Origin of the sequence: Comamonas sp. 26, assembly GCF_002754475.1 — a bacterium.
Taxonomy (GTDB): Bacteria; Pseudomonadota; Gammaproteobacteria; order Burkholderiales; family Burkholderiaceae_C; genus Comamonas.
Genome location: NZ_PEFL01000001.1, coordinates 798,096 through 855,766, shown reverse-complemented (window position 1 = coordinate 855,766; position 57,671 = coordinate 798,096). Strand labels below are relative to the sequence as shown.

42 protein-coding genes and 1 tRNA gene (2 of these 43 cut by a window edge) are annotated in these 57,671 nt (G+C 59.1%); 19 read left to right on the top strand and 24 right to left on the bottom strand.

Annotated features, from left to right (window positions below; translation table 11 throughout):
- Both CLU84_RS03930 and CLU84_RS03925 read left to right on the top strand, forming a co-directional pair.
- Window positions 1-79 carry the final stretch of an MFS transporter gene (locus tag CLU84_RS03930; protein ID WP_099736031.1) on the top strand. The gene continues 1,094 nt to the left of window position 1, outside the view, so the window shows 79 of its 1,173 coding nt (coding positions 1,095-1,173); the start codon falls outside the window, past its left edge; its stop codon occupies window positions 77-79.
- Between the two features lie 67 nt (window positions 80-146).
- Complete coding sequence (locus CLU84_RS03925) at window positions 147-587, top strand: HIT family protein (RefSeq protein ID WP_099736030.1); 441 nt, start codon at window positions 147-149, stop codon at window positions 585-587.
- A gap of 78 nt (window positions 588-665) precedes the next feature.
- On the opposite strand, the gene CLU84_RS03920 is transcribed toward CLU84_RS03925, so the two are convergent.
- From CLU84_RS03920 to CLU84_RS03910, 3 genes are read right to left on the bottom strand one after another with little or no spacing between them, the layout of a single operon-like run.
- Window positions 666-1,979 carry a cytochrome c gene (locus tag CLU84_RS03920; protein ID WP_099736029.1) on the bottom strand — a complete coding sequence of 438 codons (1,314 nt, stop codon included), beginning with the start codon at window positions 1,977-1,979 and terminating at the stop codon, window positions 666-668.
- The gene (locus tag CLU84_RS03915) at window positions 1,972-2,541 is read right to left on the bottom strand and encodes a (2Fe-2S)-binding protein (protein WP_099736028.1); all 570 of its coding nucleotides are present in this window, start codon (window positions 2,539-2,541) and stop codon (window positions 1,972-1,974) included. The genes CLU84_RS03920 and CLU84_RS03915 overlap by 8 nt, the downstream gene beginning before the upstream one ends.
- Complete coding sequence (locus CLU84_RS03910; RefSeq protein ID WP_099736027.1) at window positions 2,541-5,351, bottom strand: xanthine dehydrogenase family protein molybdopterin-binding subunit; 2,811 nt, start codon at window positions 5,349-5,351, stop codon at window positions 2,541-2,543. The genes CLU84_RS03915 and CLU84_RS03910 overlap by 1 nt, the downstream gene beginning before the upstream one ends.
- Window positions 5,352-5,702: 351 nt before the next feature.
- On the opposite strand from CLU84_RS03910, the gene CLU84_RS03905 reads away from it, so the two are divergent.
- Window positions 5,703-6,734 (top strand): LacI family DNA-binding transcriptional regulator, encoded by a 1,032-nt coding sequence (locus CLU84_RS03905; protein WP_099736026.1) that lies wholly within the window; start codon window positions 5,703-5,705, stop codon window positions 6,732-6,734.
- A 107-nt stretch (window positions 6,735-6,841) separates the two neighbouring features.
- On the opposite strand, the gene CLU84_RS03900 is transcribed toward CLU84_RS03905, so the two are convergent.
- The 10 genes from CLU84_RS03900 to CLU84_RS03855 form a co-directional block, all read right to left on the bottom strand.
- Window positions 6,842-7,891, bottom strand: coding sequence for an adenosine deaminase (locus CLU84_RS03900; protein WP_099736025.1), 1,050 nt, complete (start codon window positions 7,889-7,891; stop codon window positions 6,842-6,844).
- The gene (locus CLU84_RS03895) at window positions 7,891-8,865 is read right to left on the bottom strand and encodes an aromatic ring-hydroxylating dioxygenase subunit alpha (RefSeq protein WP_099736024.1); all 975 of its coding nucleotides are present in this window, start codon (window positions 8,863-8,865) and stop codon (window positions 7,891-7,893) included. The genes CLU84_RS03900 and CLU84_RS03895 overlap by 1 nt, the downstream gene beginning before the upstream one ends.
- 86 nt (window positions 8,866-8,951) lie before the next feature.
- Window positions 8,952-10,109 carry a BMP family ABC transporter substrate-binding protein gene (locus tag CLU84_RS03890; RefSeq protein ID WP_099736023.1) on the bottom strand — a complete coding sequence of 386 codons (1,158 nt, stop codon included), beginning with the start codon at window positions 10,107-10,109 and terminating at the stop codon, window positions 8,952-8,954.
- A 193-nt stretch (window positions 10,110-10,302) separates the two neighbouring features.
- The gene (locus CLU84_RS03885; protein WP_099736022.1) at window positions 10,303-11,451 is read right to left on the bottom strand and encodes a BMP family ABC transporter substrate-binding protein; all 1,149 of its coding nucleotides are present in this window, start codon (window positions 11,449-11,451) and stop codon (window positions 10,303-10,305) included.
- Window positions 11,452-11,503: 52 nt separating this feature from the next.
- Window positions 11,504-12,424, bottom strand: coding sequence for an ABC transporter permease (locus CLU84_RS03880; protein WP_099736021.1), 921 nt, complete (start codon window positions 12,422-12,424; stop codon window positions 11,504-11,506).
- Window positions 12,425-12,427: 3 nt separating this feature from the next.
- A complete protein-coding gene (locus tag CLU84_RS03875; RefSeq protein WP_099736020.1) occupies window positions 12,428-13,522 on the bottom strand; it encodes an ABC transporter permease in 1,095 nt (364 codons plus the stop codon).
- Window positions 13,515-15,029: an ABC transporter ATP-binding protein gene (locus tag CLU84_RS03870; RefSeq protein WP_099736019.1), complete on the bottom strand. Its 1,515-nt coding sequence runs from the start codon at window positions 15,027-15,029 to the stop codon at window positions 13,515-13,517. Before CLU84_RS03870 ends, CLU84_RS03875 begins: the two co-directional genes overlap by 8 nt.
- Window positions 15,030-15,152: 123 nt before the next feature.
- Complete coding sequence (locus CLU84_RS03865; RefSeq protein ID WP_099736018.1) at window positions 15,153-16,085, bottom strand: LysR family transcriptional regulator; 933 nt, start codon at window positions 16,083-16,085, stop codon at window positions 15,153-15,155.
- Between the two features lie 142 nt (window positions 16,086-16,227).
- Window positions 16,228-18,414 carry a diguanylate cyclase domain-containing protein gene (locus CLU84_RS03860; protein WP_233209919.1) on the bottom strand — a complete coding sequence of 729 codons (2,187 nt, stop codon included), beginning with the start codon at window positions 18,412-18,414 and terminating at the stop codon, window positions 16,228-16,230.
- 135 nt (window positions 18,415-18,549) lie between these two features.
- Window positions 18,550-19,188, bottom strand: coding sequence for a Crp/Fnr family transcriptional regulator (locus tag CLU84_RS03855; RefSeq protein WP_099736017.1), 639 nt, complete (start codon window positions 19,186-19,188; stop codon window positions 18,550-18,552).
- Between the two features lie 252 nt (window positions 19,189-19,440).
- Between CLU84_RS03855 and CLU84_RS03850 the strand changes: the two genes are divergently transcribed.
- The 3 genes from CLU84_RS03850 (at window position 19,441) to CLU84_RS03840 (ending at window position 23,718) form a co-directional block, all read left to right on the top strand.
- Complete coding sequence (locus CLU84_RS03850) at window positions 19,441-19,989, top strand: sigma-70 family RNA polymerase sigma factor (protein ID WP_099736016.1); 549 nt, start codon at window positions 19,441-19,443, stop codon at window positions 19,987-19,989.
- Between the two features lie 88 nt (window positions 19,990-20,077).
- Window positions 20,078-21,133: a FecR family protein gene (locus CLU84_RS03845; protein ID WP_099736015.1), complete on the top strand. Its 1,056-nt coding sequence runs from the start codon at window positions 20,078-20,080 to the stop codon at window positions 21,131-21,133.
- A 146-nt stretch (window positions 21,134-21,279) separates the two neighbouring features.
- A complete protein-coding gene (locus CLU84_RS03840; protein WP_099736014.1) occupies window positions 21,280-23,718 on the top strand; it encodes a TonB-dependent siderophore receptor in 2,439 nt (812 codons plus the stop codon).
- A gap of 641 nt (window positions 23,719-24,359) precedes the next feature.
- Here CLU84_RS03840 and CLU84_RS03835 read toward each other — a convergent pair.
- Window positions 24,360-25,679, bottom strand: coding sequence for a urate hydroxylase PuuD (locus CLU84_RS03835; RefSeq protein WP_099736013.1), 1,320 nt, complete (start codon window positions 25,677-25,679; stop codon window positions 24,360-24,362).
- Between the two features lie 246 nt (window positions 25,680-25,925).
- Window positions 25,926-26,756 (bottom strand): xanthine dehydrogenase accessory protein XdhC, encoded by an 831-nt coding sequence (gene xdhC / locus CLU84_RS03830; RefSeq protein WP_099736012.1) that lies wholly within the window; start codon window positions 26,754-26,756, stop codon window positions 25,926-25,928.
- Window positions 26,757-26,956: 200 nt separating this feature from the next.
- Here xdhC and CLU84_RS03825 point away from each other — a divergent pair, with 200 nt between their 5' ends.
- A complete protein-coding gene (locus CLU84_RS03825) occupies window positions 26,957-27,436 on the top strand; it encodes a hypothetical protein (RefSeq protein ID WP_099736011.1) in 480 nt (159 codons plus the stop codon).
- A 77-nt stretch (window positions 27,437-27,513) separates the two neighbouring features.
- On the opposite strand, the gene CLU84_RS03820 is transcribed toward CLU84_RS03825, so the two are convergent.
- Window positions 27,514-28,098: a YSC84-related protein gene (locus tag CLU84_RS03820; RefSeq protein ID WP_099736010.1), complete on the bottom strand. Its 585-nt coding sequence runs from the start codon at window positions 28,096-28,098 to the stop codon at window positions 27,514-27,516.
- Between the two features lie 337 nt (window positions 28,099-28,435).
- Here CLU84_RS03820 and CLU84_RS03815 point away from each other — a divergent pair, with 337 nt between their 5' ends.
- Complete coding sequence (locus CLU84_RS03815) at window positions 28,436-28,825, top strand: DoxX family protein (protein ID WP_099736009.1); 390 nt, start codon at window positions 28,436-28,438, stop codon at window positions 28,823-28,825.
- Window positions 28,826-28,959: 134 nt separating this feature from the next.
- Here the strand turns inward: CLU84_RS03815 and uraH are convergent, their stop codons facing one another.
- On the bottom strand, window positions 28,960-29,310 hold the full coding sequence (gene uraH, locus CLU84_RS03810; RefSeq protein WP_099736008.1) for a hydroxyisourate hydrolase: 351 nt from the start codon (window positions 29,308-29,310) through the stop codon (window positions 28,960-28,962).
- Window positions 29,311-29,528: 218 nt separating this feature from the next.
- On the opposite strand from uraH, the gene ggt reads away from it, so the two are divergent.
- Window positions 29,529-31,361, top strand: coding sequence for a gamma-glutamyltransferase (gene ggt, locus CLU84_RS03805; RefSeq protein ID WP_099736007.1), 1,833 nt, complete (start codon window positions 29,529-29,531; stop codon window positions 31,359-31,361).
- A 129-nt stretch (window positions 31,362-31,490) separates the two neighbouring features.
- On the opposite strand, the gene glxR is transcribed toward ggt, so the two are convergent.
- From glxR to gcl, 3 genes are all read right to left on the bottom strand, one after another.
- Entirely contained in the window at window positions 31,491-32,402 is a 912-nt protein-coding gene (gene glxR / locus CLU84_RS03800) for a 2-hydroxy-3-oxopropionate reductase (RefSeq protein WP_099736006.1), read from the bottom strand.
- A 71-nt stretch (window positions 32,403-32,473) separates the two neighbouring features.
- The gene (gene hyi / locus CLU84_RS03795; RefSeq protein ID WP_099736005.1) at window positions 32,474-33,277 is read right to left on the bottom strand and encodes a hydroxypyruvate isomerase; all 804 of its coding nucleotides are present in this window, start codon (window positions 33,275-33,277) and stop codon (window positions 32,474-32,476) included.
- Window positions 33,278-33,346: 69 nt separating this feature from the next.
- On the bottom strand, window positions 33,347-35,137 hold the full coding sequence (gene gcl / locus CLU84_RS03790) for a glyoxylate carboligase (RefSeq protein WP_099736004.1): 1,791 nt from the start codon (window positions 35,135-35,137) through the stop codon (window positions 33,347-33,349).
- 109 nt (window positions 35,138-35,246) lie between these two features.
- Between gcl and CLU84_RS03785 the strand changes: the two genes are divergently transcribed.
- Complete coding sequence (locus tag CLU84_RS03785; RefSeq protein ID WP_099736003.1) at window positions 35,247-36,164, top strand: LysR family transcriptional regulator; 918 nt, start codon at window positions 35,247-35,249, stop codon at window positions 36,162-36,164.
- Between the two features lie 144 nt (window positions 36,165-36,308).
- Here CLU84_RS03785 and CLU84_RS03780 read toward each other — a convergent pair whose 3' ends face one another.
- Window positions 36,309-37,661, bottom strand: a complete 1,353-nt coding sequence (locus CLU84_RS03780) for a glycerate kinase (protein ID WP_099736002.1) — start codon at window positions 37,659-37,661, stop codon at window positions 36,309-36,311.
- A 212-nt stretch (window positions 37,662-37,873) separates the two neighbouring features.
- Between CLU84_RS03780 and CLU84_RS03775 the strand changes: the two genes are divergently transcribed.
- The 9 genes from CLU84_RS03775 (at window position 37,874) to CLU84_RS03735 (ending at window position 50,661) form a co-directional block, all read left to right on the top strand.
- Entirely contained in the window at window positions 37,874-38,551 is a 678-nt protein-coding gene (locus CLU84_RS03775; RefSeq protein WP_099736001.1) for a GntR family transcriptional regulator, read from the top strand.
- Window positions 38,548-39,504, top strand: coding sequence for an allantoinase PuuE (gene puuE, locus CLU84_RS03770; protein WP_099736000.1), 957 nt, complete (start codon window positions 38,548-38,550; stop codon window positions 39,502-39,504). Before CLU84_RS03775 ends, puuE begins: the two co-directional genes overlap by 4 nt.
- Window positions 39,505-39,511: 7 nt before the next feature.
- A complete protein-coding gene (uraD, locus tag CLU84_RS03765; RefSeq protein ID WP_099735999.1) occupies window positions 39,512-41,287 on the top strand; it encodes a 2-oxo-4-hydroxy-4-carboxy-5-ureidoimidazoline decarboxylase in 1,776 nt (591 codons plus the stop codon).
- Window positions 41,284-42,561, top strand: coding sequence for a M20/M25/M40 family metallo-hydrolase (locus CLU84_RS03760; RefSeq protein WP_099735998.1), 1,278 nt, complete (start codon window positions 41,284-41,286; stop codon window positions 42,559-42,561). Before uraD ends, CLU84_RS03760 begins: the two co-directional genes overlap by 4 nt.
- A gap of 864 nt (window positions 42,562-43,425) precedes the next feature.
- Entirely contained in the window at window positions 43,426-44,913 is a 1,488-nt protein-coding gene (locus tag CLU84_RS03755) for a nucleobase:cation symporter-2 family protein (protein ID WP_099735997.1), read from the top strand.
- A 169-nt stretch (window positions 44,914-45,082) separates the two neighbouring features.
- A complete protein-coding gene (locus CLU84_RS03750) occupies window positions 45,083-47,380 on the top strand; it encodes an NADP-dependent malic enzyme (protein WP_099735996.1) in 2,298 nt (765 codons plus the stop codon).
- Between the two features lie 418 nt (window positions 47,381-47,798).
- A complete protein-coding gene (locus CLU84_RS03745) occupies window positions 47,799-48,248 on the top strand; it encodes an HlyD family secretion protein (RefSeq protein ID WP_233209918.1) in 450 nt (149 codons plus the stop codon).
- On the top strand, window positions 48,248-50,470 hold the full coding sequence (locus CLU84_RS03740; protein ID WP_233209917.1) for a site-2 protease family protein: 2,223 nt from the start codon (window positions 48,248-48,250) through the stop codon (window positions 50,468-50,470). Before CLU84_RS03745 ends, CLU84_RS03740 begins: the two co-directional genes overlap by 1 nt.
- A gap of 101 nt (window positions 50,471-50,571) precedes the next feature.
- Window positions 50,572-50,661: transfer RNA gene (locus CLU84_RS03735), tRNA-Ser, on the top strand.
- Window positions 50,662-51,058: 397 nt separating this feature from the next.
- On the opposite strand, the gene CLU84_RS03730 is transcribed toward CLU84_RS03735, so the two are convergent.
- The 3 genes in view from CLU84_RS03730 to CLU84_RS03720 are tightly spaced (at most 36 nt apart) and all read right to left on the bottom strand, a layout consistent with a single transcriptional unit that may run on beyond the window.
- A complete protein-coding gene (locus CLU84_RS03730; protein ID WP_199173681.1) occupies window positions 51,059-53,170 on the bottom strand; it encodes a site-2 protease family protein in 2,112 nt (703 codons plus the stop codon).
- 6 nt (window positions 53,171-53,176) lie between these two features.
- The gene (locus CLU84_RS03725) at window positions 53,177-54,541 is read right to left on the bottom strand and encodes an efflux RND transporter periplasmic adaptor subunit (RefSeq protein WP_099735994.1); all 1,365 of its coding nucleotides are present in this window, start codon (window positions 54,539-54,541) and stop codon (window positions 53,177-53,179) included.
- A 36-nt stretch (window positions 54,542-54,577) separates the two neighbouring features.
- Window positions 54,578-57,671, bottom strand: partial view of an Ig-like domain-containing protein gene (locus CLU84_RS03720; RefSeq protein ID WP_158235167.1) — the 3' end only. The gene runs 11,822 nt beyond the window's last position; only the last 3,094 of its 14,916 coding nucleotides appear in the window; its start codon lies beyond the right edge, outside the window; the stop codon is at window positions 54,578-54,580.

Below are 57,671 nucleotides of genomic sequence, written 5' to 3'. Positions count from 1 at the left end.
AGGAGCTGCGCTAGCGGCTGCGGGTTTGAGCCTGGTCATTGGTGGATCACGAAGCGCTCGCAGACTGGCCTCGGCTTAAGCAACGCACCCAGCACTGGCAGACACCTCCTAAGATAGGGCGCTTGAATAACTAAAAGGAGAGCGCCATGCCCATGTTTGTAGACCACTCGCCCGCTGGCGAATGCATTTTCTGCAAGCTCGCAAAAGGGGAAATCCCATCGGCCAAAGTCTATGAGGACGATCTGACCATCGCCTTCATGGACATAGGCCAGGCCACGCGCGGCCATGTGCTGGTGGCCAGCAAGCGCCATGCCGTCAATCTGCTGGAGCTGACGACTGAGGAAGCCGGTGCCGTGATGCAGACGGCCCAGCGCGTGGCGGCAGCGGTGAACAAGGCTTTCGATCCCGACGGCATCAATATCTTCCAGGCCAATGGCGCACCGGCGGGGCAGACGGTGTTTCACTTCCATCTGCATGTGCTGCCGCGTTTTGAGGGCGATGGCCTGTCGGTCGTCTGGCAGCGCGAGGAGCCCGGCTTTGCCGTGCTGGGACAACTGGCTGAAGAGATCAAGGCTCAGCTTTCCTGAATCTTGCCACTATTAAAAAAAGAGCTGCCAGCGTTTGATGCATAAGCGCTGGAAGCTCTTTTTACTTCTAAATCACTCTTAGTGTGATTCAGCGGTCTTGATGGCATCCGCCACTTGCGATGGCGTCACATCTCCCTTTTGCCGACCCCAGCGCACGCGCATGTAGTTGACCAAATCGGCCATATCTTCATTGCTGAGCTGCTCGGCAAAGCCGGGCATGGCCTGCATGCGCTCGCCATGGGCCAGGTCGCGCTCGGGCAGACCTTCGCGGATCACGCGCACCAGATTCAGCGGCGTGGGGAACATGGCCGTGGTGTTGGTATCCAGGCGCAGCGAGGAATGCGGCTGGCCTTGGCCATCGACACCATGACAGCCTGCGCACAGACCGACATAGACACGTTCGCCATTGGCCGACACCGGCGTTTGCGGGGCCTCGGCAGGCTGGGCTGGTGCAAGCTGTGGCTTCTCGCCCTGCATCAGATAGGCGGCCATGGCCTTGAGATCGCGCTCGTCCAGATGCGAGCTGGAATGTTCGAGCACGGGGAACATGCCCATGGTCATCACGCCCTGGGATGACAGGCCGGTGCGCAGAAACTGCACCAAGTCCTGCTCGCTCCAGCCACGCTCGGCCATGGCCTTGGGGCGCAGATCGGGGGCATAGGCGCCTTCGATCACATTGCCTGCCAGTGACTTTTTGAGGTCCATGGCAAAGCTGGCGGTGCGCGGTGTGTGGCATTCGCCGCAGTGCCCCATGGTGTTGACCAGATAGGCACCGCGATCGAGCGTATTGGCGGCTTCAGGCACACCGCCAAGGTTTTGCTCGCCCGATGGGCGCTCCAGCGCATTCCACAAAGCCAGACCGGGGCGTATGCTGAACGGGAAGTTCATCTCGGGCTGGCGATTGGCGACTTCCACCGCAGGCTGGGCCTGCAACCAGACCCACAGCGCATCGACGTCGGCACGCGTGATGTCGTGGTAGCTGGCGTAAGGCATGGCCGGGTACAGGTTCTTGCGCCCCGGAGCCATGCCGCGCGCCACGGCGCGGTACAGGTCGTCGGCCGACCAGGTGCCTATGCCATGCTCCTTGGAGGGCGAAATGTTCGTTCCATACAACGTGCCCATGGGCGTGACCATGGCCATGCCGCCCGCCAGCTCAGCACCTGTGGTGGGCGAGCTATGGCAGGCCGCGCAGTCGGCGGCGCGAAATACCTGCAGACCCCGGTCAGACAGCTTCTGCTTTTGCTCGGGGCTGATGCTGGCAAAGTCCACCGTGGCAGCAGGCACGCTGCCGCTGGAACTGCCGACGATGTACATGCCGCCCAGCACCACCACGGCGGCAGCGGCAATGCCCGCCGCAATCTTGGTCAACTTGCTGCGTTGGGTTTTATCCATGGCGGCTGACCTCCCGCGTGCGCTGGCCCGTGGTCAGGCCGGGCGTGGCCAGAATCAGGTCGCGCACGGCGTGGTAGTAACGCACATAGCCGGTGCAGCGGCAGATATGCTTGTCCAGAGCGGCTTCCACGGCCTCTTCCACCGCATTGGCTGCCACGGGTTTGGCGCGCAGTTGCTCCATCAGCACGGTGGCCGAATTCACAAAACCCGGTGTGCAATAGCCGCACTGGAAAGAGAAATGCTCTAGAAAAGCCTGTTGCACGGCCGAGGCCACGGGCTGACCCTTGTCATCGGTGCTGGCCGCGCCTTCGATGGTGCGAATGCTTTTGCCGTTGAGCCAGCTGACGCCGGTCACGCAGGCTGGCACCGTGTGCGAGCCCTTGCCGGGCTCATCGACGATGACGGTGCAGGCACGGCACACGCCCTGGCCGCAGCCCAGACGGGTGCCGGTCAGGGCCTGATATTCCTGCAGAAACTCGATCATCATCAGGTCCTGCGGCAGATCGTGAGGACCGGTCTTCTGACCGTTGATGGTGGCGGAAAACTGGATACGTTGCTGCATCACAATGCCTTCTTGATTCGTTCCGCGCTCAGCGGCAATTGATAGAAACGCTTGCCGGTGGCATGGGCCACGGCATTAGCGCAGGCAGCAACCACGGGAATCATCACCACTTCGGCAATGCCCTTGGGCGGATCGGTACGCGAGACCGGCGGCAGCACATGGCCCTCGGCTGTCCACACCGCCAGCTCGCTGGCGCGCGGCAGGTGATAGCGGTTGAAGCTCCAAGTGCCATTGCCGGGGCCGGTGGGGCCCAATGGCAGCTCTTCATACAGTGCGTGACCGATACCCATGGCCACGCCGCCCTGCAACTGACCCGAGACCAGCTCGGGCACGATTTGCGAGCCGCATTCCAGCCAGGTCTTGTGGCCCAACAAGCTCACTTTGCCGGTGCCGGTAGATACAGCCAGCTCCACCAGGGTGGCGCAAGGTGCGTAATACACCGCTCCCGCCGCCAGGCGATGCACGGGTGGATAGCTGACCTTGACGCGCGGCTGAAAGGCGTAACCGGCGCTGTCCATGGCCGCTTTCTTCGCGGCATCGGCACCCTTGCCAAAACGCACGGACAGAGCGTCGATCTCGGCGCTAAAGCGCTGACCGCCCAGCTCAAACTCGGCACTGGCCCAGGAGCGACGGTTGAAGGTATGGACGCAGACGCCCGTGACCAGACCCAGCTCATGGGCACGCGCGGCCAGGCGCTCGAAGCTCAAAGGCTCCATCGCTCCGGCGACCAGCTTGCCGTCCACCCATTCGGCCTGATCCAGCGTGACCGGCATGCCCTGCAGCGGACCGCCAAACGGATTGCCCCAGATGGACAGCGCCGCAGGCCATAGACCGTGAGCCAGCAGCAGCTTGGCCGCCTGACGCGTAGTGTGAGTGAAGTAATAGGCAGAGTTGGAGGCCGACTGTGGCGATGTGAAGCTGGGCACCCAGTAAGGGTCTTGCGACTGACGGTCTTCATCGACCTGGGGCGTGGAATTGGGCTGCTCCTGCGTGTGCACCGGCATCTCGGGCCATTTCTGGGCGGCGAACTCCACCTCGTCCACAGGGCGACCCAGAAAGGGCTGCGCTGCCAGCATCTGCGCGGTACTGGTGCCCGTGCCGATTTCTGCCGTGATGTGCTTCATCTTGAGCTTGCCCTCGGGCGACAGCTCAATCAGCGCCAGCGCGGCCTCACCGGCGGTACCAAAGCTTTTTTGCACCGAAGCAAAGCCCACGCCGTAGCGCATGCCGGGGTTGGCGGCTTCGTACTCGGCCTTGCGCTTGGCGCGGTTCGTCCACACGGAATCTTTCGCCGCCAGCGCCAGAATTTCGCCAATGCGCAGATGACCTGCGGGCACGGCCCCCTGGGTGTTGCGCAGACCTGTGCGCAGCATGTTCTTCTGGCGCAGCGCAATCGCATCCATGCCCAGCTGGTCGGCAATTTCGTCGACCAGCATCTCGGTGGGTGCCATGGACTGCAAGGTGCCGTAGCCGCGCACCGACCCGGCCGTCACCTCGCTGCTGGGGTAGACCGCCACGGACAGATCGCTTTTGGGAAAGTAGTACACGGACTGCGAGGACGCCACGCCCAATGTGCCCACCGAGGGGCTGAAATTCATGGTGCCGCCGCCGTCGCCGCGCATGTCCACCGAGAACGCCTGAAACTGGCCTGCAGCATCCACGGCGATCGTGGTCTTGAGGTCGAACGGGTGGCGCTTGAGCGCGAACTGGAAATGCTGCCATCGGTCCAGTGCCAGGCGCACGGGCCGACCTTCGGCATACAACGCAGCCAGTGCCACGTAGTACGGGAAGGAATGGTGCTCCTTCTGGCCGTAGCCCACAGTGAAAGCGCTCAGGTAGTCCATCTCATGAAGCGCAAAGCGGCTGGCCTTGAGCATGCCGACCATATGGCCCGCCGTGGCGTAAGGTGCCTGTGTGGCACCGACCATGTGCATCACGCCCTTGGCGCTCTCGTACCAGGCCAGACCGTTTTCCGGCTCCAGCGCTGCAGGCTCCATGGACTGGCTGTGATAGTCGCGTGAGAAGACCTTCACCCCTTCAGGCGGCTGCTTGAGCAGTTGCTGAATGTCAGCCGAGTACTGCATGGCTTTGCCGTGCTTGGGGTGGTCCACACCCGGCCACTGCACTTCAGGACCGGTGAGCTGGGGACGAATAATGCCGTCCGTCAGCGGCGCGTAGAGATCGGGTTCGTCATGTTTCTCAGCGCCCATACGCACATAGCGCGCGGCCACATAAGGCTTGCGCTGGGGCGGCGTAGCCGCCGCGCCATATTTGAAGATGCCATCATTGAAGCGCAGCAGGCGCACGGCCTGGCGATAGCGCTCGTAGTCATGCCAGATACCCAGCGCCACGGGCTGGCCCAGCATGGGCGAGACTTGACCCTTAGACAAGAAGTAGCTGCCGTAAAAACCCGGCTCGGGCATGCGCACACCATCGGCCTCGGCGCGCTCGGCATCCACTAGCACATCGGGGGCAAAGTCCTTGCCCAGCACCGACAGATCCAGACCTTCGTAGATGCAGTCAGCACGCGGAATCATGATCAAGAGCGCGTAGGACTGCTGGGCAGGCCAGCCCGTCATATCTCTGGCGCGCAGATCGATGGCAAACAGCTTCTGCCCCGTGACCTTGGCCATGCCATCGCGCCGGTAGCGCAGTTGCCCGCCTGCCAGCCAGCCGCCCTCCTGCCCTGCAGCAGGCTCGACCATCGCGGCAAGCGCTTGCTCCAGCGGGCGCACGCCGGCAATCACCCCCAGAGCGGCCGCAGCCTTCAAAAAGCTGCGCCGACTCAAATCTGATTTGGGCACATTCATTCTCCATTGAGCAAACCGCAGCGGCCGCGCTGCAGCGCCGTGGTTGCGATTGATTCATTCCTGCCACGCAACCCGCCCAAGAACAGTGCTTGCTGTTCAGTCCTCTGTGGTGGGCAGTCCGTGCTGCCACCTGGATGAACCCCAAATCGATTTGAAGATCATTTCAACAATTCCATATATAAGGAACAGGCAGTAAAGCAAGTTACCCAAATCGATTTGGGCAAAGTAAAGTATACAAAACCTTTACTAATGCTGACTGGGCCTGCTGGAATGACCACCAATGCTTGCAGGGACCTGTCCACTGGCGAGGCAGCGCAGGTCTGATCCAACCGCTTTTTTCCGAGAAACCTCATGGCCGACTCATCCGCCCAACGCATCACCATTGCCGACGTGGCCCGAGAGGCCGGTGTTTCACGCACCACGGTTTCGCACGCACTCAACGGCCGCGGCCAGGTGGATCCCGTCACCCGCAGCAAGGTAGAGGACGTTGCGCGCAGCCTGGGATACCGACCCAACCGCCATGCCCAGCGCCTGCGCACTGGCGGCACCAGCATGATTGCGCTGCTGTCGTCCATGCCCTTCACCGTCTCGGGCGGGCCATCACGGCTGGGGTTTTTCATGGAAGTGGCATCGGTCGCCGCCACTTCGGCGCTGGAGCGCGGCCTAGTCATGGCCTTGGTGCCGCCCCACAGGCCCGATCAGAACACGCTGAACCTGCTCGACATAGACGGCGCTCTGGTCATAGAGCCGCAGGCCGGCGACCCTCAACTGGCTGCGCTGCTGGCACAGGGCCTGCCCGTGGTGTCGATTGGCCGTCCCGGCGGCGACAACATTGACGTTCCCTATGTGGATCTGCTGTCCGGCCCCGCCACGCAAATGCTGCTGACCCATATGCTGGCGCAGGGCGCACAGCGCATTGCGCTGGTGGTTGGCGCTTCGGAACGTACCTCTTACAGCCAGGCCGAGCAGGCCTATGCAGCTATGGCAGCTGGCCACGGCATGCAGCCCGTGACGCTGCGCCTGGATGAAGCGCTGGGAGAGGATGGCGGCTATGCCGCAGCCCGTCAGTTGCTGACAGAGCACCCCGAACTGGATGCCATGCTGGTCATGGTCGATGCCTTTGCCGTGGGCGCAGCCCGCTATGTACAGGAGGCCGGACGGCGCATTCCCGAAGACCTGATGCTGGCCACCCGCTATGACGGCCTGCGTGCACGCAGCTGCGAGCCACCGTTGACGGCTCTGGACCTGCATCTGGAAACCGTGGCACAGCAGGCCGTGGACTTGCTGTTCGAGCATCTGCGCGGCGACATGACGCGGCGCACAGCAAGCAGCCCTCTGCCCAGTCTGGCGCTGCGCCGATCCACACAAAGAAAGCCCAGCTGAATCTCTTCAACGAGGCTTTGCAGTGTTTATCAGGCGCTTGAAACTATCAAAACAATAGCTTCTTGCGCTTTCCAGTATTTGGCTTCAAGCCATTTTCATCCCAATTCTCAAGCAGCAGCAAAACGCGCAAAGACCGCGTCCAGCTGTGCAATCCAGACGCTCTTCTGGGCATCGCTGGCAAAGCTGGCTTCCAGACTATTGCGCGCCAGCTGGTAAGCCTCGTCTGCGCCCATGCCCGTCGCGGCAAAGAGCTGGGTGTAGTTCTCGTTGACATAGCCGCCAAAGTAGGCCGGGTCGTCCGAGTTGATCATGACCTTGAGGCCTGCCTTCAAGAGACGCGACAGGTTGTGATCCGCCAGGTCTTTGACCACACAGAGCTTGAGATTGGACAGCGGGCAGACCGTGAGCGGAATCTGCTCCTTGGCCAGTCGCGCCATCAGCTGCTCGTCTTTTTCAGACTGCACACCATGGTCGATACGCTCCACATTCAGTACATCCAGCGCGCCCCAGATATAGGCGGGCGGGCCCTCTTCACCGGCATGCGCGACAAGGCGCAGGCCCAGTTCCTTGCAGCGTGCAAACACGCGCTCGAACTTCTCGGGCGGGTTGCCCAGCTCGCTGCTGTCCAACCCCACGCCGATAAAACGGTCGCGCAGCGGCAGTGCAGCCTCCAGCGTCTGCAGGGCACTTTCTTCGCTCAGGTGGCGCAAGAAGCTCAGAATCAGCGTGGCCGAGATGCCTTGCTCAATCTGCGCATCGCGGCAGGCGCGGTACAGGCCGTTGATGATGGTTTCCATGGCCACACCGCGTTCGGTATGGGTCTGGGGGTCGAAGAAGATTTCCGTGTGCACCACGTTATCGGCCACGGCGCGGTTCAGGTAGGCGCGCGCCATGTCGTAGAAATCTTGTTCGTGCAGCAGCACGCTGGCACCCGCGTAGTAGATATCTAGAAAGCTCTGCAGATCAGTAAAGGCGTAGGCGGCACGCAGCGCTTCCACGCTGTCATAGGCCAGCTTCACGCTGTTGCGCTGGGCCAGCGCAAAGATCAGCTCAGGCTCCAGCGAGCCTTCGATATGCATGTGCAGCTCTGCCTTGGGCATGGCTTGCAGCAATTCGGGCAGGCGCGCAGTCTCGATAGGGGGGACGGAATGTTTCATCAGCAAACTCCGAAGGTGATACCTTGAGATTTGAGGAAGCGGCGATAGGCCGAGGACATACGGTCAGCTGCCGAGTGCATTTCCGCACGTGGGTCCAGCGGCAAAGCCTTGGGCAGTTGCGATTCCAGCACGGGCTGGTCCTGCACAAAGATGGTGTGCTGGAATGTTTGCAGCTGCTCGTCGGTCGATTCAAAGTCTGCCACAGCCAGGCGGAACCAGACACGGCTGATCTCCGGAGTGACGGGGCAGATGAACAGGCCAATCTGCTCGCGCCAGCCTTGCTTGGAGCTGCCTTCTTCAGGAATTTTGGTCAGCACGGCGGTGTAGGGAGCCGTCACCTCGTAGGTGTATTCGACTTCAGCCGCCTGTGTGGAGTGCAGGTTGGACTGGGGTTGCACGGCCTTGCAGCCTGTGGCGATAACGCCAGTATCCTTGGCCTCGACCTTGTAAGTCGCCATGGCCGTGGCATCGCGGCTGCCCAGCCAGCCTTCGTGCACAAAGCCGAAGTGGGACATGTCCAGGAAGTTCTCAATGATGCGGGGTGCACTGGCGGCCACGTCGTAAGGGCCGCAATTCACTTTGCGCAGGTGCTCATCAGACTCGGCAGCGAACACGGGCAGCTGGCTGTCGCTAGATTCCAGGCGCACCCAGACCAGGCCATAGGCTTCCTGCACTTCAAAGGCCTTGACGCACTGCGATGCAGGGGGCTTGAAGTCAGGCACGGCGGGTACTTTGACGCACTGGCCGCCCGTCGAGAATTGCCAGCCGTGATAAGGGCACTCAAGATTGCCGTTTTCCACGCGGCCCATGGACAGGCGCGCGCCGCGATGCGGGCAGCGGTCCACAAAAGCCTGGACCTCACCTTCAGCATTGCGCCACAGCACCACAGGCTGCTCCAGAAGCTGAACGGGAAAGGGGGCGCTCACTATTTCAGAAGATTGGGCAACAGGATGCCAGAGGGTACGTTCAGTCATGGGGTTATTCATCTTTATCAAAACAAAGGGCCGCTCTGCGGCGGCCCTGTCACAGCCAAAAAGGCTGGTTAACTGCTTAGCGGCCCTTACTTGGAATCGCCACCGGGGACCTTGCCTTCCACGCCCTTGACGTAGAAGTTCACGCCCTTGAGGAAGGCATCGTCAGCCACTGCACCGGCAGCGACCAGCTCCTTGCCATCCTGGGCGGCGATCGGGCCCTTCCAGATATGGAATGTACCGTCCTTCAGGCCCTTCTTCACTTCCTCAACCTTTGCCTTGGCTTCAGCGGGGATGTCTTCAGCCATGGAAACGAGGTCGATCGCATCTTCCTTCACACCCCACCAGGATTGCTGGCTCTTCCAGGTACCGTTCAGAACGGCGTTGGCGGTCTGGATGTAGTAGTTGGAGGGGTTGAAGATGGCCGATGCCAGGTGAGCCTTGGGGCCGTAGGCGGTCATATCCGAATCCCAGCCAAAGGCGCGCTTACCTTTTTCTTCGGCGGTCTTGAGCACGGCAGGCGAATCCGTGTTCTGGAACAGGATGTCGGCGCCGCCATTGATCAGGCTGGTGGCAGCTTCTGTTTCCTTGGGAGGAGCGAACCATTCATTGACCCAGACCACTTTGGTCTTGATCTTGGGGTTCATGGACTGAGCGCCCAGCGTGAAGCTGTTGATGTTGCGCAGTACTTCAGGGATTGGCACGGAACCCACCACGCCCAGCGTGTTGGACTTGGTCATGGCACCAGCGATCACGCCCGCCAGGTACGCACCTTCGTAGGTACGGAAGTCATAAGTGCTGGCATTGGCAGCCGTCTTGTAGCCGGTGGCGTGCTCCCACTTCACATCGGCAAATTCGGGGGCCAGCTTCTGGATGGTGTCCATGTAGCCGAAGGTGGTGCCAAAGATCAGCTTATTGCCTTGAGACGCCATGTCGCGCAGCACGCGCTCGGCGTCAGCGCCTTCGGGCACGCTTTCCACATAGGAGGTCTTGATCTTGTCGCCCAGAGCGGCTTCCAGCGCCTTGCGAGCCTGATCATGTGCAAACGAATAACCACCATCACCCACAGGGCCCACATACGCGAAAGCAATTTTCAGTGCCTCGGGCGCTGCAGGAGCTGGTGTGGCAGCAGGAGCAGCGGCCGGTGCTGGCGCTTCTTCCTTCTTGCCGCAGCCCACAAGAGCTGCCGAAGCCACGGCTGTCAGAGCGGCGACCTTGATCAATGAACGCTTGTTGAAATCAGTCATTCGTCTTTCCTTGGATAAGTTGAGGTAGTTATTCAATGCAAACGCGATGTCAGACAAAACCCCATCGCGCCTTAATCAATATATGCATAAATTGAGCCAAGTTGCAGACGGGTATCTCTAAAACGACAGCGCAAAAACAAAGGCCCCGAAGGGGCCTTGGACGGACGCCGCTAAGGCGTCCTGCAAACAGTGCTTACTTGGCACCGGGCACTTTGCCCTCAATACCGTTCACATAGAAGTTGATGCTGCGCAGCCAGGCATCATCGGCCACCTTGCCGGCTTCCAGCACTTCCTTGCCAGCGTTGTCCTTGACGGGACCTGTCCAAACAGCAAACGTGCCGTCCTTCATGTCGGCCTTGGCCTTCTCGACCTTGTCCTTGATTTCCTGGGGCACGTCGTCAGCGATCTTCTTCAGATCGATGGCGCCTTCCTTCACGCCCCACCAGAAGTTGCCGGTCTGCCACTTGCCGTCCAGCGTGTCTTGCACCACCTTGGTGTAGTAAGGAGTCCAGTCAATCACAGCCGAGCCCAGGTGGGCCTTGGGTGCGAAGCCGCTCATGTCGCCGTCCTTGCCGAAGGCGCGCGCACCGCGCTCTTCAGCCGTCTTCAGCACAGCGGGAGAGTTGGTGTTCTGGTACATCACGTCCACACCGCCGTTGATCAGGCTGTTGGCCGCTTCAGATTCCTTGGGAGGTGCAAACCATTCGTTCACCCAAACCACCTTGGCCTTGATGGAAGGGTCAACGCTCTGGGCACCCAGCACGAAGGAGTTGATGTTGCGCACCACTTCAGGGATTGGCACCGATGCCACCACGCCCACAGTCTTGGTCTTGGTCATGGCGCCCGCCACGATACCGGCCAGGTAAGCACCTTCAAAGGTCTTGGTGTCGTACACGGCTGCGTTGTCGGCCGTCTTGTAGCCGGTGGCGTGTTCAAACTTCACGCCCTGGCTGTCGGCAGCGACCTTCTGCACAAAGTCCTGGTAACCAAAGCTGGTGGCGAACACCAGCTTGTTGCCCTGACCGATCATGTCACGCATCACACGCTCAGCGTCAGCGGACTCAGGCACGCTCTCAACCATGGAGGTTTCGATCTTGTCGCCAAACTTTTCCTGAATAGCCTTGCGACCCAGCTCGTGCTGGAAAGTCCAGCCGCCGTCGCCGATGGGGCTCACATACATGAAGCCAACCTTGAGCTTGTCTGCAGCAGGAGCCGCAGCCGCTGGCGCGGCAGCGGGGGCTGCAGGAGCCTCTTCCTTCTTGCCGCAGGCTGTCAGAACTGCCATGGAAACAGCCGACAGGCCAATCATCTTGATCAGAGCGCGCTTGCCCAAAGTGTTCATTGTCATTGTCCTCATGTATTTTTTAAAAAACGGATTGCACCACATCTGGGCGTCAAGCTCCAGGGTAGAAGGGTTTCCCCAAGGATGCAGGCATATTGGCGCGAATCCACGCGGGGTTACGAGAGATCAGCACCAGCACCACGATGGTGGCTAGGTACGGCAGCATGGACAGAATCTGGCTCGGAATCTGCACGCCCGTGGCCTGCAGATGGAACTGCAGCATGGTCACGCCACCAAACAGGTAAGCACCCAGCAAAATACGGGCCGGACGCCAAGTGGCAAAGGTGGTCAGCGCCAGCGCAATCCAGCCGCGGCCCGACACCATGTTTTCCACCCACAGCGGTGTGTAGACCACCGAAATAAAAGCTCCAGCCAGACCGCACATGGCACCACCAAACATCACCGCCATCAGGCGAATGCGGCGCACGGGGTAACCCAGTGCATGGGCTGACGAAGGCGACTCGCCCACGGCGCGCAGCACCAGGCCAGCACGCGTGCGGTACAAAAACCAGACCATGACAGCAGCCAGAGCAATCGAGCCATACACCAGCGGGTGCAGGGTGAACAGCGCAGGGCCCACCACGGGCAAATCAGCCAGACCGGGAATGGCAAACTTGGGCAGCTCAGGCAGCTTGGCCTGCACATAGCCCAGACCCACAAAAGCCGAGAAGCCTGCGCCAAACAGCGACAGCGCTAGACCGGTAGCGTACTGATTGGTGTTGAGCCAGATCACCAGCACACCAAAGATGCCAGCCAGCAACGCGCCAGCCAGCATGCCCGCGCCAAAACCCACCCAGGTACTACCAGAGTGAACCGTGGCGGCAAAGCCCGCAATGGCGGCGCAGAGCATCATGCCCTCAGCCCCGAGATTGACGATGCCAGCTTTTTCGTTGATGAGCAGACCCAGGGCCGCCAGCGCCAGAACGGTGCCAGCGCTCAGCGTGGAGCCCAGAAGCAGTGCATAGGATTCCATGGATCAGGCTCCCTTCACTGCAGAAATAGCGGCACTGGCTTTTTGTGCCACCCAGCGAATGCGGTAAGCCACCAGCGTATCGCAGGCCAGCAGCGTGAACAGCAGCAGACCCTGAAACACGCCCGTCAGCGCTTTGGGCAGACCCAGACGCGACTGCGCCAGCTCACCACCGATATAGAACATGCTCATAAGAATGGCCGAGAAAATCATGCCTACAGGGTGCAGGCGGCCCACAAAGGCCACGATGATGGCGGCAAAGCCGTAGCCAGCCGGAACATAGGGCGTGAGCTGACCCAGCGGGCCTGCCACTTCCAGCGCACCTGCCAGACCGGCGGTAGCACCAGAGATCAGCAGCGCTGTCCACAGCGCTTTGCGCGAGGAAAAACCGGCGTAGCGTGCTGCTGCGGGGGCCAGGCCACCCACCTGCAACGCAAAGCCAGCGCGGGTGCGGAACAGAAATGCCCACAGCAGACCGGCGCCTACCAGCGAAATGATGACGCCGATGTTCATACGCATGCCCTGCACCAGACGCGGGATCTGTGTCACACGCTCAAAGCTCTTGGTCTGCGGGAAGTTGTAACCCATGGGGTCCTTCCACGGCCCATAGACCAGATAGCCCAGCACCAGCACAGCCACGTAGACCAACATCAGACTGACCAGAATTTCATTAGCGTTGAAGCGGTCACGCAGCAACGCCACAATGCCCGCCCAGACCATGCCGCCCAGCATGCCGGCGATCAAAATAGCGGGAACAATCCACGGCCCGGTGGTCTTGTCCGCCAGCAGCGCCATGCCGCCTGCGGCCACTGCGCCGATGACAAACTGGCCTTCGGCACCAATATTCCAGATATTGGAGCGAAAGCACACAGCCAGCCCTAGCGCAATCAGCAGCAGCGGCGTGGCCTTCATGGCCAGCTCACCCAAAGCGTAGCCAGACTTGATAGGTTCCCAGAAAAAGGCCTGGAGGCCCTTCACAGGATCTTTGCCCAGCAGGGCAAAAAGGCACACGCCCACCAGCACCGTAATCAGCAGCGCCAGAATGGGTGAGCCATAAGTCCAGAACTTGGAAGCCTGAGGTCGTTGTTCCAGCTTAAGCATGACCGGCTCCCTGCGCTGCACCCGTGTTTTCCCACAGGCCACTCATCCATTCACCAATCTGCTGCACCGTGGCATCCGCTCTTTGCACCGAAGGGCTCAGACGTCCCTTGGCCACCACATGCAGGCGGTCACATATCTCAAACAACTCGTCTAACTCCTCACTGAGCACCAGCACCGCACAGCCTTCATCGCGCAGCTTCAGAATGGCGCCACGAATTTGCGCAGCAGCTCCCACATCCACCCCCCAGGTGGGCTGAGAGATGATGAGCAGACGCGGCTTGGCGTCAATTTCACGACCCACAATGAATTTCTGCAGGTTGCCGCCCGACAGCGACTGCGCTGGCGAGCCAGGGCCACCGGCCTTGACGTTGAAGCGCGCAATGATGTCCTTGGCATGGACCTGCAGCTGACTCATGCGAATCCAGCTGCCCTTGCCCAGTGCATCCTTGCGGGTCAGCAGCAGGTTGTGCGCCAGCCCCATGCTGGGCACGGCACCGCGCCCCAGACGCTCTTCAGGCACAAAATGCAGACCCATGCCACGGCGACGCCCTGGACCCATACGCCCCACGCCCTTACCCAGCAGCTGCACCATTTCAGGCTCGGCACGCGTGTCTTCACCCGACAGCGCGTACATCAGCTCTTTCTGGCCGTTGCCAGACACACCGGCAATGCCGACCACTTCACCGGCCTTGACCTGCAGCGCAATGCCCTGCAGATCCACACCAAACGCTTCCTGCGTCTTGATGGACAGACCCTGCACGCGCAGCACGGTATCGCCCGTGTTGGCACTGCGGTGCTCCAGCTCTGGCGGCTCCGAGCCAATCATCATGCGCGACAGCGAGGCATTGGTTTCATTGGCTGGGTTGCACTCTCCCGTCACCACACCACCGCGCAGCACGGTACAGGCCGTGCACAGCGAGCGAATTTCATGCAGCTTGTGGCTGATGTAGAGAATGGAGCAGCCTTCGGCGGCCAGTCGGCGCAGCACGACAAACAGCTTTTCGACGGCCTGCGGCGTGAGCACCGAGGTTGGCTCATCCAGAATCAGTACACGCGGATTGGTCAGCAATGCACGGATGATTTCCACGCGCTGCATTTCACCCACAGACAGAGTGTGCACAGGACGATGCGCATCAACATCGAGGCCATAATCACGCGCCGTAGCTTCCACGCGCTCTATGACCTTGGCCAGGGAAATGCTCTTGTCCAGACCCAGCCAGACATTCTCGGCCACGGTCAGCGTGTCAAACAGGCTGAAGTGCTGGAACACCATGGCAATGCCCAGCGCACGGGCTTCTTGCGGGTTACGGATCTGGACCGGCTTGCCGTCCACCAAAATGGTGCCTTCGTCAGGTTTGACGGCACCATAGATGATCTTCATCAGCGTGGACTTGCCAGCGCCGTTCTCGCCCAGTATGGCGTGGATCTCGCCGGGCTTGACTTTCAGCGATACCTTGCTGTTTGCAACAACAGCTGGGTACCGCTTGGTAATACCCTCCAGCTGCAGACGCGCAGGGGCATTCGCAGACGGGGATTGTGTTGGGGGGGATTCATCGCTGGATTGTCTCTCAATTCAAATAACAAATTGACTCAAACAGGCTCTCTGCGCTGAACAGGAACGGGATACAAGCTATTGATTTCGCAGCGTTAGTGCCACATTTCTCACCACCTCACGCAACCAGCGCGTGGCTGCACCGACATGCGAACGGGCGTGCCAGAGCTGGTAATAGACCAATGGCGGAAATTCCACGGGGCACGGCAAGATGGCTAAAGGCAGGCGTTCGCTGAAGCGTTCACAGAACAGTCGGCCCGATGTCATCACAAGCAAGCTTGATGCCACCATGTCAGGTATCAGGCTGAAATGTGCGCAACGCGCAACCACCTGGCGGCTCAGTCCCATGCCTGCCAATTGCTCGTCAATCACACCCTGCGCACCGGGATAAGCCGGGGTGGGCGCAATATGCTCGGCCTGCAGCCATTGCGCCACATCCCAGCCTCGACGCACTGCAGGGTGCTTGGGGCTGACGAGGCAGACCACCTCATCCTCAAACAGCTTGGCCATGTGCAGCCCTTCGGGTGGCTGGGGCCAGTTGCCAATGACCACATCAATTTCACCATCGGCCAGCTGACCTTCGTAATGGGCCTCGGCACTCAGCGGCAGAAAATCCACCGGGCAGTGAGGCGCCTGCGCCTTGATGGTTGACATCAGCCGAGGCAGAAACTGCGGGTCCAGATAATCGCTGGCTGCAATCCGGAAGGTGCGGGTAGAGGTCCGAGGGTCAAACTGGCGCGCATCGCTGAACAGGCCTTCGGCGGCGCGAAGAATGTCAGCCGATGGCTGCACCATGCCCAGCCCCACATCGGTAGGCTGCATCTGCGCGCCCGAGCGCACCAGTAAAGGGTCACCCGCCAGTTCACGCAAGCGGCGCAGTGACGCCGATACTGCGGGCTGATGCATGCCCAGACGCAAAGCAGCACGGGAGACGCTGCGCTCGGTCAGCACCGTGTGCAGCACCCGGATCAGGTGCAGGTCTATCTTGTCAAACAAGGTCTGGTCACGCATGGGGCTTGGCTACCCGACCATTGCCTGGCTGGGCCTATTTTATTTTGTCAAAAAAGCAGTATCGGAGCGTAACTCAGTCAGCACGGTTAATCCGTCAAATGCTGGACTCAACAGCCGTGAGCCAGATGCACGAAACGCGCGCTCACACCGATGCAGCCATCACTTCCACACGATTACGCCCCTTGCGCTTGGCGGCATAGCAAGCCATGTCTGCCCCCTTGAAGGCCGTAGCCGCGGTGTGATAGCTGGCATCCAGCAGTAGCATGCCAATGCTTGCACTCAACATATAGCGCTGGCCCTGATAAGAACCGTCCCAGTCCTGAATGGCCATGCACAGCAGCTGCGCGTGGCGCATGCCTTCCTCACGGCTGACACCGGCCATGAGAATGGCAAATTCATCCCCGCCCACGCGGGCCACCCAGCCATGCGGGCGCACGGTGGATTCAATGAGCCGGGCAATATGGCCCAGCACCTCATCGCCCACCTCACGGCCGCTCTGGCGGTTGACCTGAGAGAAGTGATCCAGATCCACATACAGCACGATGCCGTGCACTGCGGGCTCCGCCGTCGTACGGCTGACAGTGCCCGCAGCGCTCAGACTCTCCAGATAGTCGGGCGAAGCATATTCACGCAGCCACTCTTTAAGGCGCAAGGCAAAGGCCGTGCGGTTGGGCAGGCGCGTCAGTGGGTCATGCATGGCCTTCCAGCTGGACTGCTCACGCAACTGACGCTGCGTGGTCACATCTTCAAGCTCCCAGACCAGGTAATGCTCATCCAGCTCCTTGCCTGTCAGCTCCCATACCCGGCTCATGCGCTGCATGCTTTGCCCGTGAATTCGCACCCATATCGGCCTGGAGTCTTTACGTACAAAGCAGACCTCGCTATCAAATTGGCCGTAGGTATCAAGCGCCCGGCGAACTCGTTCCATCAAGTCCTCGTAGTCCGCATCTGTAGCGCACAGGGCGCGCACCGGCAGCCCCGGCATTTCTCTGGGCTGGTAACCCAGAACTCTGGCGGCCTGCATGCCCACGCGCTGCACCTTGGAGCCATGCGTCACGATCAGGCCCACAGGCGCATAGTCCATCAACGTTTGCAGCTGCAGCTCCAGCTGACGCTCTCGCTCACCATGCACTTCATAGCCTCCACCCAGAGCCTGCAACGCAGTGCGCAGGGTCTGCGCCTCACCCCAATCATGATCAGACAGGGCCTGCCACCAGTTGGCACCGCGAACTGAAGAATCCACCTCCAGCATCAGGCCACGGCGCTCAGCCCACTCTGCCGTTCGGAATAAGGCGGTGAGCGGATAGGCAATCAGGCAGAGCACAGCCCCCAATACCAGCGCCACGGCCAGCAAGGCAGCTGCCAGCCAGCCCATCATTTTTGATGAAATACCAGGCACCCATTCCTGAACATCGCTCATCTTGAGCAGAGTCCATTGCCCCCAGGGCAAGGGCATGGCACTCAAGAGTTTGTTATTGCGCTGTTCGCTAACAGCACCCGCCTGAGCGGTCTTGAGCCAGACGGAGTCCAGCTCTTTGGGCAATGCCGTACCACCTGCAGCAGGTAGTTGCCACTCGCCTTTGCTGCTGAGCGCCAAAGGATGCAGGTCACGATCAATCAGCAGCAACTGGCTGCCTGCATTGGCAGAGCCCACTTCCAGAGAGAACAGCACCGTCAGAGGCACTTTGTAAGTGCCGCCCAGTACGCCTTTCAGTTTGCCCTGAGCATCACGCACTGGCACCACGCTATGGAACTCCAGCTGCAAACCCGCATCGCTGGGACGCACCCACGCCTGAGTCATCGGTTTGCCTTCGGCCAACGCCCGCTTAAGGACTTCGCGCAGCGGCTCATCCAGCTGGTGCAATGGCTTGGCCTGCTCTTTGTGCAGATTGACCAGCAACTGTCCCTTGTCATTGGCCAGTTGCACTTGCTCGAACTGCTGGGCCAAGGATGTAGGCTGCATGAGCATGGCCTCCATCGCCCCTGGAGAGTCCTGGATGTGCTCTGACAGCACCATGGCCAGGTTATGCAACGGCTTTTGCTGCTGCTCGACCCTAAAGGTCAGCGACCGGGCTGCGTACTCCAGCGCCTTGGTCTGCGCAGGCAGAGCCCCCTCCATGACGACCTTGCGCATGGAATAAGCCATCCAGCCCGCAGCGCCCGCACCCACCAGTAGCACCGCAATCATGGCGATCAAGACCATGCTGCGCAGCATGGGGCCGGGGCTTTTACGAAGCATGCCGACATGCGCGCCCGTGGCTGTATCCACAGGCTGCGGCGAAGCAACCCATGGCGGTTCTGCTTGCAAGAGTGGAACAGTGTCTGACATAGGCTTCAATATAGAGAGCCCGTGCACACTGGCTCACGAGAGGAAACCCCGGAGACTGTTAGCAAACACTGCTCCAGCCGCCTCTCATGGAGCGCAAAGCCAAGCGCTGCATGGCCTGCAAGACATCCCCGGGACTTACCCCAGCGCCAGCACTTCCAGTGCACCCGGCTTGGGCAGTTCAATGACATTACCCCGCCCAGCAATGAGGCCATGGTCGCGCAACTGCCTGAGCACGCGCGAGAAAGTTTCAGGCGCTATCCCCAACTGAGCCGCTATCAGGCGCTTGCGGGCTTTCAGCGTGACACGAAGACCCACGCCATCAATTGCAGGGGTTGCATGGTGCAGCAGCCACTGGGCGCAGCGCGCTTCAGCATCTTGCGCCAGACGGCTGACGGCCAGCTCGGTCTGCGAGCAGTACGCCTTGGCCAAGTCTTTCACCAGTTGCTGCACCGCAACTGGCAGCTCGACCACCGCCGCCTGAAAACGAGCCAAGGGAATGGTGTAAAGCCGCCCTGCCGTCTGGGCCTGCATATCAAGGCAAGACGGGCGATCTTGCAACGCAAAAGCTGCATCCAGCCATGCTGGGCCATCCACCTGCCCGAGCTGATGGCGCATGGAGGAGTCCTGGCCCACGCCCAGCATGACGCTGCCGCTTTCCAGATACAGCACAGAATCTATGGGTTGGCGACGTTGCCTGAGCCATGAGCCTGGAGCAAAGCTCTCAGGCTGCCCAAACTTGGAGGCAGCTTGCGACAGGGAGGGCATGGTAAACATATAGGCCTCACTGTGCCGGGCTTCGCCCTGCCCTGCATTGAGCCAAGTCAAAAAGGCGGGACGGTATCCGCAATTTCTGCGGAACTGCATCGCAAAAAATGCATGAGCGCAAACAGTTTTGAAGCGATGTATCCAGCTCGCTCCTTAAATGAGATTAAATCTCATTTGCATTGTATACTCGCCCCCAAAGTGGTGACCGGCCGCACCTGCCGGAATACGCTACGAAGACGTCGAATCCATCCCTGATCGCCTGTGCTCGCTCACTATTACCGAGAGTTGTTGAGGTTCCTGCAAGGAACTGTCAGAGACCGCGATACAGCGGCAGACTTGGCGCAGGAAAGCTATGCCCGGGTGTTGGCCGTGCAGCAGTCTGGCGAAGCCATCAACGAGCCGCGTGCGCTGCTGTACCGCACCGCTCGCAACCTGGTCATTGATCAGTACCGCCGCAGCGAAGTGCGCGGAACGTACGCAGCGGCGGAAGGTGATTCCTCCGTCGATGCAGTGGATTTGACCGCCGGCCCTGAAGCCCTCGAGCCAGAGGTGGCTGCAATGTCGTCGCAAACAGTAGATGCGCTGTTGACTGCTATCGGCGAATTACCTTTGCGCTGCCGCGAGGCGTTCATATTGCACAAGTTCGACGGACTCTCTCAAGCCGAAGTGGCGCGGCAAATGGGCATTTCCGTGACCATGGTGGAACGTCATATCAAACTGGGAATGCAGGCCTGTCGAGCCTGTCAGGAGCAAATGCGGGGCGGCGGGCGCTCCTTGCCTCTTACGGCTCAGTCTTGGAGCGGCAAATGAGAATTTGCGCTTTCTTTGCTTTTCCGGCATTGGGGTTTGGCAGACTCGTGCGTCTACTTTCATATCGCCTCTGGCTTTTCGCATCCGTATGACTGATCGCACCATTGCCCAACTGCCAAACAGCGACCTCGATGCCGAGGCCCTGGAGTGGTTTGCGCGCTACAGCGATGCACCCGATGCGGCCTATTCAAACGCAGCTTTCCGCACTTGGCTGGCTGGACACCCGGATCGTGAAACCGCATTCAACCGCTGGCAGGCCGATTGGCGGGAGTTGGATGCGCTGCCGCAATCGGGCGTTGAGCGCTTGCGTCTTCAACTAAAACAGGACCAAGCCAAGTCGACAGAAAAAAGCCGCGCCTCAGAGCGTCAACCATCATGGTGGTCTGCGCTGATCCCACAAGCTGCACTGTCAGCCCTTGTGGTCGCACTGGCCGTCGGCAGTGGCTATATGGCCTGGGACCATTGGCAACAGCAACCCTTGTTTACGCAGATGTACCAAACGGAGCGCGGGCAGCAGCTGAGCGTGCAGTTGCCGGATGGCAGTCGCCTGCGGTTAGATACCGCGACACGCATCGAAGTAAGTTGGTACCGCCAGCGCCGCGAGGTGAAGTTGCCGGAAGGACAGGCCATGTTCGAGGTGCAAAAAGATGCTGCCCGACCATTCGATGTTGTAGCCGGCAGCACCAAAGTGACGGTGGTGGGCACGCGCTTTGCCGTGCGCAACACCGCAGGAAGCCCCGTGCAAGTCACCGTAGAGGAAGGCAAGGTGCGCGTGAGCCCGCTTCCAACTAATGGCCGCCAGGCACCCGAGTCTGCTGCCGTGCTGCTAATGGCTGGCCAGCAGATGGTTGCCAGTGCCGATGGAGGCTTGGGCCCCGTGAAAGCGATTGCTGCTTCCGGTATGGCCCCCTGGCGCGACGGCCGAATTACCCTGGAAAACGTGCCGCTCTCCCAGGCTTTGGCGGAATTCGAACGCTACGCCCCCACGCATATGGTGGTGCACGACGCGGCAGTGGGCGCACTGCGCTTGTCGGGCACCTTTGACCCGCAAAAGTTGGCCCATTTCCGCTACGCCCTTCCGAAGGTGCTTCCCGTTCGCTTGAAGGAAAACGGAGAGCTGACGGAAATCATTGCGAGTCACTAAAGCATGTCTTGGCTGCAATCGCGGCCTGGTTGCGGAAAGGGCCATCACGGCATGCTTAAAAAAATTGTGCCTGCAGGTTGGGGTTTTGCATTGCCATGCGTCTTCCTGAGAACGATTCTTGTTTCGTATCTTTGGAGAGTGTTTGCATGTCCCGTTCTCGCCCCCGTTTCCGATTCCATACAGCACCCTTAGCAGCAGCTGTCACCCTGCTTTTAGCAACCTCAGCTGCTCAGGCTCAAACGGAAAGTGCGCCTGTCAGGCAGACTGCGCCGGTTGAAATCCAGATCGCCGCGCAACCGCTGTCTCAAGCGCTGGTTCTTCTCGCACGCCAAGCGCACCTGGAATTGATGGTGCAGCCAGCCTTGGTCGAAGGCCGAAACGCGCCCGCAGTTCAAGGCCGCTTCACCGTGAGGGAAGCACTGAATCGCTTGCTAGCGGGTAGTGGCCTCTATGCCGAAGTACAGGGAACATCTGTCGTCGTGCAACGCCTGTCGCAAAGCTCGGACACAGCAACCATGCCGATGGTGACCGTGTCAGCCCAGGAAGAACGTGGCGCCACGACCGAAGGCACGGACTCGTTCGCCGCCCGTGCGGTGAGCATCAACAAGGGCGATCAGGCGCTCAAAGACATCCCACAATCCATCAGCGTGATCACGCGCAAACAGCTCGACGAACAAGGCATCACGGATCTAAAGCAGGCTGCCAACATTGCAACCGGCACGGTGGGCGTAACAGGTGTCGGACAGGGCATGGTTTTGGCGGCACGCGGCTTTCAGATTGACAACTGGCAATACGACGGCGTCGCGATTCCTCGCAACATGTACTCGCTCGGCAACTGGGCTGCAGAGGGAATGGCCTTTTATGACCGGCTGGAGGTTCTGCGAGGCGCATCGGGTCTGTTGCAAGGCAGGGGCAGCCCCGGCGGCGCGGTCAACCTCGTTCGCAAGCGCGGCCAAAACGAGAAGACCGTGACGCTGACCACGCGTGCCGGTTCATGGGATCGCTACGGCGTTCAACTCGACGCCGGAGGCCCGCTCAATGCAGAAGGTACGCTGCGCGGCCGGGTCGTGGTGGACGAGGCCCGCAGCCATTCTTTCGTCGACTATGTGAACGAGCGTGCTCGCTCGCTGTATGCAGCGCTGGATTACGACATCAACCCGGATACGACGGTTGGCTTGGCAGTGAGTCAGCTGGACAGCAAGGGGCGGCCCTTCATCTATGGCGTGCCTCTGCGTGCAGACGGCAGCGATGTCGGACTGCCCCGTTCCACGTTCACAGGTGCTTTGTGGAACCGCGACAACCTCAAGCAGACCACGGTTTACGCCGATCTGAATCACCGCTTCAACGCTGACTGGAAGCTCAAGGTTTCGGCCCTGCACATGAGCGAGACGAACAACTCCACGCACCAACGCATGCACGGCGCTGTGGCTGCGGACGGAAGCGGAATGACCTACGCAGACTGGATCACCCACTTCGACTCCAACAAGGTCGGGCTCGATGCTTTTGTGAATGGCCGCTTCGATGCCCTGGGGCTGCGCCATGAAGTAACGCTGGGCGCGGACTACTCCAAGTACAAATCCGACGACATGTACGCCCGCAACTTTACCTCGGGCGGCAATCTTTTCAACATCGATCACAACCGCCCCAAGCCCACCGTGGACAATCTGCTGGCGGGTGGCGGTCGGCAGGCTTTCTCATCCTACGACGTGCAGCAAAAAGGCATCTATGCCAGTTGGCGCGCTCAACTCACCGAGCCGCTGACTGCCATCGTGGGTGCGCGAGCCAGCTGGTATGACCTGCTCTACAAAGGGTCGCTGTTCGACACCCGCGAAGTCATGCGCGCATCGGGCGAGATCATCCCGTATGCCGGTTTGGTGTACACGCTGACCCCCCAATGGTCGGCCTACGGCAGCTACACCAGTGTGTTTGAACCACAATCGGCACGCACGGCCGCAGGCAAGGTGCTGGAGCCGGTCATCGGATCGAACTACGAACTCGGCGTCAAAGGCGAGTTGATGGACAAGCGCGTCAACACCTCGCTCGCGGTGTTCCGCTACGACCACAAGAACCGTGGCGTCAACGATATCGCATCAGGTTATGCCTGCGATGGCTGGTTCTGCTCCACGGCGTCCGGCAAGGTTCGTAGCCAGGGCCTTGAAGCCGAGGTGAGCGGTGAAGTACTGCGCGATCTGCAATTGGTGGCGGGCTATACCTTCAATACCACCAAATTCTTGCGCGACCCCGACAACCAGGGCAAGGTCTTCAGCACCTGGACCCCCAAGCACATGCTGCGCGTCTGGGCCTCTTACCGCCTGCCTGGCGACTGGAGCCGCCTCACCACAAGTGCCGGCTTTACCACGCAAAGCCACACGCTCGGTTATGACCGCTCATTCGACATTGCCGGCTTCACCACATGGAATATGCGAATTGCCTATCAGGTCACGCCAGAGGTCAACATAGCGATGAACCTGAACAACATCGCTGATAAACGCTACATCGTTCCCGGCTACACCGGGTACACAGGCACCACCTACGGCGATCCACGCAACATCATGCTCACCTTGAAATACACACCTCGCTTTTAACGACTGGATCGACCCGACTGCATCAGACACCTTCGAGCCGCAAACTTGAGGCTCGAAGGGAGATGCCATTACGCACAAGCAGCCAAGCAGATCACAAGGCGAGGCCGCCGTGTTGCCGGTCTATCCACAAAATCCTCGGGATCGCCGCATAACCAGTCCAAGATTTACAGCACATCCCCCTTGATGCGCTTCTTTAAGCGAACGGTACTCCACGACGGCTGCTTCAATCGTTAGCGACTGTCTGCTTTTAGTTGGTATGAGCCTGCCGCTTTAAGCAGAAGCGGTCATTCAAGCCGAGACACCACCAGTTCTTAAGGAGAAGTAATCGTTCAGGAAAGACGGCGTTCAAAGACCGTTGCGCCGCTTGGGTTCTGGAATGCAAATAGCTCAGATCAGCCTTTAGCGGTCTTCTCACATTTACTCACGGGATCCCTAACGCTTGCCCTGCACTCACTAAGCCAATCCATTGAATTTCTAATAGAAAAAGCGCTCACAACGAGCGCTTTTTCTATTAGGGAAATAGAGTTTCCGACTTTAATGCCGCAACCGCCCTCCCCGGAAAGCCGCATGGATGCCAGGCCGCTGTTTACGACTTTGACTTCCAGTCAACGACTTTAATTACCCAGAACAAACACCTGCTATCAGTTAACGGCAGCGCCGGACTCATACCATGTCTTTACCAGATTGCGCTCGTCATCGGACAGTGCACCGGGGTTGCCAAAAGGCATCTTCTTCAGCTGAACCACCTGTTGGTAGATCTGCTGAGCGTGCGACTTAACAGCTTCGGGCGAATCCAGACGGACACCCTTTTGCTGGATCGCAGCACCGTGGCACAGCACGCAATGCTGCTGGAAAATGCCGTTGACCTTGGCAAAGCCTTCGCCACCAGCTGCGGGTGCAGCAGCAACAACAGCGTCCGCTGCAGGTGCAACTGCAGGGGTAGCACCCTCAGTCGCAGCAGGAGCAGCGGCTGAGGGTGCAGTCGTTACAGCAGCAACAGGAGCCGTGGGTGCTGCTGAGGCAGGTGCAGGAGCGGGCTTGAGCCAGACAAACACAGCCAGCAAAGCGGCAACGCCAACTGCTGCATAAGGCCATGGGTGGCTGTTACGACCCAGCTTGTAGCCGTGACGCATCACGAAGAACTGACGGATGGCTGCACCGGCGAACATCATGCCAATCAGCACCAGCCAATTCATCTTATGGCTGTACAACCAGCCGTAGTGATTCGACAGCATGGCGAACAGCACAGGCAGAGTGAAATAGGTGTTGTGCACGCTACGCTGCTTGGCACGCTGACCGTGACGTGGGTCCACGGGATCGCCGGCCTTCAAAGCCGCAACCACCTTGCGCTGGCCAGGAATGATCCAGAAGAACACGTTGGCGCTCATGGAGGTCGCGATCATCGCGCCCATCAGCAGGAAGGCTGCTTGACCAGGGAAGATGTGGCAAGCTAGGTAAGCTGCAATACACACCAGAACCAGAACCAGAGCACCAACCGTCGCATCGCCGTTTTTCTTTTGACCGAACGTGCGGCAAACAAAGTCATACAGCAGCCAGAACACTACCAGGAAGGCCAGAGCCGAACCGATAGCAGCAGGTGCGCTCATGGCATTGGCATCACCAGGAGTGACAAGGTAGATGTTGGCGTTCCACAGGTAGGAAACCGTCAGCAGGGCAAAACCGGACAGCCACGTGCTGTAGCTTTCCCAGTAGAACCAGTGCAGGTGATCCGGCATCTTGGGAGGGGAGACGTTGAACTTGACGGGGTGGTAGAAACCACCGCCGTGCACTGCCCACAATTCGCCACTGACGCCCTGTTTCTTCAGATCGTCGTCCACGGGCGGCGTCAAGCTGCTATCGAGGAACACGAAATAGAATGAAGAACCGACCCATGCAATGGCGGTGATGACGTGCAGCCACCGCAAAAGCAGGCCGGCCCAGTCGAGAATGTAGCTTTCCATAGCTCTAACCTTGGCAGCGTGGGGCTGCCGTGCAAGCTGCTCACCACTGCGGGCGCTCTGAGCAGAAGAAAAGGCCGCGCTCCCTAGGCAAAAGCTTCGAGGCACCGCTGCGACCAGTCTGTAGACAGAAAGTGTATGCACTTTCTGGCTCCGAAAGATGTAAATTCAGGGCAAACCATCCTAGTGATTTCCCGTAGATGCCAGCCAGTTTCAGATTGAGCGCCTGTTTTTTGGTGCAATGCAGCATTACGCAACACCTCTTCGCTGCAACAACTGGGCGGCAACAGCTACCGCAATCACTTCCGGCTCTTTGCCCACAATGCCCGCCACGCCAATCGGGCAGGTGATGTGCGCCAGCTCTGCGTCGCTGAAACCACGGCTGCGCAATCGGCTGCTGAAACTTGCCCATTTGGTCTTGCTGCCAATCAGCCCCACAAAAGGCAAATCGCCCCGCTCGCGCTGGCGCAGCAGGCATTGTGCAACGACCTCCAGATCCTCTGCATGGCTAAAACTCATGATCAGCACCTGAGACTGCGCAGGCAGTTGCGCCACTGCCGCCTGCACTGGGTCGGAATGCTCGCATTGCACACCAATCTGCTCTTGCTCCGGGAAGACTGCATCACGACTATCCACCCAGACCACCCGGTACGGCAGGCTGCGCAGGAGCCGAACCAGCGCATGACCCACATGGCCGGCTCCAAACAAAGCCACGCATTGCGACGGCTCGGGCATTAAGGCGCGCAGGCGCTCTGCATCCGCTGCCTTAAACCACGCATAACGCAGCTCCAGCGCCCCACCGCAGCATTGACCCAGACTGGGCCCCAGCGCATAGCGCTGCACATGCTCACGCGGCTCTGAGGGGTGATCAGCCCACTGCGCCAGCAACTGACGCGCCTGCGCAATGGCCTGCCACTCAAGATGGCCGCCGCCAATCGTTCCCATGACTGCGTCAGAAAAAACGGCCATCCAGGCCCCCTCTTCTCGCGGCACGGAGCCACGAGTGGCCTGCACCTGTACCCAGCACAAGGGCTGCTGGCTCAAGTAGGTCAAAATTTGCTGCTGCGTTTCACTCCACATGGCGGCTGGTTTCTAGCTTTCAGAATTCACTATGTTCCTGCATTTTGCAGACAGCAATAGTCGTGCCGCTATATGAATGCCTTAATCAGATACTTATTGCGCAGCACATTGACGAGTCGTTGCAGTTTTTTGCACTCCGCAGCGCCAGATATAAACGCGATAGCGTTGAACCCTTCTCATTTCCGGCTACGCTTGGCGACATGTCTGATACTCAAGAATCAACCCGCGCAACGCAAGGCCGCAAGCCATTAGCTTGGCTGATGACTGGACTGGTTGCCACAGTCACTGCCTTGCTTACCGCTTGCCAGACTGCACCACCAGGCCCATCCATAGGCGTCACGCCTGCCGATAAGGCCAGCCCCAGTTACCGCAAGCAAGCGGCGCAGCACCTGTATGAGAACAATGCAAACCGCATCTACAAAGGCATGCTTCCGCCCATGCTGTATGCCATTGGCGTGCTGCAAGTTCAGCTGGATGGACAAGGCCGTGTGAGAAATCTGAACTGGATGCGCAAACCCAACCACGCCCCCGAAGTGGTGGCAGAGATTGAACGCTCCGTACGTGCCGCAGCTCCCTTCCCCGCCGCCGGAAAGTCTGTGACGTACACCGACACCTGGCTATGGGACAAGTCAGGCCGCTTTCAGCTCGATACATTGACCGAAGGCCAACTGGGTCAGTAAGGCCCTGCACGCGCGCCGCATCAGGCAATAAAAAACCGGCCAAGGCCGGTTTTTTGTTTTGAAGAATCAAGCAAGGCTTATTCGACAACCTTGGTGATCTTTGTGCCTTGCAGCGAAACGCCCGCTTCCAGACCTGCATTGGTCAGTACATAGCTGGTAACGGGTGCACCGGCCGTCGTGGTGTCCACGCTGCCATTAGCACCGATCTTGCCAGCAGCCACCGTGGCATCAGCGCCCACAGACCAGCCATCGCTCTTAAGGAACTTGTCCAGCGCTTCCTGGGTATTGAACACATAGATCACAGCCTTGGACTGGCCGCCAGCCTGCCAGCCAATGGATGCGCCCGTTGTGCTGTAGTAGCCGCGGTTATTACCAGCCACGCGCAGCACGCCACGGCCATGCTCCACACCCACCACAAAGCTACCACCAATCACCGACGGGAAGATCAGCACACCCTTGGCTCGCTGCACCATTTCCTTGGAGCCGGGAGCTGTCTGATACAGGCGCTCCAGCGCCGCATTGGCGCGTGTGTTGATCGTAGTCGCATCAGCGCGCGGTGCCGATGCAGTATCAGGCTTGGTCGTCGTACAGGCCGTCATGGCCATTGCACCCGCAGTCACGGCAACAGCCACTGCAACAGAACGCAAAGAAATTTGACGCATACCAATATCCTTTCATGGGATGAATGTATTCAGACATTTTCGAGATAGAAGATCCTGCAGTCTGGCCTTCAGTCGCTCTTGCACATCCCCCCGACACAAGAGCAGCCAGAAGCAGGGTTGGGTTCATGCTAGTGCGGGGCATCGCTCATTAACCCCCACAGTTAAAGATTGCGCGATTGACCTACAGAAAGCAAGCCCTGTTGTTAAAGAACTCTTACAAAAACGTCTGGTCTTTGCATCATCTTCAATCCTGCTCAAAGTTTGGGGTATGACAGGTCTCTGCTGAAATTGGCGCTAGCATTGTTGATGTGCTCATAGCGCTGATGACAGGAAGCTAATGAAGTTCTGGAATTATTTTCACCACCCCAAGGCAGCCATCGTGCTGCTGCGTGTAACACTTGCCTTGCTCATGCTGCTTCATGGCTGGGCCAAGATTCGCTACGGAATTGGCAGCATCGAGGCAAAAATCGCCGCCCTTGGCGCACCCGGCTTTCTGGCCTATGCCGTTTACCTGGGTGAGGTCGTGGCGCCCCTGCTGCTGCTGGTAGGCCTGTGGGTCGTACCCGCCGCGCTGGTGATTGCAGTGAATATGCTGGTGGCATTTGCGCTGGTGCACACCCACCAGATTCTGATGCTGAACAACTCTGGCGGCTGGGCTCTGGAGCTGCAGGCTTTTTACTTTGTCAGCGCAGTGGTCATCGCCATGGCTTATTCCAAAGGCAAATAAATTCTCAAAAACAAGAGCGGCTTGCGCATGTCATGACTAGGTTTCAGGTCACTTTCGTGCTGAGACCAAGAAATGACTAGCGCAAGCCGCTCATGTTTTTACTACGCACCTCAATAAGAGGCGCGCGCAGTCAATTAAGAACCGCGGTAGGTGGAATAGCTCCATGGGCTGACCAGCAAAGGCACGTGGTAGTGCTGGGCGGGGTTGGCCACGCCGAAGTCCAGGCTGACCTTGCCCAGGAAGTTAGGCTCAGGCAGTTCCACGCCGCGGGCCTTGAAGTAGGCAGCCACGTCAAAGGTCAAGCGGTAAGTGCCAACCTTGATGGTGTTGTTGTCGAACAGAGGCGCATCAGTGCGGCCGTCATGGTTCAGAACCAGGCTCTTGACCAGAGTGGCAGTATTGCCATCGGTAGAAAACAGTTCAACGGCCATGCCTGCAGCAGGGCAGCCATTCATGGTGTCGAGAACGTGGGTGCTCAGGCCCATGGAAATCTCCTCACAGGCAGTTTGCAACTGCCCTTGGTTGTGTCAAACATCTGTGTATTCAAAGCACGCTCACGCATGTGCGCAACGCTTTGATCTTTAAAGTGTATACAGTTTCTGTACCCTATCAAAGGCTTTTCAGCCTTGACTTTCAGGCACATAGCCAGCCCAAAGAAGATCGTTTCTTTACACTGGCCTCAACCCCTCACAGGAGATAACGCATGCAATTGCGCAACACCGCCTTGGCGGCCAGCATGATCATCGTTTTAGCCGGTTTAAATGCCTGCAGCAGCACAGCCAGCAACGAAGCGACGCCTCTGCCTGCGCTCGGCATATCGCCCGCCATTGAAGCAGCGCCCATCATTACGCAAACCGCCGCCGCGCAGGCCGCAGCGGCCGCTTATGACTTTGATCTGGACGTCTTTCACCCGGTCATCGCCAAAAACGGCATGGTCGCGTCCGAGCAAGAACTTGCCACCCAGATTGGCATAGACATTCTGAAAGCTGGCGGCAACGCCGTCGATGCCGCTGTTGCCGTGGGCTTTGCGCTGGCCGTGGCCCTGCCCAATGCAGGCAATATCGGTGGTGGCGGTTTCATGATGGTGCATGACGCCAAGACCGGCAAAGACATTGCGCTGGACTTCCGCGAGGTGGCACCCAAAGGCGCATCGCGCAATATGTACCTGGATGACAAGGGCGGCGTCATTAACGGCAAGTCGCTCTTCACCCACTACGCTGTGGGTGTGCCGGGTACGGTGGCGGGTATGACGCATGCACTCTCGCGCTGGGGCAGCCTGCCGCTGGCCCAGGTGATGGCTCCCTCCATTGCGCTGGCCGAGAAGGGCTACCCCATCAGCGTGACACTGGCGAAGACGCTGAACCAGGAAAAAAAGAACATGGGCCAATGGCCCGCCACGCAGGCCATTTTCTGGAAAAACGGCGAGCCGCTGCAAGCAGGTGAGCGGCTGGTGCAAAAAGATCTGGCGCAGTCCATGCGTCTCATCAGCCAGCAAGGTGCCAAGGCTTTTTACCAAGGCAGCATCGCTCAGAAAATTGCGGCTGAAATGGCACCACATGCCAACGCCATCACGCTTGAGGATCTGCGTGACTACAAGCCGGTGGAGCGCGAGCCTGTGCGCGGCAACTATCGCGGCTATCAGATCGTGACCATGCCGCCGCCCTCATCCGGCGGCGCCCACCTGCTGCAGATTCTGAACATGATGGAGCGCTGGCCCATGCAGCAATGGGGGGCCAACAGCGCGCAAAGCGTGCACTACATGACCGAGGCCATGAAACTGGCCTATGCCGACCGTGCTGAATATCTGGGCGACCCGGACTTTGTGACGATCCCGCTCAAGGGGCTAACCTCCAAGCGCTACGCCGATGAACTGGCAACCAGCATCAAGCCCCAGCAGGCAAGGCCCAGCAAGGACATCAAGCCCGGCCACCCTCAACATTTTTCTCAGCCCTATGAAAGCGACCAGACCACGCATTACTCCGTGGTGGACAAGACCGGCAATGCCGTGGCCGTGACCTACACACTCAACACCAACTTTGGCAGCGGCATCGTGGCCAAGGGTACGGGCGTGCTGCTCAACAACGAAATGGATGACTTCTCGGTCAAACCCGGCGTGGCCAACGCTTACGGGCTGGTGGGCGGCGATGCAAATGCCGTCCAAGCCGGCAAGCGCCCGCTTTCATCGATGACGCCCACGCTGGTACTCAAGGACAGCAAGCCGGTGCTGGTGACAGGCAGCCCCGGCGGCGCACGCATCATCACCACGGTGCTGCAGCAAGTCGTCAACCACATCGACTTTGGCATGAACCCGGCCGAAGCGGCGGCCACGCCGCGCTTTCATCACCAGTGGACGCCGGATGTGCTGCGCATTGAAAAAGGCTTTAGTGCCGATACGCTGGCCCTGCTCAGGCAATGGGGGCACAAGGTCGCCGTGAAGCCCGCCATGGGTCGCACGCAGACCATTGAGGTGCGGGATGGTGTGCTGCAAGGCGCATCAGACCCGCGCAACCCGGATGGAAAAACTCTGGGCTACTAATGAAATTTCACTCAGAGCACAAGAGGAAATTCTGAATAAAAAAAGCCGCGCTCCCCCGAGCGCGGCTTTTTACTTTGAGGCGGCTGCTGACCGTACGCGTAGCCAGTGGCCGCCCTCCCCACCTCTCGTTTACTCAGCCTTCTGGCCGATTTCGAAATTGGCCATCTTCTCCAGAGCTCGAACCATGCCGGAGTGATCCCATGCTGCGCCGCCGTGGGCCACGCAGGTGTTGAACAGCTCTTGAGCCATGGCAGTGTTAGGCAGCGAAACGCCCAGCTGACGTGCGCTGGACAGAGCCAGGTTCAAGTCCTTCTGGTGCAGAGCAATGCGGAAGCCTGGATCGAAGGTGCGCTTGATCATGCGCTCGGCATGCACTTCCAGAATCTTGGAGGAAGCAAAACCGCCCAGCAGAGCTTCACGCACGCGAGCAGGATCAGCACCAGCGCGCGATGCGAACAGCAGGGCTTCAGCCACGGCTTCGATGTTCAGCGCCACGATGATCTGGTTAGCCACCTTGGCTGTCTGACCATCACCGTTGCCGCCGACCAGAGTGATGTTCTTGCCCATCTTTTCAAACAGGGGCTTGACGCGCTCGAATGCAGCGTCTGGGCCACCGATCATGATGGACAGCGTGCCGTTCTTGGCACCAACTTCGCCACCGGACACAGGTGCGTCCAGGTATTGAGCGCCAACAGCTTCGATGCGCTTGGCGAATTCCTTGGTCGCCACGGGCGAGATGGAGGACATGTCCACCACGATCTTGCCGGTGCTGCCCTTCAGGCCAGCGGCCACGCCGTCTTCACCAAACAGCACCTTTTCCACATCGGGAGTGTCGGGCACCATCACGAAGATGATGTCGGCACGCTCGGCCACACCGCGAGCGGTGGTGCACTGAGTCGCGCTGGTTTCAGCGATGCTGGCGGGCACCTTGCCGTGCGTGTTCACAAACAGCTGGTGACCAGCCGAGATCAGGTGGCCGCACATGGGCGCGCCCATGATGCCCAGACCGATAAAGCCCAACTTGAGGGACGATGCGTTCATGGTGTACTCCTAACTATTCTTGATATCAAAATCGATAGCTGATAGCGCTTGTCCAGCAAGCGCTATACGGCTTATGCAGCGACTGCAGCTTTCTTACAGCCGCCAATTTTTTCCAGCCAGCCCAGGCCCGATTCGGTGTTGCCTGCAGGCTTGTATTCGCAACCGATCCAGCCGTCGTAGCCGATGCGATCCAGGTGTGCGAACAGGAAGGGGTAGTTGATCTCGCCAGTGCCTGGCTCATTGCGACCGGGGTTGTCTGCCAGCTGGATGTGACCGATGCGGCCCAGCTGCTTTTGCATGGTGGCAGCCAGCTCGCCTTCGGTGCGCTGTGCGTGGTAGATGTCGTACTGAACGAAAGCGTTAGCGGCACCCACTTCGTCCAGGATGGACAGCACTTCATCCGTGCGGTTCAGGTAGAAGCCGGGGATGTCGAAGGGGTTGATTGGCTCAACCAGCAGGCGAATGTTGGCGGCGCTCAGAGCAGCTGCGGCAAAGCGCAGGTTTTCCACAAAAGTGCGGCGCACCACGACAGGGTCAGAGCCTGCAGGAACCTTGCCAGCCAAGCAGTTCAGCTGAGGCACACCCAGAGCGTGGGCATAGGTCACGGCCTTGGCAACGCCAGCGCGGAATTCGTCAACGCGGTTGGGGTCGCAGGCAATGCCGCGCTCGCCGGCATCCCAGTCGCCAGCGGGCAGATTGTGCAGAACAATCTTCAGGCCAGTGGCGTTCAGGCGCTCCTGAATTTCTTCCACGGTGTGTGCGTAGGGGAAGAGGAATTCAACGGCTTCAAAACCTGCGTTTGCGGCACGCTCAAAACGCTCGAGGAAAGGCACCTCGGTGAACAACATGCTCAGGTTGGCAGCAAAACGGGGCATGGTCTTGTCTCCAGATATCTCGTCAAAAGGGAAAAAAGGACAGAGCCTTCGCTCTGTCCTTGGATGCTGTTAACCCAGCAGAGCCAGTGCGCTAGGCGCGTCGGCCTTTTCAGTGGCCAGGTCTTCGAACTCGACCACGTTGTCGATTTCGGCGCCCATGGCGATGTTGGTCACACGCTCCAAGATGCACTCGATCACCACAGGTGTCTTGTGCTCTGCCATCCAGGCTTCAGCCTGCTTCATGGCGGGAGCAAAGTCTTCGGCGCGGTGAACGCGGATGGCCTTGCAACCCAGACCTTCAACGACCTTAACATGGTCAACACCGTAGCCGCGGGTGGCATCACCCTCATCCATGTTGATATTGTCGAACGCCAATTGCACGCAATAGTCGATCGAGAAAGCGCGCTGAGCTTGACGGATCAGACCCAGGTAGCTGTTGTTCACCAGCACGTGAACGTAAGGCAGCTTGAACTGCGCGCCCACGGCCAGCTCTTCGATCATGAACTGGAAGTCGTAGTCGCCGGACAGGGCCACAATCTTGCGAGCTGGGTCAGCAACGCGCACACCCAGAGCAGCAGGAGTGGTCCAGCCCAGAGGGCCCGCTTGACCGCAGTTGATCCAGTTACGTGGCTTGTACACGTGCAGGAACTGAGCACCGGCGATCTGCGACAGACCGATGGTGGACACGTAAGTCGTATCGCGGTCCAGCGAGTTGTTCATGCACTGGTAGACGCGCTGTGGCTTCATCGGCACGTTGTCGAAGTTCGTCTTGCGCAGGAACTCGACGCTGTTCTTACGGCCTTGGCACTCGGCAACCCAGGTCTTGCGGCACTTGAGCTTGCCAGCAGCCTTCCACTCCTTGGCCACGGCAACGAATTGCTCCAGAGCAGCCTTGGCGTCAGAGACGATGCCATAGTCAGGGGCAAACACGCGGCCGATTTGTGTGGGCTCAATGTCCACGTGCACAAACTTGCGACCCTTGGTGTAAACCTCGACCGAACCGGTATGGCGGTTGGCCCAACGGTTGCCGATACCGAACACGAAGTCCGAAGCCAGCATCGTGGCGTTGCCATAACGGTGGCTGGTCTGCAGACCGCACATACCAACCATCAGTGGGTGGTCATCAGGGATGGTGCCCCAGCCCATCAGGGTTGGGATCACGGGCACGTTCAGGATCTCGGCCAGCTCGACCATCAGGTCGGAAGCATCGGCGTTGATCACACCGCCGCCGGAGACCAGCAGAGGACGCTCGGATTCGTTGAGCATCTCGATCGCCTTCTCAGCTTGCTTGCGCGAAGCTGTAGGCTTGTACGCAGCCAGAGGCTCGTAGGTTTCGATGTCGAATTCGATTTCAGCCAGTTGCACGTCGATGGGCAGATCGAGCAGCACAGGACCTGGACGGCCGGAGCGCATCAGGTGGAAAGCTTGCTGGAATGCGCGGGGCACTTGAGCAGGCTCCAGAACCGTGGTGGCCCACTTGGTCACTGGCTTGGCGATGGAAGCGATGTCCACAGCCTGGAAGTCTTCCTTGTGCAGACGCGAGCGGGGAGCTTGGCCGGTAATGCACAGGATTGGGATGGAGTCAGCGCTGGCCGAGTACAGGCCGGTGATCATGTCGGTGCCAGCAGGGCCGCTGGTGCCGATACACACGCCGATGTTGCCGGCGATGGCACGGGTGTAGCCTTCAGCCATGTGGCTGGCGCCTTCCACGTGACGGGCCAGAATGTGACCGATGCCGCCGTGGTTCTTCATTGCGGCGTACAGCGGATTGATGGCCGCACCTGGCACACCAAACGTAACGGTTACACCTTCTTTTTCGAGCACCAGTACTGCTGCTTCGATCGCTTTCATTTTGGCCATGAGGGTCTCCTTAAAACTGAGTTGAACTTTAGTCAAGACCTTTGCTTGCCGGAAGCCGCTTACAGACCATAAAATTTATTCCACTGAAGAATAAATAGGAGTCAAAACGATGGACAAACTCGACGCGATGCACATGTTTGTGCGGGTGGTGGAGACCGGCAGCTTCACCAAAGTAGCGCAAGAATTTGCAACCACGCAGCCCACGGTCACCAAGCAGATTGCGGCCATGGAAGCGCGCCTGAAAGTGCGCCTGCTCAACCGCAACACGCGCGGCGTGAGCATGACGGAGGCTGGTGCGCTGTACTACGAGAAGTGCAAGATCATCGTCAACGATGTGGCCGAGGCGGAGAATGTCGTCAAGGTGCGCCAGACGCAGGTGCAGGGGCAACTGCGCATCGGCAGCTCGGTCGCCTTCGGGCGGCGCGTACTCATTCCGCTGGCCATGGATTTCATGAAGCACAACCCGCAGGTGCAGGTCGACCTGAGCTTTGAGGACCGCTACACCGATCTGGTGGCCAACGGCATTGACGTGGCGCTGCGCCTGGGCAAGCTGGCCGACTCATCGCTGGGCGCGCGCATGCTGGGGATCAACCCCTGGGTGCTGGTCGCCTCCAACACCTATCTGCGCAAACACGGCACGCCGCGCCGCCCCTCAGACCTCAAAGAGCATTCCACGCTGATCTACAGCAGCGTGCAGGGCAACGACATCTGGCGGCTGCGCAGCGCCAGCGGCGAGCCGGTGTCCATTCCCGTCACCGGGCGGCTGCGCTCCAACAACCTCTCGGCCCTGCTGGCTGCTGCGCGTTCGCACATGGGCATTGCAGCCCTGCCGCGATACGTAGCCCAGGATTCGCTCAAGGATGGCCGCGTGGTCGAGGTTCTCAAGACCTGCCGCCTGCATGAGCAGGAGATTCACGCGGTCTACCCCTCGCCGCGACTGGTACCGCAGAAAGTGCAGTCTTTCATCGCCTTTATGCAAGGCAAGTTTGACGACGCCTGGTGGGAAGAATTACCGCGCGGAGGATGATGGGAGGGTGATTCTGCAAACGAATCAATCCCGTCAGAACGCTATCAATAGCAAAGCAGCTACCGTTTGTTCAACGGTAGCTGCAGATTTAAAAGACCTTGAAGTCTTTTCAATACAAGCGCAATGCGCTATGAAAGATGCAGATCAGAGCACCAGAATGGCGCGGAAGTCATTGACGTTGGTGTGCGTGGGACCAGTAATCACTAGGTCGCCAATGGCCGAGAAATAACCATAGGCATCGTTGCGATCCAGATGATCGCTGATACGCAGGTTCTGCTCAGCTGCACGCTTGAGCGTACAAGGCGAGACGCGGGCACCGGCGTTGTCCTCCACACCATCAATGCCATCGGTGTCAGCAGCCAGCGCCCAGACCTTTTCCTGGCCTTGCAGCGCCTGCGCCAGACCCAGACAGAATTCGCCAGCACGGCCGCCACGGCCCTTGGCTGCACCGGGCTGGCGGGGGCGAATAGTCACCGTAGTTTCGCCACCCGACAAGATCACGCAAGGCTTGGCAAAAGGCTGACCATGCTTGGCCACAGCACGCGCCAGTGCGGCGTGCACCTTGCCCACTTCGCGGGATTCGCCTTCCATCTCGTCCGACAGCACATGCACAGCCATGCCCGCTTCGCGCGCGGCAGCCGCCGCCGCTTCCAGCGATTGCTGGGGAGTGGCGATCAGGTGCACGGTATGGCCTTCAAAGCGAGCATCGCCGGGCTTGGGCGTTTCCAGCTGACCTGCTTCCAGTGCAGCGCGCACGCAATCGGGAATGCTGATCTGGTAGCGGTTCAGAATCGCCAGCGCGTCCGCACAGGTTGATGCATCGGGCACGGTGGGGCCACTGGCGATCACGGAAGGATCGTCGCCAGGCACATCGCTAATGGTCAGCGTGACCACCTTGGCTGGGAAACAGGCTGCGGCCAAGCGGCCACCCTTGATTCGCGAGAGGTGCTTGCGCACGCAGTTCATCTCGCCAATGGCGGCGCCACTTTCCAGCAGGGCCTTGTTGATGCGCTGCTTCTCGGCCAGATCGATGCCTTCTGCGGGCAGGGTCAGCAGCGACGATCCACCGCCGGAAATCAGACAGATCACCAGATCGTCGGCAGTCAGCCCTTGCGTCAGCGCCAGAATTCGCTCGGCAGCAGCCAGACCTGCAGCATCAGGCACGGGGTGGGCGGCTTCGACCACTTCCAGTCGCACGGGCAGACCTTCGGGGCGCGGCGGAATATGGGCATAGCGGGTGACAACCAGACCAGACAGCGGCGCATCTTGCGGCCACAGCGCTTCAAGCGCCTGCGCCATGGAGCCGCCAGCCTTGCCAGCGCCCAGCACCAACGTGCGACCCTTGGGCGGCTTGGGCAGATGGCGCACCAGCCCCTCGATGGGCAGGGCATTGCGCACAGCCACCTCATACAGATGACGCAAGAAACCCGCAGGGTCTTGCTGAGGCGAAGGTGCGACCGCGACCTGAGCGCGCGAGGATGTATTCTGTGCTTGCATAGTTGCGCATTGTGCATTCCGGCTTTTTTGCCTCACAGACACCCCGACGTCACAACACTACTGATCTTTGCTGCATTAATGCCGAAAATCATTGTGCCGCATGGGTTTGCGCGCTTGCACGCAGCTTTTCTTCACCGGTTATCAAGATAAACACCATAACTGGTGGACAGAAACTGTATACAAAATTAGTCTTCAACCGCTATGATGAATTTATGGAAACTTCCACCACCAGTTTCATTGTTGACAGCCTGACCAAGGCGATCGTCGAGCATCGCCTGATGCCCGGCACCAAACTGGCCGAGCAAAAACTGGCCGATCACTTCGGTGTTTCCCGCACTCTGGTTCGCCAGGCGCTGTTTCAGCTCTCACAGAACCGGCTCATCAAGCTCGAACCTGCGCGCGGCGCTTTTGTCGCTACGCCCTCCGTGGATGAGGCGCGCCAGGTCTTCGCCGTGCGCCGCATGCTGGAGGCCGAGATGGTGCGCAGCTTTGCTTCGCAAAGCACTGCGGCCAAGATTCGCGCGCTCAAGCAGCATGTGACGGCTGAAAAAAAGGCCATGGATGCCGAAGACGTTGGCCAGCGCACCGAGCTGCTGGGCGACTTTCACGTGCGCATGGCCGAGCTGATGGGCAACGAAGTGCTGGCACAACTGCTGGGGGAGCTGATTTCACGCTGCGCCTTGATTACGCTGATGTACCAGTCTGCATCGGCGGCCGAGCATTCGCACGAAGAGCACTCCGACATCGTCACCGCTCTGGCGGCAGGCGATGCCGAACATGCGGTGCTGTTGATGCAGCAGCACCTGGACCACGTGGAAGCAGGCCTGACCTTTGACCGCGATCTGCCAACGAACGATTTGTCGATGGCACTTTCATCTGTATCCCTATGATTTACGATTCCACCGCCTCCTACCCCCGCGACCTGATTGGTTATGGCCGCAACACGCCGCATCCGCAATGGCCCGGCAAAGCCCGCGTGGCTGTGCAGTTCGTTCTGAACTACGAAGAAGGCGGTGAGAACCACGTGCTGCACGGCGACCCCGGCAGCGAGCAGTTCCTGTCGGAGATGTTCAATCCGGCCAGCTACCCCGACCGCCACATGAGCATGGACGGCATCTATGAATACGGCTCACGCGTCGGCGTGTGGCGCATCCTGCGCGAATTTGAAAAGCGCGGCCTGCCCCTGACCGTGTTCGGCGTTGCCACGGCCCTGCAAAAGCACCGCGAGCTGGCTCAGGCCTTTGACGAGCTGGGTCACGAAGTGGCCTGCCATGGTCTGAAGTGGATTCACTATCAGAACGTGCCCGAAGAGATCGAGCGCGCCCATCTGCAGCAATGCGTGGAAATTTTTGAAGAGCTGTACGGCCATGACGGCGACCACGGCCTGGGCTGGTACACCGGCCGTGACAGCCCCAACAGCCACCGCCTGGTGGCCGATACTGGCCGCTTCACTTACGACAGCGACTACTACGGCGAAGACCTGCCCTTCTGGATGAAGGTTGCCAAGACCGATGGCAGCACCCACAACCAGCTGATCGTGCCTTATACGCTGGACTGCAACGACATGCGCTTTGCCCTGCCCCAGGGTTACTCGTATGCCGATCCGTTCTATCAGTATCTGAAGGACACGTTCGATGTCCTGTATGCCGAAGGCGATGCCAACGGTGACAACGCCCCCAAGATGATGAGCATCGGCATGCACTGCCGCCTGCTTGGCCGTCCCGGCCGTATTACAGCGCTGCAGCGCTTCCTCGATCACATTCAGAAGCACGACAACGTGTGGGTGTGCCGCCGTATTGATTTGGCTCGCCACTGGGCTGAGCGTTTCCCCTGCAAGGATTGATTGCATCATGGCTTTGACCCTGGAACAACTGAATGCCGCCGACGCGGCAACCGCCATCGAATTGCTCGATGGACTGTATGAGCATTCCCCCTGGATTGCCGAGGCTGCGCTGGCTCAGCGCCCCTTCAAGTCCATGGCTCACATCAAGCACGCCATGGCCCAGGTGCTGGCCGAGTCCAGCAATCAGGCCAAGCTTGACCTGATCCTGGCTCACCCGGAACTCGCCGGCAAGCAGATGGAAACCAACACGCTCACGGCCGAATCGACCAATGAGCAAAAGAAGGCAGGCCTGACGAACTGCACCCCCGAAGAGTTGGCGCACATCCGCAAGCTCAACGCCGAGTACGGTGCACGCTTTGGTTTCCCCTTCATTCTGGCGGTGCGCGGTGCGCGTGGTCTGGGTCTGAACAAGGCCGAGATCATTGCGACCTTTGAGCGCCGCATCTTCAATCACCCTGCTTACGAGCAGGCTGAAGCGCTACGCAACATCCACCGCATTGCCGAGATTCGCCTGAACGACAAGTTCGGCTACGAACCCACTCTGGGCAACGAAGTCTGGGACTGGCAAGAACGCCTGTCCACCAACAGCGACCCAGGCTACGCCGAAAAGGGTCAGCTCACCGTTACCTACCTGACCGACGCTCACCGCGCCTGCGCCCAGCGCATCAGCCACTGGATGCGTGAAATCGGCTTCGACGAAGTTGAAATCGACGCCGTGGGCAACGTGGTGGGCCGCTACAAGGCAGCCACCGAAGGTGCCAAGACCCTGCTGACCGGCAGCCACTACGACACCGTGCGCAACGGTGGCAAGTACGACGGCCGCCTGGGCATCTTCGTGCCCATGGCCTGCGTGCAAGAGCTGGCCAAGCAAGGCAAGCGCCTGCCTTTCAACATTGAAGTCGTGGGCTTCTCTGAAGAAGAAGGTCAGCGCTACAAGGCCACTTTCCTGGGCTCTGGCGCTCTGGTCGGTGACTTCAAGAACGAATGGCTGGAGCAAAAGGACGCCGACGGCATCACGCTGCGCGAAGCCATGACACACGCCGGTCTGTGCATTGACGACATCCCCAAGCTGCAGCGCGATCCCGCCAAGTACCTAGGCTTTGTGGAAGTGCACATCGAGCAAGGTCCCGTGCTCAACGAGCTGGACATTCCTCTGGGCATCGTCACCTCCATCAACGGCAGCGCCCGTTATACGTGCGAATTCATCGGCATGGCCAGCCACGCAGGCACCACGCCCATGGACCGCCGCCGTGACGCCGCTGCAGGCGTGGCCGAGCTGTCGCTGTACATCGAAAAGCGTGCTGGCCAGGATGGCGACAGCGTGGCCACCATCGGCCAACTGAACGTGCCCTCGGGTTCGGTCAACGTGGTGCCGGGCCGCTGCCAGTTCTCGCTGGACCTGCGCGCCCCCACCAACGAACAGCGCGACGCCATGATCGACGACATCATGACCGAGATGGCTGCGATTGCCGAACGCCGCGGCCTGCGCTTCAGCACCGACCTGTCTATGAAGGCATCGGCTGCGCCTAGCGCCCCCGAATGGCAAAAGCGCTGGGAAAACGCTGTGGACGCACTGGGAGTTCCCCTGTTCCGCATGCCTAGCGGTGCCGGTCACGATGCCATGAAGCTGCACGAAATCATGCCTCAGGCCATGTTGTTTGTGCGCGGCATGAATGCAGGCATCAGCCACAACCCGCTGGAAGCCTCCACCTCTGACGACATGCAACTGTCCGTGGACGCTTTCACCCACCTCCTCAACCAACTGGCTCAAGAACAGCAATGACCAATATGAATCAAGACAAGCAAGCCACCTACGCCGCCATCGACGCATGGATTGACGAGCACTTCGACGAAGAAGTGAAGTTCCTGCAAGCCATGGTGCAAGTGCCTACCGATACGCCTCCCGGCAACAATGCTCCTCACGCCGAGCGCACCGCCGACCTGATCAAGGACTTTGGCTTTGAAGCCGAAAAGCATGCCGTGCCTGAAGCCGATGTGAAGGCCTACGGCATGGAGTCAATCACCAACCTGATCGTGCGCCGCCCCTATGGCGACGGTGGCAAGACTATTGCCCTGAACGCCCACGGCGACGTGGTGCCCCCGGGTGAAGGCTGGTCCAAGAATCCCTACGGTGCCGAGATCGAAGACGGCAAGCTGTACGGCCGCGCTGCTGCCGTGAGCAAGAGCGACTTCGCCTCCTTCACCTTTGCAGTGCGTGCTCTGGAAGCCGTGGCCAAGCCCAGCAAGGGCGCCGTGGAACTGCACTACACCTACGACGAAGAGTTCGGCGGCCTGATGGGCCCCGGCTGGTTGCTGGAAAAGGGCTTGACCAAGCCTGACCTAATGATCGCCGCCGGCTTCAGCTACGAAGTCGTGACCGCTCACAACGGCTGCCTGCAAATGGAAATCACCGTGCACGGCAAGATGGCTCACGCCGCCGTGCCCCACACCGGTGTGGACGCGCTGCAAGCCACTGCTGTGCTGCTGACTGCTCTGTACGGCGAAAACGTCAAGTACAAGCAAGTCACTTCGCAAGTGCCCGGCATCAAGCACCCCTACCTGAACATCGGCCGCATTGACGGCGGCACCAACACCAATGTGGTGCCCGGCAAGGTGATGCTCAAGATCGACCGCCGCATGATTCCTGAAGAGAATCCCGTGGAAGTCGAAGCCAGCATCCGCGCTGTAATCGCCCAGGCCATCGCCGACTTCAACACGCAAGGCGGCTACACCGGTGAAGACGCTGTGCGCGTGGATATCAAGCGTCTGCTGCTGGCCAACGCCATGACACCTCTGGCGGGCAACAAGCCTCTGGTGGATGCCATTCAAAAGCACGGCGAAGCCGTGTTCGGTGAAATGCCTCCCTCCGTGGGCACTCCTCTGTACACCGACGTGCGACTGTACGTTGAGCGCGGCATTCCTGGCGTGATCTACGGTGCCGGCCCCCGCACCGTGCTGGAATCGCACGCCAAGCGCTCCGACGAACGTCTGGTACTGGAAGACCTGCGCCGCGCCACCAAGGTGGTTGCACGCTCACTGGTCGACCTGACCGCATAACTACATTTCGCTTGAATGCCTAGCCTGTACCTGCCTGGGTAGAGGTTTTTTCAAGGAGCCTGGATTTTTCCAGGCTCCTTTTTTGTGATCGGTGCATGGCAGCGCCCTCACACCCTCTCAAGGGCCCAGGCTTGGCACATTGGATGCACAGGATGTGCCGTGACTTGCCGCGATACATAGAACAAGCCCTGCGACGCAAGGGCCTCAAGCGCATAAGCCCGCTGCAGGCAGCCCTTCCATTCTGAACTTGCGCCTCTTACCGGGGATCTGCGGCGTGGGACAAGCCAAGATCGCTCCAGATGGTCAGCCACAAGCGCCTAGCATGCACAAAGCCCATCAAAACGTCATCTTCGACCCATCTCAAAATTCTGCCCGCCAGAGTGCACTTTTACCAAGCACTGCTGCAATGGCCCAACATGTGCGAGTTTTCTGTGGGTTTAGTTGTCGTAATCAAATCTTGACTCAAGCTATACCTCTCGCTTTTCAGAAGCGAAATGTTTCAACTGCCATGACCTGCGCATGCATAACTCACTTTATTTCTTGATGAAAGGCATGTTGTGCAATCAAAGCTATTAATTTAATAGCTACAACTCTTTTAAAAAAAACAATAACAAGACAATATCAAAACAAAAAACATACAGGTAAAGCGATAAAAGCTCCTATTTATATAGCAAACAATAAATTTCCTCACAAATCATGCAGAAATAACATAACCCAAATCTTTGAAACCTGTTAACGATTTTTAGACAGGGTTTACCGGGAGATATTCGTGTTTTCGCTCTGTATACACTTTTTGTATGGATTGACGCAGCGGCAACAGCTGTGCGCCAACCTGATCCCAATATGGAGTGAGGAGACATTTTTATGACATCCAACGTGCATCCCGTCGATGAAGTCTTGCCAGCAGGCAAGCTGACCGCACTTGGTCTGCAACACGTGCTGGTCATGTATGCAGGCGCAGTGGCAGTGCCACTGATTGTGGGCCGTGCCCTGAACCTGCCTCCAGAGCAGGTCGCGCACCTGATCTCTGCCGACTTGTTCGTCTGCGGTCTGGTCACCCTGATTCAGGCCATGGGCGCAACCCAGTGGTTCGGTATCAAGCTGCCCGTGATGATGGGCGTCACCTTTGCCTCCGTGGCCCCCATGGTGTCCATGGCACAAAGCACGGGCGGCAACGCCGGCGCAGGTCTTATCTTTGGCTCGGTCATTGGCGCGGGGGTAATATCCATCCTCATTGCGCCCATCATCAGCCGCATGCTGCGCTTCTTCCCCCCCGTCGTGACCGGCACCATCATTGCGGTGATCGGTATCAGCCTGATGCGCGTGGGTATCAACTGGATCTTCGGCAACCCCGTGGGCCCAACAGCACCTTCCGTGCCCAACCCAGAGCACCTGAAGTGGCTGGCTGAAGCCCAGGCCATGGCTGGCGCTCCCGGCTCTGTCCTGCCACCCGTGCCCAAGGGCTTCTCGGTGCTGCCCACCCTGCCTAACCCCAAGTATGCGGATCTGCAAGGCGCTGCCGTCTCGGGTATCGTGCTGCTGTCCATTTTGCTGATTGCACGCTTTGCCAAGGGCTTCATGGCCAACATCTCGGTGCTGATGGGCATCTTGATCGGTGGCGTCATCTCCGTGGCCATGGGCCTGATGAACTTCGACAAGGTCGCCAAGGCCGAATGGTTCACTCTGGTGCTGCCTTTTGAGATTGCCTACCCCGTGTTCGACCCCATCCTGATCCTGACCATGTCCCTGGTGATGGTAGTGGTGATGATCGAATCCACCGGCATGTTCCTGGCTCTGGGCGACATGGCCAAGCGCGAAATCTCGCAGGATGAACTGACACGCGGCCTGCGCACCGATGGTCTGGGTACCGTAATCGGCGGTATCTTCAACACTTTCCCCTACACTAGCTTCTCGCAGAACGTGGGTCTGGTGGCCGTGACCGGCGTGCTCAGCCGCTGGGTCTGCGTGGCCGGTGGTGTCATCCTGATCGTCCTGGGCGTGCTGCCCAAGATGGGCGCCCTGATCGAATCTCTTCCCACCGTGGTGTTGGGTGGCGCAGGTCTGGTGATGTTCGGTATGGTGGCCTCCACAGGCATTCGCATTCTGGCCAACGTGGACTTCCGCAACAACAAGCACAACGCCATGATCGTGGCAGTGTCTATTGGCGTTGGCATGATTCCTCTGGTTGCACCTAATTTCCGTCAATGGATGCCTCATTCCATCCATCCGCTGATCGAATCCGGTATCCTGCTGTCTTCGATTACCGCTCTGGCACTGAATCTTTTCTTTAACGGCGCCGCCAAAGACAACACCGCTGCAATCAACGCAGCTCGCGAGGCAGACGCTCACTAAACGTCAAGCCCCTTGAATCAGCCGGCCTACCCGCCGGCCTAAGCCCCCTGCTGCATATCCATGCGCCAGGGGGTTTGTTGTCGGTGCAGTTCAGGCAAAACAGACCTGACCCAAAAAGCCTCTCACCATCCGGTAAGCTCAGAGACGCAACCTTGCTGATAAATTTCGTATGACACAAAACCTGTCCTCCGCCGAACAAGCCCTGCGCGATGCGGCCCGCGAATACCACCGCAGCCCCATCAAAGGCAAGATTTCCGTCACCCCCACCAAGCCCCTGTCCAATCAGCGTGACTTGTCTCTGGCGTACTCGCCAGGCGTGGCATATCCCTGCCTGGACATCGAGGCGGATCCCTCCACTGCAGCCGAGTACACCTCGCGCGGCAATCTCGTTGGCGTGATCACCAACGGCACTGCGGTGCTGGGCCTGGGCGATATTGGCCCTCTGGCCTCCAAGCCCGTGATGGAGGGCAAGGGCTGCCTGTTCAAGAAATTTGCCGGTGTGGACGTGTTCGACATCGAACTGGCCGAGCGCGATCCCGATAAGCTGATCGACATCATCGCTGCCATGGAACCCACTCTGGGCGGTATCAACCTTGAAGACATCAAGGCGCCCGAGTGCTTCTACATTGAGCAGGAACTCTCCAAGCGCATGAACATTCCGGTGTTCCATGACGACCAGCATGGCACCGCCATCATCTCCAGCGCCGCTCTGCTGAACGGTCTGGAACTGGTGGGCAAGGAAATTGACAAGGTCAAGATCGCTGTCTCCGGTGCCGGTGCCGCTGCCATTGCCTGCGTCAACGTCATGGTCGGTCTGGGCGTGAAGCGTGAAAACGTCTTCATGTGCGACTCCAAGGGCGTGATCTATGAAGGTCGCCCCGGCGGTCTGGACGCATCCAAGGCTCAGTACGCCCAAAATACCGACGCCCGCACACTGGCTGACGCCGTGGACGCTGCTGACGTGTTCCTGGGCTGCTCCGCCCCTGGCGTGCTGACTGCCGACATGGTCAAGACCATGGCCGACAAGCCAATCATTCTGGCCCTGGCCAACCCCGAACCGGAAATCCGCCCCGAACTGGCCAAGGCCGTCCGCCCTGACTGCATCATCGCCACCGGCCGCTCGGACTACCCCAACCAGGTCAACAACGTCCTGTGCTTCCCCTATATCTTCCGTGGCGCACTCGATTGCGGCGCGTCCAAGATCACCGAAGCCATGAAGCTGGCCTGCGTGCGCGAAATCGCCGCACTGGCCAAGCAAGACGTCAGCGATGAAGTCGCCGCCGCCTACCAGGGCAAGGAACTGACCTTCGGCCCCGACTATCTGATCCCCACGCCTTTCGATACACGCCTGATCCTGCGTATCGCTCCAGCTGTGGCTCAGGCAGCTGCCGAATCCGGTGTGGCCACCCGCCCCATTGAAGACATCGCCGCCTACCGCGAAAGCCTGACCCGCTTCGTCTACCAGACCAGCATGTTCATGCGCCCCGTGTTTGCCGCCGCCAAGGCTGGTCAGCAGCGCGTGGCCTATGCCGAAGGTGAAGACGAGCGCGTACTGCGCGCCGTGCAAGTCGCACTGGACGACGGTCTGGCAAAGCCCATCCTGATCGGCCGCCCCGCTGTCATCGAAGCCCGTATCGCCAAGGCTGGCCTGCGCATGCAGCCCGGCAAGGACGTGGAAATCTGCAACCCTGAAGATGACCCTCGCTTCCGTCAGTACTGGGAGACCTACCACAAGCTGATGGGCCGTGACGGCGTCACCCCCGAAGCTGCTAAGGCAGCCGTGCGCCGCTCCAACACTCTGATCGCCGCTCTGATGGTGCACCTGGGTGATGCCGATGCCATGCTGTGCGGTCTGGTCGGTCGCTTCGACAGCCACCTGACGCACCTGGAAGATGTGCTGGGCCTGAAGAAGGGTGCCAACGAGTTCGCCACAGTGAACGCCGTCATGCTCGAATCCGGCACGCTGTTTGTTGCTGATACCTACATCAACGAAACCCCCAGCGCCGAAGAGCTGGCAGAAATCGCCAAGATGGCTGCCGACGAAGTCGCCCGCTTTGGTCTGCCTCCCAAGGTCGCTTTCCTGTCGCACAGCAACTACGGCTCGTCCACTCGCGGCTCCGCCCGCAAGATGCGCGCCGCACGTGACCTGTTCGCAGCCGCCAACCCGCACATTGAGTGCGATGGCGAAATGCACGGCGATGCAGCCCTGTCCGCTGAAGTTCGCAGCCACTCGCTGCTGGACTCCACACTGACTGGCGCAGCCAACGTGCTGATCTGCCCTAACCTTGACGCAGCGAACATCCTGTTCAACGTGCTCAAGACCACCGGCGCCCACGGCACCACTATCGGCCCTATCCTGATGGGCTGCGCCGCATCGGCTCACGTGCTGACCCCCTCATCCACCGTGCGCCGCGTAGTCAACATGACGGCTCTGGCTGCGGCTCAAGCCATCGCACTGCGCAACTGATCAAGTCGAATCTCTCAGGCTTCTGGCCTGAACATACAAAAGAACGCCCTTCGGGGCGTTCTTTTTTGCTTTGTCAACCGATGACCTTTTGGTCACGCCGATCATTTTGAAACTCAATCGTTGCTATAAAGCCACCAAATTGCAACCAAAGGTCAACAGAGCCTCAAATTGCACCAAATTAAAACCACACCATTAAAATTCAATTTATAAAAAACAAGCATAAATTTCTATCTTAAACAATAGGAATTTTTCGCTTTATGTAAGCCTTTACTACGGAATAAAGCCTCAAAAAATGTGCGCTTTTTCTTACATAAGCAAGTCAACCGATTGAATAAAAGCTTTCGATAATTTTCAGAGCAAAGGCGAGCTGACCCAGCTGCAAGGCCGCGCCCAGGAAAAGCGGGCCGAGCTGGCTGCAGTGCAATCCCAGCTGACCCGGATTGAAGTACGCGCACCGCATGATGGGATTGCCGTTTTTGGCTCTGCCGATGACTGGCTGGGCCGCCCCGTCGTGACGGGCGAGCGCATCATGCAAGTGGCCAACCCAAAATCAGCCGGCGTGCTGATCTATCTGCCCGTTGCGGATGCATTGGTGCTGGATGAAAAAGCGGCCGTCAAACTGTTTCTGACAGTCAAACCGTTGTCGCCTTTGAGCGCAACGGTCACAGAGACCAGTTATCAGGCCAGTCTCTCGCCAGACAACGTCTCCAGCTACCGCTTGCGCGCCACGCTGGACGAAGGTCAGTCACTGGATGACACCCGCATCGGCCTTCACGGTACGGCAAAGATCTCTGGCGGCTGGGTTGTATTGAGCTACTACCTGCTGCGCCGTCCACTAGCGACTGCCCGTGAGTGGAGCGGTCTCTGATGTCGCAACCCATTGCGCCTGCGGATATAGAGAGTCAGGCCGCCAAACATGGCGGTTTGCCCTCCAGCAAGCTCCCATCGGATGCGCTGGCCGCGCTGGGGCTGGCAGGCAAAGCCGATCAAGCCAAAGAGCCCAAAGCCGCGCCTCCGGCACCACCATTGCGCGAAGATCTGAAGTTGCATCAGAGCGCACCCTTCCCAGATGGCGCTCCCGCCTGGGCCATTCAAGACCCCATCACCAACCGCTTCTATCGCATAGGCTGGCTGGAGTATGAATGCCTGCTGCGCTGGCACCTGCCACCAGCCAAGATGGCGCAAGACATCAACACAAGCACCACGCTGGAGGTGGATGAAGAGCAAATCGCCGAGTTTGCCAAGTTCCTAGACCAGCACAGCCTGCTGCGCGCCACGCCGCAAAAAGTGGAGCAACTGCAAAAGAAAAGCGGCGAGGCCAAATGGAAAAGCGGTAAATGGTGGCTACACACCTACCTCTTCGTCCGTGTACCTGTCATTCGTCCACAGCGTTTTTTGCAGGCCATGATGCCCTGGCTGGACCCTTTGTTCACCCGCACAGCGCTCTGGCTGGTGCTGGGTGCAACGGCCTTGGGTCTGATTCTGGTGACCCGGCAATGGGATACCTTTGTCAACAGCTTCATGGACATGCTCTCGCCCTCGGGCCTGGCCGGCTTTGCACTGGCGCTGGTCGTCTCTAAGACTTTGCACGAATTGGGGCACGCACTGGTTGCCACCCGGCTCGGCGTACGCGTCGCACACATGGGATTTGCCATGGTCGTGCTATGGCCCATGCTCTACACCGACACCAGCGAATCCTGGCGACTGCGCAACCACAAGCACCGGCTCGCTATCTCCATCGCCGGGGTCTGCACCGAGCTGGCACTGGCAGGACTTGCAACACTCGCCTGGGCGCTGCTGGACGACGGCATTCTTCGCCAGTCCATGCTCTACATGGCAACCACCGGCTGGATCCTGTCACTCGCCCTGAACGCCAGCCCCTTCATGCGCTTTGACGGCTATTTCATCCTGTCAGACATCATCAATTTCCCCAACCTGCACGAACGTGCAGGGGCTATCGCCAAAGCCTTTATGCGGCGCAAGCTGCTGGGATTGAACGAACCCGATCCAGAATCATTTCGCCCGGAAGTGCTCTGGAAACTGCGCCTCTTCGCCTATATCACCTGGCTCTACCGACTCACCGTCTTCCTCGGTATCGCCTTCGCCGTCTACTACTTCTTCTTCAAGGCACTTGGCATTTTTCTGCTGGCCGTAGAGCTGTGGTGGTTTGTCGCAAAACCTGTTTGGACTGAACTCATGGTCTGGAAAAAACGCTGGTCAGAAGTCCCAAAGCGCAATCGCTTCATGATCTGGAGCTTTGTGGGCATCATCGTCGCCCTCGCCGCATTCCCCTGGTCTGCAGACCTCAAAGCCCCCGGTGTCGCCCGTGCTGAGCGCCTGCAAGTCGTCTACAGCCCGCAGGCCGCGCAAGTACTCAAGCTCACTCCGCAAGGCCAAGTTGCCGCCGGCCAGTCGCTGGCCCAGCTCGATATGCCTGACCTTCAGGCACGCAAAGCCCGCACCGAAGCCAGCGTGACCGCACTTTCCAACCAGCTTCCCCAGCTCATGGGTCAAGAGCAAGGTCTGGACACTCAGCAAGCCACTATTCGCCGCCTCGAAGAGCAGCTGGCCGAAACCCGTGCCATTGATGAGGAAGCCGCCCAGCTCCAGCTCAAAGCCGAATTTACCGGCGACTGGCGCGACGTAGATCCGCATCTGCGCGCTGGCTCCTGGGTCAGCACCAAAATCCCGCTGGGCGTACTGGTCGATCCGCAAAGCTGGGTTGTCGATGCCTACGTCGATCAGCAGCAAGTGCATCGCATCCCCCCCGGTGCAAAAGCGCAGTTCTGGCCACAGCGCTGGGGCACCCCTATAGACGCCACCGTGCTTGATGTGGATAGCGCAAGAAGCCAGCAACTGCCCTACACAACGCTAGACGCCCGCCACGGCGGAACCATTTCAGCCCAGCCCCACGAAAAAGAAGTTCGCCCCGTGCAACCGCTTTACCGGGTACGCCTGAAACTCAAAGCATTCCCACCCCAGATGCGCGAGCTGCGCGGCACCGCCCACATCAGCGCAGAGCGCAGCAGCTGGCTCTGGCATGTGATGCAAAACGGTCTGGCTGTGGTTATTCGTGAAAGTGGCTTCTAACTCTGTCTCATCCAGCGCTAGATGCTATTGTTTTCAAGAACAAAGACAAAACGCACACAACGCTGGATTGCCCACAATCATTGTGTAGAATCCTGCCATCCGGGGATTTGGGTGAGTGGTTTAAACCAGCAGTCTTGAAAACTGCCGAAGGAGTGATCCTTCCGTGAGTTCGAATCTCACAGTCCCCGCCAGTACATCGACGCACACAGCGTCAAATCTGTGCCGTTAAGCATAAAGTGGCCGAAACAGACAGGTTATGCTTTATTTCACGTTTCGCCATATTTTGCTTTTTCGCAAAAATGTGCTAGGTAATTTTGAAATTTAAAGAAAAAGCCCATCAAGATCTTGATGGGCTTTTTCTTTGTGCTCTAGCCTACGCGAGGCACAGGCTCAGTGACGGCTCTAGGCTGGTTGCGACCCTTCATTTTTTCTTGATCAATGGCAGCTTTCGCCGGAAGAAGTCATTTATGACAAAAGCGTAAATTCGCACTTCATATTTCAAACCAGCTATTGGATCTTGCCGCCTACTGCCTACTCAATCCGTCTTTTCTGCAAGCTCAAAAATGACTTTGCAGCTATCCATTGAGGCTAAAAACCTGCCTCCCTCCAAAAGACACTCGTCGCGGTCTTCACAAACTGCGCCGCAGCCGCTTCCCATTGGCCGCGAATGCTGACTTTGCCACGCCAACGGTGTTGCAAAACAGCGTCTGTTTCAAGCGGTGTCACCACATTCAGCACCACTCTATAGACCGGACGCTCCGGGTATAGGGTGCCTTGCATGCTTCGGACCTGAATCATGCCTCCTGCTGCCGCAGACAGCGCTGCCTCCGAGAGGGTACGACTCGCATCCTGATCAACGCTGCGCACTGTCAAATCCAATACCGGCCCCACGCCAGCGTCAGCGATAAATATTGCGCTGTCGCCGATACTGATGCGTTGAACATCCTCTTCCTGCACATAGGCAAGAACCTCCAGCCGATCGCTGCCCACGACTCTACCCAGCAATTCATTCCGGGCCAGCCAGTCTCCCGATCGAAGATCCGGATCCACGTCGCGCAGCACTCCGGCGCCCGAGGCATTCAGACGGTAGCGACTGGCTTCGGTTTCCACCGCCTGCTGTTGGGTGGCCGCCTGTAGTTGACGCTCTTGCAGAACCTGCCAGTCCCTGCGCAGCTCCGAGTCGAAACCTGCTGCCGCTATTTGCTGCGAATACTGAGTCCTCTGCGCATCGTTTTGAGCCTGAGCGGCCTTGAGAGCCGGGGAGTACAGCATAAAGACAGGGGCTTCAACCTCGACCGTGCGTGCGTCGCCAAACATTTGCTGCTGCAGCTGCGATGCATCAAGCGCGTGTAAAGGCCATATCTCGCTGGACTGCAACATGCCTTCAGTACGAACTGGGGCAGGCAGGGGCAGCCAGCAAAGTGCAATCAGTACAAGAGATCCAATGGCACTCCATTGTGCTCTTCGACTACGGACGATCTGCGGCCAGCGTGAATACCATGCTGAAATCTCGGACCAGAGAGGCTTGGCAACGAACCACACAATTTCTACCAGAAACAGCAAAATGCCCAATGCCTTGATGAAGAAGTGATAGACCAAGGCGGCAATACCTAAAAAAAGAACCAATCGATAAATCCAGGTAGCCCAGGCAAACAGAATGAGCCCACGGCGTTTGGTATTGGAGAAGGACTCAGGCGGAGGTTCGCCGAGCTTGAATAACTTTTCTCTCATGTCCCAGCGTGCGAGAGCAAAGGCACGTGAGTGCAAATTGGGCATTTGTAGAAAATCGGATAACAGGAAGTACCCATCAAAGCGCATGAAAGGGCTTGCATTGATGGCCAAGGTGCTGACCCATGTTGTTGTGGCCAGCAAAAAGGCCATGGATTTAGGTGCTCCTTCAGGTAACCAGACCCACGCCAGCAAGGCCCAAGCTGCGATGATCAGCTCCGTTGCAATTCCTGCACCTGCTACCTTGAGACGCTGGTCACGCTGTGTCAATTTCCAGACCTCGTTGGTATCGGTGTATGCCACCGGCCATAGCACCAGAAAGGCGATGCCCATGGTCGGGACGCGGCATCCAAATCGCTTGGCCATCAAGCCGTGCCCCAGCTCGTGAAGCAGCTTAACAAAACCTAGCATCAAACCATAGGCCAGCATTCCTGGCCAGGACAGCGAATCGACCAGAGTGGCCGTAAACGTTCCCCAGGAGCGCGAAACGCCCCAGAGTCCAGCAAACAGAGCCAGCAGGCTGATCCAGCCAAAAGTTCGGCTGAATAAAAACTCCAGCGCAGGCGCCCATCGTGTCAGCCAGGGATCAGGCTTGATCAGAGGGACTCGGAAAAAGAGGTAATTATGAAGAAGCCATTGCAGCCAGCTTGAACGCCTAGACTGCCATCGCTCGGCCAGCGCGTCGGCACTATTGGAAGGTGGCTCCAACAGGTCATTTCGCTGCGCAAACTGGAAAAACGTGTTCACGTCTTCCTTATGGAGCGTCAACGTCGTTTGAGCCATAATGTTTCGTGTAATCGCTTCCGCTGCGCCCAGATGCCAGCGCTTGAGCACCTCAAAGCTGGCCCAGTCCAGCTGAAAAAAAAGATTGCGCACAGGATCATGCAAAGTCCAGCTGGGCTGGCCATCGGGCAGCACAGGACCGGGGAGCAAATCCAGCTCTTCACGCAAAGCAGGCCATGCAGTACTCATATTGACTTACCAAGCAAAGAACTGGCGCAATACGGCCCATGGCTTGCGCAGAACCCAGTAGACCAACGGCACCCAATCGCCTTGGAGCTTGGCAGTACCTTTGAGGCCAATACGAGCCTCATCCTTATTGAACGGCATAGAGGCTCGCACTCGGTAGGCATAACTACCATCCGGCTTGGCGCTGGCGTCATATGCCATATACCGAAGCCTTCCCTCTAGGGCTGCCATAGGGTTAGCAGCCAGATACAGTTTGACTGGAGAACCTTGGGTCAATGGAATGGCATCCCCGATGGGAACCCAGGCCTCAATTTCTACCTCGTCAGGACGGGCGATGCGCATCACCCGTTCACCAGTCTGCACAGGTTTGCCAAGCCATTCGGTGGGCGAGTCGAACAGAACCATGCCATCTTCAGGTGCCAGTACACGGCTGCGGTCACGCTGATCACTCAGATATTGCACCTCGGCACGCTTCTCGCCTATGCGCCCTACAAGCGCTGCCAGCTGTGCCTTGGAGCGAGCATCGCCCAAAGCCAATTGGGCAGATTGCCGATACTCAGCTTCAGCGGTCAGCAAAGCTTGTTTAGCAACCTCTAACCGGCTGCTGATCTGAGCTTCATCAAGTCCAAATAAGCGTTCACCTTTACTTACCATTTGATTGGGCTGGACATGGACCTGATCAATAACACCGTCCAAAGGCGCTCTCAACACTACAGGCTGAGCCGCCACCAGTTCACCCGGAGCAAGAACGCTCATATGCACTGGGACAGCACTAAGCGCGATAAGCCCGCCGATGATCCAGACAGGCTTCTTTCGCCACCAGTTCTTGGTCGCAACTCTTGATACCGTAAGCTTTCTCCATAATCTGGGCTGGCCTGCTTGCAATGCCGTGTAGGCATGAAGCCAGATATGACTCCATTCCACGAGAAGCGGAATGCGCTGGTCTTCAATGAGCTGCGTCCCCGAAAGCAGAAGTCCGCCGCAGGAAGCAGGTGTCTTAGCATCTTGTAATAGAGGCACCCACACCGCATAGGGTCCCAACCATTCGTTCCATGAGCTTGCCAACTCCGGAGGGAGCTGAGTTGGCCCAATGCATTGAAGCTGAACAGACTGCTTTGCATGAAGAAATCGGCACACCTCATGCAGCCACTGGGCATAAGGCGTATTTCTATCAGTTTCGACCACTCCGGATAGAGCCGTCACTCCATCGTTGTCCAGCCACAAACATGCTTGACGGTAAGGTACGAGTAAACGGCTATCGTTGACCAACAAAAAACGAAGCTCGGCATTACTGCGTGCAGCTCTGGCACGATGCCCCAGCTCAAGCAGCAGCATTGCCGGGTTCGCGCTTTGAGGAGAAATGGCTGCGTTCATGGCAAAACCGCCTCATATGCTGCACTCATGATCACATCAACCTCGGACATACTGAGACATCCTTTTCTCAGCCTGCTGATTAGCAGCATTGGCCATCTTCTCACTCAGCCCCGCTCGCCCTGTGGGCACACTGGATGTGGTCCGTGCATCGCCTACTACCAGCTTCACAGTTCGCACCGACTCGTGGCCGTTTCCATCGCTGACCTTGATTTGCAAGACAAGCGTTGTGCTCAGGTCCTTGGGAGCATTGATAAATAGCTGGCCTGTGTGACGGTCCAAGAGAACCCATCTGGGCAGTTCTTGCTTACCCGAGAAGCTGAACTGGAGTAACGCGATATCCCACGGGCTATCCGACGCTAGGAGTATGGGCTTCAGATCCAGAATGCTGGCCCCACTCGAAACAGAAAACTGCTCGAGTGCCAAATCAAATCCAGAGCGATTGGGTTCTGCCAGCGAGAAAGACGATGCCCACATCCAGTCGTTGATGCCTGCAATTGACTGTGGGATTCCGTACCCAGACCAACTATCGGAGCCGTACAGCCCCTCTTTTTGAGACGATGTGTTGAACGCCGTTGACGCCGGACGCAGAAAATCAGCATTTGGCTCTGATACCTCTGAAGGCTGAAATGGTGCGAGACCAAGTTCGGTCAACGCATCATTCATGGTCGGGGCGCTTAGGAGTTGCACGGTTGGGGGTATCAATGGCTCAACAATGCCGCTGAGTGCTGTCACCATTGATAGATTGCCTGCCGCATCCCTTTGCTGAACCCAGAGATTGAATGCACCCAGATCAGGTAGCTGAACAGTATTACCGCGGCCTTCAATCCAGGACGCGCCATTGTTCAAGGAATACTGCCAGCTTCCTTCCATCTCTAGGCCAGAAACGAAGACCAAGCCCGTTGGGGAGACTTGCTTCTCATTCACCAGCGTAGTCTGGTCCAGCGTAATTCCCGGTGCCACCGGGTCAAGAGTATCGATGGCATATGCATTGGATACCGTCGTACCCGTTCCGCTATTGCCAGCCGCATCCATATAGCCGGTGTTGTTCAGCGTGATCAGATTGCTGGTGTTGGTGACGCCGACTGTCGGCGTCAGGGTCGCCGTCCAGGTCAGGCCGCCATCGCTGCTGCTGAGGTCGCTCAGACTGCCGTTAGCCACAGAGAAGTCAGAGGTGGTCAGTCCGCTGACTGCTTCGCTGAAGCTGATGGTCACCAGCGAGGTCTCGCCCACGGCCAGCGCCGTGTCGCTCACCACGATGGTGGCCGTCGGGCGCAGGGTGTCGATGGCGTAGCTGTTCGAGTCCGTTGCGCCGGTGCCGGTGTTGCTCGCAGCATCCGCATAGCCGGTGTTGTTCAGCGTGATCAGATTGCTGGTGTTGGTGACGCCGACTGTCGGCGTCAGGGTCGCCGTCCAGGTCAGGCCGCCATCGCTGCTGCTGAGGTCGCTCAGACTGCCGTTAGCCACAGAGAAGTCAGAGGTGGTCAGTCCGCTGACTGCTTCGCTGAAGCTGATGGTCACCAGCGAGGTCTCGCCCACGGCCAGCGCCGTGTCGCTCACCACGATGGTGGCCGTCGGGCGCAGGGTGTCGATGGCGTAGCTGTTCGAGTCCGTTGCGCCGGTGCCGGTGTTGCTCGCAGCATCCGCATAGCCGGTGTTGTTCAGCGTGATCAGATTGCTGGTGTTGGTGACGCCGACTGTCGGCGTCAGGGTCGCCGTCCAGGTCAGGCCGCCATCGCTGCTGCTGAGGTCGCTCAGACTGCCGTTAGCCACAGAGAAGTCAGAGGTGGTCAGTCCGCTGACTGCTTCGCTGAAGCTGATGGTCACCAGCGAGGTCTCGCCCACGGCCAGCGCCGTGTCGCTCACCACGATGGTGGCCGTCGGGCGCAGGGTGTCGATGGCGTAGCTGTTCGAGTCCGTTGCGCCGGTGCCGGTGTTGCTCGCAGCATCCGCATAGCCGGTGTTGTTCAGCGTGATCAGATTGCTGGTGTTGGTGACGCCGACTGTCGGCGTCAGGGTCGCCGTCCAGGTCAGGCCGCCATCGCTGCTGCTGAGGTCGCTCAGACTGCCGTTAGCCACAGAGAAGTCAGAGGTGGTCAGTCCGCTGACTGCTTCGCTGAAGCTGATGGTCACCAGCGAGGTCTCGCCCACGGCCAGCGCCGTGTCGCTCACCACGATGGTGGCCGTCGGGCGCAGGGTGTCGATGGCGTAGCTGTTCGAGTCCGTTGCGCCGGTGCCGGTGTTGCTCGCAGCATCCGCATAGCCGGTGTTGTTCAGCGTGATCAGATTGCTGGTGTTGGTGACGCCGACTGTCGGCGTCAGGGTCGCCGTCCAGGTCAGGCCGCCATCGCTGCTGCTGAGGTCGCTCAGACTGCCGTTAGCCACAGAGAAGTCAGAGGTGGTCAGTCCGCTGACTGCTTCGCTGAAGCTGATGGTCACCAGCGAGGTCTCGCCCACGGCCAGCGCCGTGTCGCTCACCACGATGGTGGCCGTCGGGCGCAGGGTGTCGATGGCGTAGCTGTTCGAGTCCGTTGCGCCGGTGCCGGTGTTGCTCGCAGCATCCGCATAGCCGGTGTTGTTCAGCGTGATCAGATTGCTGGTGTTGGTGACGCCGACTGTCGGCGTCAGGGTCGCCGTCCAGGTCAGGCCGCCATCGCTGCTGCTGAGGTCGCTCAGACTGCCGTTAGCCACAGAGAAGTCAGAGGTGGTCAGTCCGCTGACTGCTTCGCTGAAGCTGATGGTCACCAGCGAGGTCTCGCCCACGGCCAGCGCCGTGTCGCTCACCACGATGGTGGCCGTCGGGCGCAGGGTGTCGATGGCGTAGCTGTTCGAGTCCGTTGCGCCGGTGCCGGTGTTGCTCGCAGCATCCGCATAGCCGGTGTTGTTCAGCGTGATCAGATTGCTGGTGTTGGTGACGCCGACTGTCGGCGTCAGGGTCGCCGTCCAGGTCAGGCCGCCATCGCTGCTGCTGAGGTCGCTCAGACTGCCGTTAGCCACAGAGAAGTCAGAGGTGGTCAGTCCGCTGACTGCTTCGCTGAAGCTGATGGTCACCAGCGAGGTCTCGCCCACGGCCAGCGCCGTATCGCTCACCACGATGGTGGCCGTCGGGCGCAGGGTGTCGATGGCGTAGCTG

Bases quoted from the DNA above. Each gene is read 5' to 3' on its own strand.
- uraH (WP_099736008.1), bottom strand. From the start codon at position 29,310: ATGGGCCTGAGCACCCACGTTCTCGACACCATGAATGGCTGCCCTGCT.
- CLU84_RS03905 (WP_099736026.1), top strand. From the start codon at position 5,703: ATGGCCGACTCATCCGCCCAACGCATCACCATTGCCGACGTGGCCCGA.
- CLU84_RS03885 (WP_099736022.1), bottom strand. From the start codon at position 11,451: ATGAACACTTTGGGCAAGCGCGCTCTGATCAAGATGATTGGCCTGTCG.
- CLU84_RS03815 (WP_099736009.1), top strand. From the start codon at position 28,436: ATGAAGTTCTGGAATTATTTTCACCACCCCAAGGCAGCCATCGTGCTG.
- CLU84_RS03840 (WP_099736014.1), top strand. From the start codon at position 21,280: ATGTCCCGTTCTCGCCCCCGTTTCCGATTCCATACAGCACCCTTAGCA.
- CLU84_RS03750 (WP_099735996.1), top strand. From the start codon at position 45,083: ATGACACAAAACCTGTCCTCCGCCGAACAAGCCCTGCGCGATGCGGCC.
- CLU84_RS03900 (WP_099736025.1), bottom strand. From the start codon at position 7,891: ATGAAACATTCCGTCCCCCCTATCGAGACTGCGCGCCTGCCCGAATTG.
- CLU84_RS03760 (WP_099735998.1), top strand. From the start codon at position 41,284: ATGACCAATATGAATCAAGACAAGCAAGCCACCTACGCCGCCATCGAC.
- CLU84_RS03880 (WP_099736021.1), bottom strand. From the start codon at position 12,424: ATGGAATCCTATGCACTGCTTCTGGGCTCCACGCTGAGCGCTGGCACC.
- CLU84_RS03825 (WP_099736011.1), top strand. From the start codon at position 26,957: ATGTCTGATACTCAAGAATCAACCCGCGCAACGCAAGGCCGCAAGCCA.
- gcl (WP_099736004.1), bottom strand. From the start codon at position 35,137: ATGGCCAAAATGAAAGCGATCGAAGCAGCAGTACTGGTGCTCGAAAAA.
- CLU84_RS03895 (WP_099736024.1), bottom strand. From the start codon at position 8,865: ATGACTGAACGTACCCTCTGGCATCCTGTTGCCCAATCTTCTGAAATA.
- CLU84_RS03835 (WP_099736013.1), bottom strand. From the start codon at position 25,679: ATGGAAAGCTACATTCTCGACTGGGCCGGCCTGCTTTTGCGGTGGCTG.
- CLU84_RS03915 (WP_099736028.1), bottom strand. From the start codon at position 2,541: ATGCAGCAACGTATCCAGTTTTCCGCCACCATCAACGGTCAGAAGACC.
- CLU84_RS03855 (WP_099736017.1), bottom strand. From the start codon at position 19,188: ATGTTTACCATGCCCTCCCTGTCGCAAGCTGCCTCCAAGTTTGGGCAG.
- CLU84_RS03725 (WP_099735994.1), bottom strand. From the start codon at position 54,541: ATGAACGCAGCCATTTCTCCTCAAAGCGCGAACCCGGCAATGCTGCTG.
- CLU84_RS03910 (WP_099736027.1), bottom strand. From the start codon at position 5,351: ATGAATGTGCCCAAATCAGATTTGAGTCGGCGCAGCTTTTTGAAGGCT.
- CLU84_RS03775 (WP_099736001.1), top strand. From the start codon at position 37,874: ATGGAAACTTCCACCACCAGTTTCATTGTTGACAGCCTGACCAAGGCG.
- CLU84_RS03780 (WP_099736002.1), bottom strand. From the start codon at position 37,661: ATGCAAGCACAGAATACATCCTCGCGCGCTCAGGTCGCGGTCGCACCT.
- xdhC (WP_099736012.1), bottom strand. From the start codon at position 26,756: ATGTGGAGTGAAACGCAGCAGCAAATTTTGACCTACTTGAGCCAGCAG.
- ggt (WP_099736007.1), top strand. From the start codon at position 29,529: ATGCAATTGCGCAACACCGCCTTGGCGGCCAGCATGATCATCGTTTTA.
- CLU84_RS03865 (WP_099736018.1), bottom strand. From the start codon at position 16,085: ATGCGTGACCAGACCTTGTTTGACAAGATAGACCTGCACCTGATCCGG.
- CLU84_RS03820 (WP_099736010.1), bottom strand. From the start codon at position 28,098: ATGCGTCAAATTTCTTTGCGTTCTGTTGCAGTGGCTGTTGCCGTGACT.
- CLU84_RS03890 (WP_099736023.1), bottom strand. From the start codon at position 10,109: ATGACTGATTTCAACAAGCGTTCATTGATCAAGGTCGCCGCTCTGACA.
- glxR (WP_099736006.1), bottom strand. From the start codon at position 32,402: ATGAACGCATCGTCCCTCAAGTTGGGCTTTATCGGTCTGGGCATCATG.
- CLU84_RS03920 (WP_099736029.1), bottom strand. From the start codon at position 1,979: ATGGATAAAACCCAACGCAGCAAGTTGACCAAGATTGCGGCGGGCATT.
- CLU84_RS03845 (WP_099736015.1), top strand. From the start codon at position 20,078: ATGACTGATCGCACCATTGCCCAACTGCCAAACAGCGACCTCGATGCC.
- CLU84_RS03875 (WP_099736020.1), bottom strand. From the start codon at position 13,522: ATGCTTAAGCTGGAACAACGACCTCAGGCTTCCAAGTTCTGGACTTAT.
- CLU84_RS03730 (WP_199173681.1), bottom strand. From the start codon at position 53,170: ATGAGTACTGCATGGCCTGCTTTGCGTGAAGAGCTGGATTTGCTCCCC.
- uraD (WP_099735999.1), top strand. From the start codon at position 39,512: ATGGCTTTGACCCTGGAACAACTGAATGCCGCCGACGCGGCAACCGCC.
- hyi (WP_099736005.1), bottom strand. From the start codon at position 33,277: ATGCCCCGTTTTGCTGCCAACCTGAGCATGTTGTTCACCGAGGTGCCT.
- CLU84_RS03785 (WP_099736003.1), top strand. From the start codon at position 35,247: ATGGACAAACTCGACGCGATGCACATGTTTGTGCGGGTGGTGGAGACC.
- puuE (WP_099736000.1), top strand. From the start codon at position 38,548: ATGATTTACGATTCCACCGCCTCCTACCCCCGCGACCTGATTGGTTAT.
- CLU84_RS03740 (WP_233209917.1), top strand. From the start codon at position 48,248: ATGTCGCAACCCATTGCGCCTGCGGATATAGAGAGTCAGGCCGCCAAA.
- CLU84_RS03755 (WP_099735997.1), top strand. From the start codon at position 43,426: ATGACATCCAACGTGCATCCCGTCGATGAAGTCTTGCCAGCAGGCAAG.
- CLU84_RS03925 (WP_099736030.1), top strand. From the start codon at position 147: ATGCCCATGTTTGTAGACCACTCGCCCGCTGGCGAATGCATTTTCTGC.
- CLU84_RS03860 (WP_233209919.1), bottom strand. From the start codon at position 18,414: ATGTCAGACACTGTTCCACTCTTGCAAGCAGAACCGCCATGGGTTGCT.